Origin of the sequence: Crossiella sp. S99.2, assembly GCF_023094165.1 — a bacterium.
GTDB lineage: Bacteria > Actinomycetota > Actinomycetes > Mycobacteriales > Pseudonocardiaceae > Crossiella.
Genome location: NZ_JALMDK010000009.1, coordinates 257,085 through 313,845 on the forward strand (window position 1 = coordinate 257,085; position 56,761 = coordinate 313,845).

A 56,761-nucleotide genomic window follows, 5' to 3' on the forward strand; every position below is an offset into this window, starting at 1 on the left:
AGCTGATTTGGGTTGGGTTGGGTTGGGTTGAGGGCTGGGAGAGGAACCTGGAGCTGGGAGCTGGGTTGGAGGCTGGGCTGGGAATCGAGTGGTGGGTTGGTGGCAGGGACTCGGAGCCAGCCGGCCGCTGTGAGGCTGGGCCAGAGGCCAGAGGCCAGAGGCCAGAGGCCAGGTGGTCGGGCGGTCAGGTGGCGGGGACGTTGTGGGGAAGTTGCGCCGGGGCCTGGGGCGGGGCGGGCTTCGTGGTGAGTGGGACCCGGGGTGGCGCGTTGGCGGGGCTGGCGGTGGGTGGCTGGGTTTGGCGGGTGGGGCGCGGGCTTGTGGGGTGGGGGTTGGGTTGTGGGGTGGGGGTTGGGCTGTGGGGTGGAGGTTGGGCTGTGGGGTGGGGGTTGAGTGGGTGGGGCGCGTGGATTGGTTGGGGTTGTGGGGTTTGTGGGGTGGGTGCGTGTGGCTGGTGGGAGGGCGGGAGTGAAGGCGGGGGCGGGGTTGGGGTTGGTTTGGGGTGGGGGCAGGGGGAGTAGGCGGGGTTTGGGGTGGGCTAGTAGGTGGAGGGGGTTCAGGTAGGTGTGGTGGCGGCGTAGGCCCCAGTGCAGGCAGGCGGGGGTCGGGCAGCCGGGGTGGCCTGGGGCGAGGGTGCCGAGGGGTGCGGCGGTGGGGACTTGTTGGCCTTGGTGGACCTGGGGGATTACGGGCTCGTAGGTGGTGTTGAGGCCGTTGGGGTGGTGCAGGGTGATCACGCCTCTGCCTGCCACCGGGCCGGCGAAGGTGACCGTTCCGGCTGAGGCGGCAAGGACGGGGGTGCTGGGTGGGGCGGACAGGTCTATGCCTCGGTGGCCTGGGCCGTAGCGGTGCTGCGGCGGGGTGAACCGCCGCAGCACCGCCGGCCGACCGGGGAGCGGCCAGACCCACCTGGTGCTGCGGGGGTACAGCGGGGGTGGGGCGGCGCTACGGACCGCGGTCGGGGCTGCCCCGGCCTCCGCCGCACATCCGGCCAGGGCCGTGGTCACCAGGGCGAGTGCGGTCGCCAGGACCAGGGCCTTCACCACGACGACCGCCTTGACGGCCAGGTGGGCGGTCGTCCGGGAGGTTGTGGTGTTGGCGGGGGTGTGGGGGTGGTGGGGCATGGGTCCACCGTGGCGGGGGTGGGGTGGGTTGGGCCAGGGGGTGGGGTGGGGGGTGTGGATAAGTGGGGTTATGTGGATAAGTCGCGATCTTGGGGAGGGTGGATTCGGAGTTCGGTGGGGTGGGGGCGTATGCTTTTGGCGCGGTCCGTCTCTGTGCGGACTGACTTCGCGTGTCAGCGCAGGTCTCACGATGTGAGACGCGTGGCCCGGTGGTCCTGGATCTTCCGCAGGTTGGGAGGCCCGGGTTCGGGCTGCGGCCCTGACACCAGGGCGAGTGGCCGACCGGTCGCTCGCGGCAACCATTCCGCGTGCCGGTTTATCCGGTGCGCCTGAGCACATGAGGTGTCATCCGGCCATGGCCGTCGTCACCATGAGGCAGCTGCTTGACAGCGGCGTGCACTTCGGGCACCAGACCCGCCGTTGGAACCCGAAGATGAAGCGCTACATCTTCACCGAGCGCAACGGCATCTACATCATCGACCTTCAGCAGACGCTGACCTACATCGACCGGGCCTACGAGTTCGTCAAGGAGACGGTCGCCCACGGCGGCACCATCCTGTTCGTCGGCACCAAGAAGCAGGCGCAGGAGGCCATCGCCTCCCAGGCCCTGCGGGTCGGCATGCCCTTCGTCAACCAGCGCTGGCTGGGCGGCATGCTCACGAACTTCTCCACCGTGCACAAGCGTCTTCAGCGCCTCAAGGAGCTGGAGTCGATGGAGCAGACCGGTGGCTTCCAGGGTCTCACCAAGAAAGAGATCCTGATGCTCACCCGTGAGAAGGACAAGCTGGAGAAGACCCTCGGCGGTATCCGCGACATGGCCAAGGTGCCGAGCGCGGTGTGGATCGTGGACACCAAGAAGGAGCACATCGCCGTCGGCGAGGCCCGCAAGCTGGGCATCCCGGTCGTGGCGATCCTGGACACGAACTGCGACCCCGACGAGGTCGACTTCCCGATCCCGGGCAACGACGACGCGATCCGGTCGGCCGCGCTGCTGACCAAGGTCGTCGCCGAGGCCGCCGCCGCCGGCCTGATGGCCCGCTCCGGCCAGGGCAAGGCCGCCGAGGGCGAGGACAAGCCCGGCGCCGTCGAGGAGCCGCTGGCCGAGTGGGAGCAGGAGCTGCTGGTCAACGCGACCGCGGGCGCTCCCGCCCCCACCGAGGGCGAAGCAGGCGCCCAGTCCTGATCAACGACCTCCGCCCGGCCGTCGCGCCGGGCGGAGGCTCGTCAGGCTCCTCCACCCCGCACCCCGTTGCGTACCGAATAAGGACGGACGACGCACGATGTCGAACTACACCGCGGCTGATGTGAAGCGGCTCCGTGAGCTGACCGCCGCCGGCATGATGGACTGCAAGAAGGCGCTCGAAGAGGCCAATGGCGACTTCGACAAGGCCGTCGAGATCCTGCGCATCAAGGGCGCCAAGGATGTCGGCAAGCGCGCCGAGCGCACCACCGCCAACGGCCTGGTCGCCGTGTCCGGTGGGGTCATGGTCGAGCTGAACTGCGAGACCGACTTCGTCGCCAAGAACGACGACTTCCAGGCGCTGGCCGACAAGGTCCTGGCCGTGGCGGTCGAGGGCAAGATCGGCGATCTGGCCGAGCTGAAGTCCGCGAAGCTGGACGAGGGCACCGTCGAGGACGCCGTGCTCGGCCTCTCCGCCCGCATCGGCGAGAAGCTGGAGCTGCGCCGGGTCGTCTCCTTCGACGGCTCCGTCGCGGTCTACCTGCACCGCCGCTCCTCCGACCTGCCGCCGGCCGTCGGCGTGCTGGTGGAGTACACCGGCACCAACGAGGACGCCGCCCGTGGCGCCGCGATGCAGATCGCCGCGATGAAGCCGCGCTACGTCACCCGGGACGAGGTGCCCGCCGACATCGTCGCCAACGAGCGCCGGATCGCCGAGGAGACCGCGCGGGAGGAGGGCAAGCCCGAGGCTGCCCTGCCCAAGATCGTCGAAGGCCGCGTCAACGGCTTCTTCAAGGACTCCGTGCTGCTGGAGCAGGCCTCCGTGCAGGACAACAAGAAGAACGTCAAGGCCGTGCTCGACGGCCAGGGCGTCACCGTGACCCGGTTCGCCCGGTTCGAGGTGGGCCAGGCCTGAGCGGCCTGACCCGATGAACATCATCTGGTCCGAACGAGGACCATGAGGCTGTGCCCCGCCTTCACCTGTGAGGGCGGGGCACAGTTTCGCAAGCAAGGGCCGCCCATGGCCTGACGAGGAGGACGGTTGACCGTGACCGGGGACGGCGCAGCACACACCGGCTATCGCAGGGTGTTGCTCAAGCTCGGCGGGGAGATGTTCGGCGGCGGCGAGGTCGGCGTCGACCCGGATGTGGTGCAGGCGGTCGCCCGGCAGATCGCCGACGTGGTCGCCACCGGCGCCCAGATCGGCGTGGTCATCGGCGGCGGCAACTTCTTCCGCGGCGCCGAGTTGCAGCAGCGCGGCATGGACCGTTCCCGGGCCGACTACATGGGCATGCTCGGCACGGTGATGAACTGCCTGGCACTGCAGGACTTCCTGGAGCGCCAGCACGGCATCGACACCCGGGTGCAGACCGCGATCACCATGGGCCAGGTCGCCGAGGCGTACATCCCGCGGCGCGCGATGCGGCACCTGGAGAAGGGCCGCGTGGTCATCTTCGGCGGCGGCGCGGGCATGCCGTACTTCTCCACCGACACCACCGCCGCCCAGCGCGCGCTGGAGATCGGCTGCGAGGTCGTGCTCATGGCCAAGGCCGTGGACGGCGTCTACACCGCCGACCCGAAGCTGGACCCCGAGGCGCAGCGGTTCGAGCACATCACGCACAACGAGGTGTTGCGCCGCGGCCTGAAGGTGGCCGACGCGACCGCCTTCAGCCTGTGCATGGACAACAACATGCCGATCATCGTGTTCAACCTGCTGGTCGAGGGCAACATCGCGCGCGCGGTGCGCGGTGAGAAGATCGGCACACTGGTCAGCACCCCTGCCGGCTGAACGCCTCCCCAGCCGTGCTGGGATGGTGACACAGCTACCAGCGGAGCCGGCCAACGAGATTTAGGAGCAGCCGTGATCGACGAGACCCTCCTCGATGCCGAGGAGAAGATGGAAAAAGCGGTGGCTGTGGCCAAGGAGGACCTCGCCGCGGTCCGCACCGGCCGGGCCACGCCGGCGATGTTCTCCCGCATCGTCGTCGACTACTACGGCTCGCCCACCCCGATGAACCAACTGGCCGCGGTGAACATCCCCGAGGCCCGGATGGCGGTCATCAAGCCCTATGACCTCAGCCAGCTCAACGCGCTGGAGAAGGCGATCAGGGACTCCGACCTCGGGGTGAACCCGACCAACGACGGCTCGATCATCCGGGTGCTGATCCCGCAGCTCTCCGAGGAGCGCCGCCGGGAGATGGTCAAGGTCGCCAAGGGCAAGGGTGAGGACAGCAAGGTCTCCATCCGCAACATCCGGCGCAAGTGCAAGGACGAACTCGACCGCATCTCCAAGGACGGCGAGGCGGGCGAGGACGATGTGGCGCGCGCGGAGAAGGAACTGCAGACGCTGACCGACAAGTACGTCCGCCAGGTGGACGAGCTGGTCAAGCACAAAGAGACCGAACTACTCGAGGTCTGAGCGGGTGTCGACCGGCGATCGTGAGGATGCGCCCGGAGCGTCGTCGGACGTTCCGGGCGCTGCTTCGTCAGCTTCTTCCGGCGCCGGACGGCAGTCGAAGGCGGGCCGGGATCTCGGCGCCGCGATCGCCGTCGGCGTGCTGCTGGGTGCGGCGATTCTGGTGTCCCTGCTGACGATCAGGGAACTGTTCGTGGGCGTGGTCGCGCTGGCCGTGCTGGCCGCGACCTGGGAGCTGTCCGGGGCGCTGCGCCGCGGCGCCGGCATCGAGGTGGCCCGCTGGCCGGTGCTCATCGGCGGGCAGGCCATGGTGTGGCTGTCCTGGCCGTTCGAGCGCAACGGGTTGTTGTCGGCCTTCGTGGTGACGGTGCTGGCCATCCTGGTCTGGCGTTTCCGCGGTGGCATCGACGGCTACCTGCGCGATGTCGCGGCCTCGGTGTTCACCGCGGCCTACGTGCCGATGTTCGCCGCCTTCGCCGCGATGCTGGTGGTGCCGGAGGACGGCGCCGGCCGGGTGCTGTGCTTCCTGATCGGCGTGGTCTGCTCGGACACCGGCGGCTACGCGGCAGGGGTCTTCCTGGGCAAACACCCGATGGCGCCCTCGATCAGCCCGAAGAAGTCCTGGGAGGGCTTCGCCGGGTCGATGGTGGCCGGGGTGGTCTCCGGCGCGCTCACGCTGCCGCTGCTGCTGGACGGCGCGTGGTGGCAGGGGATGCTCTTCGGCGCGGCCCTGGTGGTCACCTCGACCGTGGGCGACCTGATGGAGTCGGTGATCAAGCGCGATCTCGGGGTCAAGGACATGGGCACGCTGCTGCCCGGTCACGGCGGTCTGATGGACCGGATGGACTCCCTGCTGCCCTCGGCCGTCGTGTCCTGGCTGCTGCTGCGCGCGTTCGTGCCCTCGCTGTAGCCGGTCAGTCGTCGTACGGGTCGTCCACCGCGCTGGTCGACTCGCTGCGCCGGGAGCTGTCCACCACAGTGAAGGTGCCGCCGCTGGGGTCCTCCAGGATCGCGAGCCTGCCGAAGGGCGAGTCGAACGGCTCGTAGCTGATCTTGCCGCCCAATTCGGCCGCGCGGGCCGCGATCGCGTCCGTGCCGACGGCCGGATCGACGCCGAAGTAGACCATCCAGTGCGCGGGCACCTCGTGCGGGAACTCCGGGCCCATCCGCATCCGCCCCACCAGGGGTTCGCCGTTGCGGAACCAGGTGGCGTAGTCGAAGCTCGCGCCGTCGCCGATCTGCTCCTGCCGGAAGTCGAACAGCCCGCCGAAGAAGACGTCCGCGCGCTGGCCGTCCCTGGTGTTCAGTTCGGCCCAGGACAGCGTGCCCGGCCTGCCGGTGGCGAAGTGCCAGCCCTGTTCGGTCTCCCAGAACCCGATCACGCCGCCGGTCGGGTCCTTGGCCACCAGCAGGTAGCCCTTGCCTGGCACGTGCACCGGGCCGCTGAGCACCGCACCGCCGGCGGCCTCGATGTGCTTGGCGGCCACCTCGGCGTTGGTGACGTGCAGGTACAGCGTCCAGCCGAGGAAGCGGGCCTGGTCTCGCCTGGCCAGGTAGACCGCGCCGACCGGTTCGCCGTCCAGCCGGGCCTGGCGGTAGCCGTTGACCTCGGGCTCGAACTCCCAGCCGAACAGGCCCGAGTAGAAGCGGACGCAGGTTTCCGGATCATCGCTGGCGACGTCCACCCAGCACGGGTGGCCGCCGGAGGGATCCAAGGGCGCGGGACTGTGCATACGGGTGCTCCTGATCGGGTGGGGAAGCCGACGGCCTGAAATTACGCCCGGCGACCGACAATCCCTGTGACGAAAGGCATTCAGTTGTCAAACTGTTCGGCGTGAGTTCGACCGCGGAGAACGCAGGCGTGGTGCCCAGCCCCAACATCTGGCACTGGCCGGATGTGTACGAGACCGAGAACCAGGCCCAGGACAGCGCGGGCGCGATCTGGCGAGCCCTGCGCGCGGAGGTCGACTGGGCGGGCCGGGACGTGCTGGACGTGGGCTGCGGCGACGGCTTCCACCTGCCGGTCTTCGCCGCCTCGGCCCGTTCGGTGCTCGGGGTCGAACCGCACCCGCCCCTGGTCGAACGGGCAGCCAAACGGGTGGCCGGGTTGCCCAACGTGTCCGTGCTCGCCGGGTCGGCGCAACGCCTTCCGCTGCCCGACGGGGCGGTCGACCTGGTGCACGCGCGCACCGCCTACTTCTTCGGACCCGGCTGCGAACCGGGGATCGCCGAGGCCATGCGGGTGCTGCGGCCGGGCGGCGCGCTGGCCGTGGTCGACCTGGACGGCGCCCGGCCGCCTTATGGCAAGTGGCTGCGTGCTGACGTGCCCGGATACCACCCGCGCCGGATCGAGAAGTTCTTCACCCGGCTGGGGTTCTCCTGCCACCGGATCGAGACCCTGTGGCGGTTCACCGATCGGGAAAGCCTGGTCCGGGTGCTCTCGATCGAGTTCTCCGCGAAGGTCGCGGCGCGCGCGATCGCGGATACCGCGGGGCTGACGATTCCGGTGGGTTACCGGCTGCACGTGCTCCGGAAATCCAGCGGCCTGCTGCTGCCCTGAGCCCCTACTGTGCCGGGCATGCCCGCTGCCACCTCGCCGCTCCGGTCGCTGTCCCTGCACGCCCCGCACCGCGGCGCGCCCGAGTTGATGCTTGTTCGCCTGGCGAACCAACTTTCGCCTGGCGAACAGCCCTATGACGCGGTGCCTAGGCTGGAGCAGCGGATCGCCGGGCTGCTGGGCAAGCAGGCCGCGGTGCTGTTCCCGACCGGCACCATGGCCCAGCAGGTCGCGATGCGGCTGCACGCGGAGGAGCGCGGGCGGCGGGCGGTGGCCTTCCATCCGTACTGCCACCTGGACGAGTCCGAGCAGCAGGGCTACACGGTGGTGCACGGGCTGCACGGAGTACGGGTCGGTGAGCGGGAGCGGCTGCTCACCCTGGCGGAGTTGACGGAGGTGGGCGAGCCACTGGCGGCGTTGCTGCTGGAGCTGCCGCAGCGCAGCATCGGCGGGCAGCTGCCGGAGTGGGACGACCTGGTGGCGCAGACCGGCTGGGCGCGGGCGCGCGGCGCGGCCGCGCACCTGGACGGCGCGCGGCTGTTCCTGGCCCAGCCGTACTACCAGCGGCCGCTGGCCGAGATCGCCGGGCTGTTCGACTCGGTCTACGTCTCGGCCACCAAGGGACTGGGCGGGATCTCGGACGCGGTGCTGGCCGGCACCGAGGAGTTCTGCCGGGCGGCCCGGGTCTGGCGGCACCGGCTGGGTGGCGCGGCCGAGGTGGCCTGGCCGTCGGCGCTGGCCGCGGAGTGGTCGCTGGACGCCAACCTGCCGCGGGTGCCGGAGTACCTGGCCACCGCGCGGGAGCTGGCGCGCGGGCTGCGTGGGGTCGAGGGCGTCGAGGTGCTGTGCGATCCGCCGCAGACCCCGCTGTTCCACCTGCACCTGGCGGCCAGCCCGGAGTCGGTGCTGGTGGCGGGGGAGCGGCTGAGCGAGGAGCGCGGGGTGTACCTGCCGCGTTATGCCGGGACGATGCCCTCGCCGAGGATGAGTGCGATCGAGATCACCGTGGGCGACCAGTTCGACGACGTGCCGGTCGCGGAGGCGGTGGAGCTGCTCGGCGAGCTGGTGGCGCGGGCCCGGAAGCTGGACCAAGCCTGAGGAGCGTGGTAAGGAGCACCCCCGCCGACGTGGGACACTGGTAGTCGCCATGACTTCGTTGCCCCTCGTGTTCGACGCCCCCAAGCGCGGCCTGCCGCCGCGGCACCTCGCCGACCTCTCGGCCGAGCAGCGCCGCGACGCGGTGGCCGAGCTTGGCGAGAAGCCGTTCCGCGCGAACCAGCTCTCCAACCACTACTTCGGCAGGCTCACCGCCGATCCGGCCACGATGACCGACATCCCGGCGGCCAGCCGGGACCGGCTCACCAGCGAGCTGATGCCGCCGCTGTTCACCGAGCTGCGCCGGGTGAGCTGCGATGAGGGCACCACTCGCAAGACGCTGCTGCGCGCGCACGACGGCACGCTGATCGAGAGCGTGCTGATGCGCTACCCGGACCGGGCCACGCTGTGCATCTCCAGCCAGGCGGGTTGCGGCATGGCCTGCCCGTTCTGCGCCACCGGCCAGGGCGGGCTGCAGCGCAACCTGTCCACCGCGGAGATCGTGGAACAGGTCCGGCTGGGCGCGGTGGCCATGCGCGACGGCGAGCTCCCGGGCGGGCCGGGCCGGCTGTCCAACATCGTGTTCATGGGCATGGGCGAGCCACTGGCCAACTACCGCCGGGTGATCGACGCGGTGCACCGGATCTGCGACCCGGCGCCGAACGGGCTGGGCATTTCGCAGCGGTCGGTGACGGTGTCCACGGTCGGGCTGGTGCCGGCGATCCGGAAGATGACCGAGGAGAAGTTGTCGGTCCGGCTCGCGGTGTCGCTGCACACCCCGGATGACGAGCTGCGGGACACGCTGGTGCCGGTGAACACCCGGTGGAAGGTCGCCGAGGTGCTGGAGTCGGCCCGTGGGTACGCCGACCGCACCGGGCGGCGGGTGTCCATCGAGTACGCGCTGATCAAGGAGATCAACGATCACGGCTGGCGGGCGGATCTGCTGGGCAGCCTGCTGCGCAGGCATCTCGGGCAGCTGGCGCACGTCAACCTGATCCCGTTGAACCCGACGCCGGGTAGCAAGTGGGATGCGAGTCCGAAGCCGGTGGAGCGGGAGTTCGCGCGGCGGGTCGAGGCGCAGGGGGTGACCTGCACGGTGCGGGACACTCGTGGGCAGGAGATCGCCGCGGCCTGTGGGCAGCTTGCCGCTGAGGGCTGATGGGCGTGGTTGCTTTGGTGCTAGCATTGACTGCAATGACAGCATCGGAGGTGGATCATGGCGGTCCTGACGATCCGCGACTTCGACGAGAGTCTGAAGGCGAAGCTCCGGGTGCGCGCGGCTGAGCACGGTCGGTCGATGGAGGCCGAGGTGCGCGCGATCCTCGCGTCGGTGCTGACCAGGTCGGAGTCCGGGCCGGGCATGGGGTCGAGGATTCGGCAGCGTTTCGCTGATGTCGACGAGGTGGCGTTCGAGCCGCCGCGGCGGGTGGAGCGGGCCCGAGCGGCGGAGTTCCCTGAGTGATCGTTCTCGACACCAACGTCATTTCCGAGCTGATGCGGCGAACCCCGAACGACGCGGTGGTGCGCTGGATTGACCGGTACCCGGCCGAGGAGGTCTTCCTCACCGCGGTGACCGCGGCCGAACTGGCGTACGGGGTCGAGCGGATGCCGGACGGTCAGCGCAAGACCGTGCTGGCGGTCAAGGTTTCCGAACTCCTGACCGAGGACTTCCAGGGTCAGATCCTGCCGTTCGACGGTGGGGCGGCGGTGTACTACGGCGAGATCGCGGCCGTGCGGGACCAGCGTGGTCAGCCGATCAGCACGGCGGACGCGCAGATCGCCGCGATCTGCCGACGGTTCGCGGCCTGCCTGGCGACCCGCAACACCAAGGACTTCGCCGACACCGGCATCACCCTGCTCGACCCGTGGGGCGCCGGGTCTTAGACCGGGGTCCGACCGCAGGGCTGAAATCGTTGGAGCACCGGGGATCGACGCGTCATGATCGCCGGGTGAGCGAAGCACGGCAGCTGCGGCGTTTCGATTTCGAGCCCGCCTATGTGGTCGAGGTTGAGCCCGAGTACCCGGCCACTGGTGAGTGGTCGTGTCCGGTGTTCGCCTTTGACCCGGACGGGCGCGTGATCGACGAGGCTGGCTGGCGGTTCGGCATGCCGCGGGTGATCCGGGTGACGCCGACCGACGCCGCGGAGTGGGTCGGTCTGTTTCCGGCGCGCCTGCCCGGCCGCGCGGATGGGGTTTTCGCGGGGCCGGGGGCCGGGCAGATGTGCGTGGTGGTGGACGGGCTTGCGCAGGTGGTGCGGGTGGACGAGCCTGCTGCGGGGGCGGTCGTCGTGGGTGAGCCGGTGAATCAGGTTGTCCCGGTGGCGGGGGCGGCGCTGTTGTTGCTGGTGACGTATACCGACCTGGTGGCGATCGGGCCGGACGGGGTCGCGTGGGAGTCGGCGCGGTTGGCGTTGGACGGGTTGCGGGTGGTGGCGGCGAGTGCCGCGGGCATCCGGTGCACGGCTGATTCGTGGCAGATGGACGGGTCCACGGAGAGCTTCGTGGTGGCGGTGGCTACCGGCGAATTGGGTTGCCGGGGTGGGGATCGGGCTCAAGACTGAGCCGCTGTGGATGTGGCTGGGTTGTGGTCGCTGTTCGACGGGCAGCTTCGGGCGCGGGTGCCTGAGTGGCCGCCGCTCGGGGCGGTGTTCGAGCGGGATGAACTGGTTGTCCGCACTCATTACGGCACCCACGGCACGGTCAGTCATCCCGATCTTTCCGCTGATGGTCTCGATGAGTTGATCTCGCGGCAGGTGCGGGTCTTCGCTGAGCGGAACGAGCCGGTCGAGTGGGTGGTGTACGGGCTCGGGGAGCCTGCGGACCTGGGGGATCGGTTGGTGGCGGCCGGTTTTACGGCCGGGTGGACGCGTCAGCTGTTCCTCGCCGACCTGGCGCGGATCAACATCGAGTACACGCTGCCGGATGGCGTGGAACTCAAGCAGTTCGAGGACGTGCCGGAGTTGGCCGCGGCCACGGGCCCGCACCGGTCGCCATTCGCCGAGTTGTGCATCGACGGCCAGCGAGAAGGCTGGAACCTGCAGACCGTCACCTTGTTTCGGCGGGGCCGAATCGTGGCCGCGGGCTGGGTCGACCTGGTGCAGGGAACGGATTTCGCGGTGATCGGCGGCATGACCGAGCCACAGCCGGCGATCCTGTCGAAGCTGTGCGAGGTGGCGCACGGGCGCAGTCGTTATCCCCGGATCCGGGGTAGGTCGCACATCCTGGCTGAGGCGGACGGCGTGTTGGCGGAGCTGCTGACCAGTGCGGGTTTCCGGTCGATCACCTCGGTCACCACCTACCACCTCCCGTCAACTCGGCCGGCTGCCCACGAGCGACCGGCTGTGGCACTGGATGAACCGGAGCACACGCGGATCTGGGATCGCGTCCATACGGATTTACGGTTCGTACCAGGCGTGGAGTCGATGCCTGCCATCGCTGAGCCTGCTGCCTCGGTCACCTGGCAGCTGGGCGCGCTGGCCGGTGAATCAGCTGGGGCTGAGCTGGAGCGCGTCATCGAGCGAGGTCTGCGCGCCTGCGTCAAACCCGGCGAGCCCCTGTACTGGCTGGACTGGTACCACACCCCCTACCGTTTTGACCCGGATCGCGTGGGTGGCCCAGGACAGCCGGAGTGGTTTGGCGAGGCCTGTCCCAACGGCGACTACTACCTCTATCTCACGCCAGACCTGCGGCTGGGCACCTTCGGACATCCCCATGAGAAATCGCTGTGTGTCTTCGGGGCCGATCTGTTGGCTGAGGTCGAGCAGGATCTCACCGCGTTGCTGGGCAAGGTGTTGCGGCGAGGTGGGGTATGTACGAGCTGAACGCGATCATCGGTGCGGTCGACCTGCTGCGGACGCGGGCAGTGGGGTTCGAGCAGGCCGTCGTGGTTGAGTTGCGGCAGGGGCTGGGGTTGGTGCCGGTGACGGCGGAGTTGTTGCGGGAGTGGGGTTCCGGGGTCGACGGAGTGCTGGCGGAGTGGTCGAGGTCGGGGCCGATTGCCTTGGTGGAGGCGGACTTCTTCGGTGGGGAGGGTTCGCAGTCCGCGGTGGTGTGGCGGGATGGCGAGGTTGACTGGGGGCCGGTGTTCGCCGAGGAGTTCCGGGGGCCGTGGCGAGAGTGGCCGATCAACGCGGCGCTGGACCGGCTGGGTGCGGTGAGTGGCGGCGGGGATTTGTTCGACGCGGTGGGGCTTGGCGCGGAACGGGATGTGGCCGACTGGGTGGCGCGGGGGCGTCAGTCGCCGACGAACCAGAGGTAGCTGCCGGGGGTGTGGGCGCAGTCGCGGAGCAGGTTGTCGAGGTCGCGGACGGCGGCGGACTGCTCGGGGGTGGTGCACTTGGCCAGCAGGGCAGGGATTTCGTGGCGGGCGGCTTCGGCTTCCTGTTCGTTGAACTGGGTGTTGCCGCATGGGTCGATCCAGGGGAGTTTGCCGGGGTCGGTCTCGCGCAGGGTGGCCAGCGCGTCGGCCAGGTCGTAGCCGTGGTCGTAGGAGCCGCGGAGCAGGGTGGCGCGGGAGGACTTCCAGCTGCGGGTGCTGGGGCGCTGGGAGTGCAGTTCGAGTTCGATGCCCATGGTCAGACCTCGGTGGTGGTCAGCGGAGGAAGTAGCCGGTGCCCTTCACGGTGTGCAGCATCGGGGGCGGGCCGAGTTTGCGGCGGAGCTGGGCGATCACCACGTCCAGCACGTTGGAGGCGGGGGCGACCAGTTCGTCCCAGGCAGCGGCGATCAGGTCGGGGCGGCTGACCGTGCCGCCGCCGGCCAGCAACAGGCGGTGCAGCACGGCGAATTCCTTGCCGGTGAGGTCCAGGCGGGCGCCGTCGCGGTGGGTCTCGTGCCGGGCCGGGTCCAGTTCCAGGCAGCCGTGGCGCAGGACCGGGACCGGGGTGCGGCCGGTGCGGCGGCACAGGCTGCGGACCCGGACCACCAGTTCGATCATCGCGAAGGGTTTGACCAGGTAGTCGTCGCCGCTGGCCAGGCCGTCGATCCGGTCGGCGACGCTGTCCCGGCCGGTCAGGAACAGCACCGGCACCGGCCAGCCGACGCTCCGGCGGGCCGCGACATAGGACAGGGCGTCGCCCGCGGGCAGCATCCGGTCGAACACCACGCAGTCGTAGGCGTTGACGCTGAGCGCCTCATCGGCTTCCGGCAGGTCGGTGGCGACGTCGACGGCGAATCCCGCGCCCCGCAGGGATCCCTCGACCGCGACCCGCAGGTTCTCGTCATCCTCGGTGACCAGTACCCGCACAGCGACAGACTGTAGCTGACCCGCTGCGCGTCGCGGGCCGGGATCAGCCGACGCGGTCCATCAACCAGCCGCGATCCGCCGCCTTGGCGCCGGCCTGGAACCGGCTGCGCGCGCCGAGCCGGTTCATGATGTCGGAGACCATCCGGCGGACCGTGCGTACCGAGATCCGCAGCCGGGCCGCGACCGACTCGTCCGTGCACCCGTCGAAGAGCAGGGTGAGCAGCTCGCGTTCGCGCACCGTCAACTCGGCCGCCTCCGGCAGATCCGAGGCGATCAGCGGCACCGCCGCCGGCCACACCCGCTCGAACAGTTCGGTGGTCGTGCGCACCACCCCGGCCAGCCGGAACATCGCGATCCGGCCCGGGTAGCCGTCGGTGCCCTCGGCGGGCAGCACGGCCACCGAACCGTCGATGACGAAGGCGTCCATCGGCACCTCGGGCAGCGTGCGCACCTCCGCCCCGGCCAGTGCCAGCGCGCTGAGCTGGAGCGATGCCCCCGGCGCGGTGCGGATCTGGTCGGTGACCAGCACCCGGTAGCGCACGCCGCGGCGCAGGTTGTCGTGGTCGATCTTGCGGAAGGTGGCCAGCGGGCGCGGGAACGCGGTGTTGCCGCGTCGGGCCACCAGCACCTCCCTGCTCGCACCGGCGAGCTGGGTGTCCACCGCGGTGGAGGTCGGGGCTGGGGCGCGGTCGGCCGGGCGCAGCAGGGAGAGCACGGGAGTCTGGCTGTTCACAGCGGGTTGCCTCCGATCGGCATGGTCGCGGCGAGGGCGCGGGCGTGGTGCCCGTCGAGTCGTTCCAGGCGTACGCCGAGGCGTTCGCCCAGGTAGGTCAGGTCGGCGGCGGCCGCGTCGACCACGGCGCCGTTGGTCGCGGCGATCCGGAGCACCGCGGTGGGCTCCCGGTCCTCGCCGGTGCTGACGGCCACCGTGATCGCCACCCCCGGCGCGGTGGCCAGCAGGCGTTCCAGCAGCGGACCGCGGTCCGAAGTGGACAGTTCGGCGAAGCCGGCGAGCCGGAATCCGGCCTGGGCCACCGCGCCCGCCCGCCAGAACCGCCAGTCCTCCCGGGTCTCGCCGCGGCCGGATCCGGTGTGGGTGAGCGCGGGCAGCACCGCCCGGAGGTCCTCTTCGGACAGTGCGTCGGCCGGCAGTCCGGCGCGGGTGAGCCTGCGCAGCACCCGGCGGACGGTGTTGGCCAGCGCGGTGGTCAGGTCCTCGTCCCGGCAGATGTCCGGATCCCGCAGCGCCCGCACCGCCAGCCAGGTGCGTGGCGGCCGGTCCCGCACCGGGCCGGTGTGCACGACCAGGCGGGCGCCGAACTCGGGCATGTCCGGATCCGGATCGGGCAGCAGCGCCCCGGCGGCCGCGGCACGCAGGAACTCGCTGTCGGCGGCCCGGGGTTGCAGCACCACGACCAGTTCGTCGGGATGGCTGAGCAGGCCGGCCGGGACACCGCCGATGGTGGCGGTGCGGGCGCGGGTGGCCGGGGCGAGCAGGGTCAGCAGGGCGGCCGGATCGTGTTCGGGGGCACCGAGATCGTGATCGCGGCGGCGGAGCGTGTGCCGGATCCGGGTGGCCAGCAGGGTGGTCAGCCAGCGGCCGCGGACCCGGATCGCGGTGAGCGCGAGCAGGGCGGCGCTGACGCCGAGCGCGGTGGCCAGCGGCCAGGGGCGGCCGATGGCGAGCACGGTGCTGATCGCGGCGAGCTGCCAGCAGAGGATGCGCAGGGCGGGGAGCTGGAGGCGGCGGGCCGTGCTGGGCGCCGCGGGTGGCGGCGGGGTTGGCGCGACCGGGCGGGGCTGGGTGTGGCGGACGGAGGTGGCGGCCGCGAGCACGAGTCCGGGGTGCGGGTTGGCTGGCGGCACGGGGCGGGTGACCGCGTGCGGCGAGGGGTGCACGGGGCGAGTGACGGCGTGCGGCGAGACCTGCGCCGGGAACGCGCCGCTGTGCTGGGCCGGGTGGGCCGGGCCGGTGTGCCGCGGGGGCGGCGCCGGGCGGGTGACCGCGTGCGGCGGTGCGGTGTTCGGCTGGATCGGGCCGGTGGTGCGGGTGGTCAGGCCGGTGGGCCAGCCGGGCTCGGGTGACCGGGGATGCTGCGGCATGGGTGCGCTCCTCACGCGACGCGGGCGTTGGACAGCGGGCGGGCGGTGCGGCGGGCCCGGTCGCGGATCAGCGGGTGGGTGCGGAAGCGGCCCGCGCCGGGGGCGTCCAGGAGGTGGTGGTCGGTGAGTTCCTCCAGCAGGTGCCGGGCCTCCGGCTGGGGCAGGCCCAGGTGCTGGGCGGCCTGGCGCAGCTCGAACTCCGGCGGCAGCGTGGCCAGGGTGTGGAAGGCGACCCGCGCGCCGGCGGAGAGTCGCCGGTACGAGCCGGTCACCTCGGGGGCCAGCTCGTCCCGGCCGCGGTCGGTGCCGAGCCAGTCGGCCAGGTCCGCGGTGCTCCACAGTGGACGGACGGCCAGCCGGGTGGCGGCGGCGTGCAGCGCGGCGGGCAGTCCGGCGCAGGCGGTCAGCACCGCGGTCAGCGGGGACAGCGCGGTCAGCGGCTGCTCGCGCGGGCCGGCCGCGGTGTGGAACAGACTGGCGGACTCGTTGTGCGACAACAGGGTCAGCGGGTACCGGGTTTCGCCGGGCAGCCGCCAGCCGCGGGTGCGGGTGGTGATCAAGGTCAGGCTGGCCGACGGGCCGGGCAGCAGCGGGCGGACCTGGTCGGCGTCGGCGGCGTCGTCCAGCACCAGCAGCACCCGGCGGCGGGACAGCTCCGAACGCCACAGCGCCGCGCACTCGTCGGCGTCGGCCGGGATGGCGGTGTGGCCGAGGCCGCGGAGCAGCCGGGCCAGCGCGTCGGCCGGGGTCAGCGGGTCGGTGTGGCCGCGCAGGTCGAGGAAGAACTGGCCGTCGGGGTAGCGGGCGGACAACCGGTGCGCGGCGTGGATGGCCAGCGCGGTTTTGCCCACGCCGGTCATGCCGTCGAGCACCACGGTCCCACCGGGAGCGGCCCGGTCCAGCGCGCTCAGTTCGGCGCCGCGGCCGGTGAAACCGGGGATGTCCCTGGGCAACTCGCGTCGCGGCTGGGCAGCGGTGTCGGCGGTGAGGGCCTGCTGGTGCGCCTGGGCCAGCGCGGGACTGGGATCCACGCCCAGCTCCTCGGCCAGCATCCGGCGGGCCTGGCGGAAGGCGGCCAGCGCCTCGGCCCGGCGGCCCGCCGCGTGCAGGGCGCGCACCAGGTGCGTCCACGCGCCCTCGCGCAACGGGTCGTCGGTGGTCAGCCCGCGCAGGATGCCGATCGCGGCCTGCGTCTCGCCCGCGGCGAGCTGGGCCTCGGCCAGGGTTTCGCGCAGTTCGCGGCGGGTCTCCTCCAGCCGGTCCGCGGCGGCCTGGAAGTCCGTGCCGGGCAGGTCCTCGAACGCCCGGCCACGCCAGTGCGCCAGTGCCGCGGTGAGCAGCGTGATCGCGGTGTGTGGATCGCCCCCGGCCAGTGCCGCGCGGGCCGCGCTCGCCTGCCCGGCCACCTGGTCCGCGTCCAGCTCGCCCGGCTCCACCCGCAGCCGGTACGCGCCGGGCCTGCTGTCGATCCGGGACCCGCTCGGCGCGGGCGGCAGCACCCGGCGCAGGCGGCAGATGTAGGTCTTGAGATTGGCCTCGGCCGAGGCGGGCACGGCCTGTTCATGCCAGGTCGACTCGATCAGACGGCCCACCCGTACCCACGCGTTAGGGTGCAGCAGCAAGGTAGCCAGCACCGTGACGGGCTTCCGCGCACCAAGCTCGAGCACCGCCCCAGCCGGGTCGCGGGCCTCGGTCGGGCCCAGTACGTGGAAGAGCAACATCCCCGCCCCCAATCGCGATCGCACTCACCATCCCTGCGGCCACATGAGGTTTCCATGACACGACCGGGATTGATCCCCGTGCGCGTTCTGGTGGTCGAGGACGACGATGACCTGCGCTTCGCCGTCGCCGCGGAGCTGCGGGCGGCCGGGCTGACGGTGGCCGAGGCCGCCGATATCGCCGCCGCCGACCAGGTCGTGCGCGCCGGTGAGCACGCCTGCGTGGTCTTCGACCGGATGCTGCCCGACGGCGACGCCATCACCTATGTGCACCAGCGGCGGCAGCAGGGCTGGGCTACCCCGGTGCTGTTCCTGACCTCGCTGGACAAGCTCGCCGACCGGGTCGCCGGGTTCGAGCACGGCGGTGACGACTACCTGGCCAAACCGTTCGCGGTGGCCGAGCTGACCGCCAGGGTGCTCGCGCTGTGCCGGCGCGCGGGCAGCGGCAGGCCCTCGGTGCTGCGGCACGAGGACCTGGAGATGGACTGCGCCCGCCGCGAGGTCCGCCGGGCCGGGGTGCTGCTGACCGTCTCCGACAAGGAGTTCGCCGTGCTGGAGCACCTGCTGACCAGGGCGGGCCAGGCGGTCTCCCGGACCGAGCTGATCGAGCACTGCTGGGACTCCAGCGCCGACCCGATGTCCAACGTGGTCGACGCGGTGGTCAAACGCCTGCGTGCCAAGCTCGCCGAACCCCGGCTGATCCACACCCTGCACGGTCGCGGCTTCCGGCTGGGCTCGGCGTGACCACCACCTCCGCCGAGGGGCTGCGCCGCCTCCGCCGCCTGCTCACCCTGCTGTTCACCGTGCTCAACGCGGCCGGGCTGATCCTGTTCGCCTACCTGGTGATCCGCGAGGACCGGCAGCAGGGCGAGCAGGCCATGGACGCCGAGCTGCGCCAGACCGGCGCGGTGGTGGCCCGGCTGGTCAGCTACCCCGGCATGCTCGACACCGAGCCGCTCGGCGACGACCAGCTCGACAACGCCTGCCCGCAGATCACCGTGCTGGAACGGCATCCCGACGGCTCCTGGACGACCAAGCACACCAGCAAGAAGCCCTGCGCCAAGGTGCCGGAGACCACGCTGACCAGTCTGGCCCGGCAGTCCGTCGACACTCACAGCATGATCAACAGCTACCAGCGTGGTGTCGGCGGCGAGCTGCTCAGGGTGTCGGTGGACGCGCTGAAGATCCCCACTGAGCGTTACGTGGGCGCGGTGGTCACCGCGATGGACGCGCGCGAGGTCGAGGACCGGCACGACCGGCGGGTGCTGATCGTGTTCGCGGTGGGCACGCTGCTGCTCGGCGCCTGCGCGCTGGCCGGGCACATCTTCTCCGGCCGGGCCATGCGCCCCGCGGTGGACGCGCTCGCCCAGCAGGAGGCGCTGCTCGGCGATATCGCGCACGACCTGCGCAAACCAGTGGCCGCGCTGCGCGCGCTGGCCGAGACCGCGCTGCGCAACCCGGACCAGCACGCCGAACTGCTGCCGCGCGCGGTCCGGTTGTCCGCGCGGATGGGCGGCATCATCGAGGGCCTGCTCATGCGGGCCCGCTTCGCCGCCGGGGTGCAGGAACTGGCCCGGCAGCCGATCTGGCTGGACCAGCTGGTCGCCGGGGTGGTCGAGGACACCCCGCCGGAGGGCGCGCGGATCACGCTGACCACCACCCCCAGCAAGGTCAGCGCGGATCCGGTGCTGGTGCAGCGCGCGGTGGCCAACCTGATCGGCAACGCCCTGCAGCACGGGCGGCAGCCGGGTGCCACGGCGGTGGTGCACGTCCACGTCACCGACAACCGGATCACCGTGGCCGACCAGGGCCCCGGCATCGACGCCGAACGCGCCGAACTCGCCCTGGACCGCTTCACCAGCGGCGGCGGGTCCAGCGGGCTGGGACTGGCCATCGTGCGCTGGGTGGCCCAGGCGCACGGCGGCACGCTGCGGGTGTACAACGCCGAGCAGGGCGGGGCGATCTTCGAGCTGGAACTCCCGGCGGGTGACTGAGCTGTGTACCGGCCGTGGATGAGCGGTATACCGGGTGTTCCTAGGCTGGGGCGGATGGACGTCGACGGGGGTTGGGAATGAGTGGCACTCAGGCCGGGCAGGTCTACTCGCTGATCGCGCGCAACGTGCAGTCGGTGCTGCGCGGCAAACCCGAGGTGGTCCGGCTGGCCGTGGCCGCGCTGCTGGCCGAGGGGCACCTGCTGATCGAGGACGTGCCGGGGCTGGGCAAGACCACGCTGGCCCGGTGCATCGCGCGCAGCATCGGCGGTAGCTGGAACCGGATCCAGTTCACCCCCGACCTGCTGCCCGGCGACATCACCGGCGTGACCGTGTACCACCAGAAGGAAGAGCAGTTCACCTTCCACCCCGGCGGCATCTTCGCCAACGTGGTGGTCGCCGACGAGATCAACCGCGGCACGCCCAAGACCCAGTCCGCGCTGCTGGAGGTCATGTCCGAGCGGCGGGTCACCGTGGACGCGGTCACCCATCCGGTGCCCAGCCCGTTCCTGGTGGTGGCCACCCAGAACCCGATCGAGATGGAGGGCACCTACCGGCTGCCCGAGGCCCAGCTCGACCGGTTCCTGATGCGGTTGGCGGTGGGTTACCCGGACGTCGACGCCGAGGTGCTGGTGATCATGAGCGACTGCGCGGGCGTCTCCCCGGACGACCTGCCCGCCGTGGTCGACATCCCGACCCTGGTCGCGGCGATCACCGAGGTCCGCAAGGCGCACCTGGACCGCGCGGTGGTCGAGTACGCCGCCCGGCTGGCCGGGGCCACCCGCGAGCACACCGCGGTCCGCTTCGGCGCGAGCCCGCGCGGCAGCATCGCGCTGGTGCGCGCGGCCCAGGCGATGGCCGCCACCGAGGGGCGCAACTTCGTCACCCCGGATGACATCAAGGACGTCGCGGTGCCGGTGCTCGCGCACCGCCTGGTGCTCACCGCCGACGCCGAGCTGAACCAGCGCGGCCCGGCCGAGATCGTGGCCGACGTGCTGGCCGCGACCCCGGCCCCGGCGCTGAACCAGAGCACGCGCTAGTCGCGGCAGGTCGCTCCGTTGATGGCCCTGATCTGGCTCTTGTGGACCGCGCCGCTGCTGGAACCGCTGACCTGGAAGCAGTACTTGAGATTCGGGTCGATGTCGACCGTGAGGCTGGTGCTGCGCTGCAGTGTGGACATGTCGGCCCGGTCCTGGTTCTCGCGCGCCACGGCGACCGAGAAGTACATCGCTTCACTGCTGTGCCAGTTCAGTTCGACCTTGTTCCCGCGCACCACGGGCTCTTTCAGCACGATCTCCACCGGCTTCTCGGCGGTCGACGGGGTGGCGCTGGCCGGGACCGGGCCGGGCGGCAGGGCCATCTCGGCCGGGTCCTCGCTGATCAGCAGCACCGCGCCGACGGCGAGCACGGCGAGCACGCCGACGCCGCCGAGCACCAGCCCGGTGCGGCTGGCTGGGCGTTCGGGCCGGGCCGGGCCGGAGATCACCAAGGGGGCGCCGCGGGGTTGCGGGGGCGCGGGGGTGGCCTTGTCGGACTGGGTGGTGTTCCGGTGGTGGGGTGCGGAGGCGTCCGGGAAGTTGTCCGCGGGCAGGTCGGGGCGGTCCGCGGCGAGTGGGCCGGGGTCGGCCGCGGCCGGGGCGCCGGGGGCTGACGAGCCGGGCTGGGGCGCCGGGCGCCTGCGGCCGGTCGCGGAGTTGCCGGGATAGCCCGCGACGGGCTGGCCGGGGCGAGCGGCGGGTCCACCGGGCTGGTGCGGACCCGGCGTGCCGTGGGGCGGCGCGGGGCGATAGGCCGGGACCTGCTCGGCGAAATCGTCGAACCCGCGCCCTTGCGTCGTCGGTCGCGCGGTCCGCGTCTCCGGGCCGCCGATCCGGGCCAGCCACTCCGAGACCACCGCGGCCTCGGCCGGGCGCAGCGCCGGATCCTTGCTCAGCAACGCCGACACCACCGCCACCAGCGCCTCGGGCACGTCCGCCCGGTTCAGCGGCGGCACCGGCGTGCCGAGCACACGCAGCATCCGCTCACCCTCCGGCTCGCCGATCGCGCCAGGGTGCGGGGACTCCCCGGACAGAGCCAGGTGCAGCAGCGCGCCCAGGCCGTAGAGGTCCGAGCGTTCGTCCACGGTGCCGTCACGCAGGGTTTCCGGGGCGGCGAAGTCGATGCCGGTGCGCTGGTCGCGGGGGTAGGCGCGGCGCAGGGTGAGGCCGAGGTCGGCGAGCACGGGTTCGCCGGTGGGGCGGAACAGCAGGTTGCCGGGGGTGACGCCGCCGTGCACCAGGCCGGCGCCGTGCGCGGCGGAGAGCGCGGTGGCCACGGCGCGGCCCAGCGCGATCGCGTCCGGCACGGACAGCCTGCCGCAGCTGGTGACCAGCTCGCGCAGGGACTGCGAGCACAGCTCCATCCGCAGCGCGGTGCGGCCGTCGGGGGTGTCCTCGACCGCGTCGGCGACCAGCACCGGCGCGCGGTCGCGCAGACCGGCCAGCCGGGCCAGTTCACGGTCCAGCTCGGCGCGGGTGCGCTTGGGCAGTTTGGCCGGGAAGACCTTCAGCGCGTACGCCTCCCCGGTGTCCGCGCGCACCCCGGCGTACACCGTGGCCACCGGACCGTCCCCGAGCAGAACCAGTTCCTCGGGCCCGTTGCTGGTCATCGCGGGCTCCCCTCCAGCTTTTCGCTCCGGCGCCAATCATCCGTCCGCACCGGTGATGGCCGCTAGCTGCCGACCCGGTTCCCCGTCGCGGCGCTCCACCAGATCGTAGGAAAGACGAACCACAGGTGCGTGCCGGGCGGCAGCTTGTTGCCGCACCGGCCGGTGCGAGGAGGTAGGCCGATGACCACGACCGGGCTGGTGCGAGTGACGGTCGCCGCGCCGCACCGGCGCATCGACATGGCGCTGCCCGAGCAGTCCAGCGTCGCCGAGATCGTGCCGGGGCTGTTGCGGCACGCGGGGGAGCACCTCGCCGACGACGGCGCGGGCGACGGCGGCTGGCTGCTGCGGCGCGGTGACGGCTCGCCGCTGGAACTGGGGCGCACGCTCGGCTCGTACCGGATCCGGGACGGCGAGGTGCTGCACCTGACCTCGCGGCGCACCGAATGGCCGGAGCTGGAGTACGACGACCTGGTCGACGCGATCGCCGACGGGGCGGGCCGGGCCGGGCGGGCCTGGAGCGCGCGGCACACCCGGCGGGCCGCGCTGACCGTCGGCGGCGTGGTGCTGCTGCTGGGTCTGGCGGTGGTGCTGCGGGCCGGACCGCCCTGGCCGATGCCCGGTTTGTGGTCACTCCTGGTGAGTTTGGCGCTACTCGCCGTGGGTGCTACGTTGGCCAGGACCGCGGGAGACGCGGTGGCCGGCGCGGTCTTCGGGGCGCTGGCGCTGCCGTACTCCTTCCTCGGTGGAGCTTTGCTCCTGGCCGGCAGCCACCCGCTGCTGGACCTGGGCGCACCCCAGGTGCAGGCGGGCAGCGCGGCACTGTTGCTCGGGGCAGTGCTCGGTCATCTCGGCACCGCACACGGACTGCCGGTCTTCGCCGCGGCGGCGACCAGTGGACTGCTCGGCGTGCTGGGCGGGGTGCTCGCGAGCCTGGATGTCTTCGATGGCGCCCAGGCGGCCGCGATCGTGGTCGGCGCGGTGCTGGCGTTCTCCCCGATGCTGGCTCCGCTGGCGATCCGGCTGGCCAGGGTGCCGATGCCGGTGCTGCCGCGCACCACCGCGGATCTCATTCGGGATGATCCGCAACCGCCACGACCGGCGGTGTACCAGGCGGTGTCGCGGGCACACGGGTTGCTGACCGGCATGCTGGTCGGCGCCGGGCTGGTGGCCGTGCTCTGCCAGGTGGTGCTGGTGCGCAGTGGCCGCACGTCCGCGTTGTGGCTGCTGGTGGTGCTCACACTCGGGTTCCTGCTCCGGGCGCGGCTGTATCCCGTGCTGTGGCAACGGATTCCGTTGCTGGGCGCGGGGGTGTGCGGGGCGGTGTGCCTTGCGCTCGGTCCGTTGCTGGCCGGGCGGGTGGCCATCGCCGGTGCGGTGCTGCTCGTGGTCGGCGGGCTGATCGTCTTCGGCGGTCTGCGGCACAGCACCGGTCCGGCGAGTCCCTACCTCGGGCGTTATGCCGAGCTGTTCGAGGTGGCGGTGGTGCTCGCCGTGGTCCCGGTGGTGTGCGCGGTGCTGGACCTGTACGCCTACCTGCGCGGGCTGGGCGGCTGAGATGGCATCGAGTCGCGATCAGCTTCAGGCACACCAGTTCCTGGCCCAGCGGGCGATCTCCGCGCTGGTCACCAGGGAGACCGATCCGGAACAGCCACCGTTCCGGCGGCCGAGCGTGTCCGCACTCGGCAGCATCGCGCTGGCGGTGATCATCCTGGCCGGCTTCGGCGTGTACGGGCTGATCGTGCCGGGCGGCAAGGACGCCTGGCGTTCCGGCGACGCGGTGATCGTGGAGAAGGAGACCGGGGCGCGGCTGGTGTACGTGGACGACAGGCTGCGGCCGGTCACCAACCACACCTCCGCGTTGCTGGCGCTGGGCAAGTACGCGCCGACCATGGACGTCTCGCGGAACTCCCTGGTCGGGGTGCCGCGGGCGCCGCGGATCGGGCTGGTGGACGTGCCGGATGGGCTGCCGGGCAAGGAGCGGGTGCTTGGCGGCGGCTGGAGCATGTGCTCCCAGCCCGCGGTGGACAGCACCGGCGCGGCGGTGCACGAGTCGGTGCTGCTGGTCGGCCAGCCACCCCCGGGCGGTCGGCTGCTCGGCGATGCCGCGCTGCTGCTGGAACTCCCGGACAAGGGGGACTGGCAGCTGGTGTGGCGCGGGCACCGGCACCGGATCGCCCAGGCCGACACCGGCGCGGTCCGGCTGGCACTGCAACGCGGTCCGCTGCTGCGGGCGGGCGCCGCACTGGTGGACAACCTGCCCGCAGGCGAGCCGATCGGGCCGATCTTGTTGCCGGACACCGGAAAACCGAGCACCGCGGTGCCCGGCAAACCGGACCTGCGGATCGGCGAGCTGGCGCTGGTGCGCACCTCGGGCGAGGTGACCCAGCACTACCTGGCCGAGGCCGACCGGCTGCGCCCGATCTCGGCCCTGCAGTACGAGATCCAGCGCGCGCACAAACCCACCGCCGAGGCCCTGGGCGGCGAACTGAACGGCATCACGTTGAGCCCCTTGGCCGTCAGCGGCGCCCGGCTCGCCGCCGCGACCCCAGCCAAGGCAGGCCAGGCCCCAGACAAGCGCCCGGAGTTCGCCGGTTCGGCCGCAGGCGCGCCCACCGTGTGCGCGAGCTTCGCACCCGGCCAGCAGGTGCCCGGTGTGACGGTGGATCCCGTGCTGCCACAACGAGATCCGGCCCTGCTGACCACCCGCCGCACCGACACCGGCCTGCCCCTGGCCGACCGGGTCCTGGTCCCGCCGGGCTCAGTGGCCCTGGTCGAGGCGCTACCCAGCCCAACCGCCCCGGTCGGCACCCTGTCCCTGGTCAGCGACCAGGGCCGCAACCACCCGCTGGCCGCCCCGGACGTGCTGGCGATGCTTGGGTACGAGGGGGTTGTGCCGGTGCGGATGCCCGCCGGGCTGGTCTCGCGCATCCCGTTGGGCAGCGGACTGGATCCGCAGGCCGCGAAACGTTCGTAGGCGAGGACAACCGAGGTCGAGTGGCCGATGCGCCACCATGAGCGGGATTCGTGCGCATGGTGGCGCATCGGCATTGGCCCGCCCGCCCAGCCCCGAAAACACCGTTGCCCCGCCCGGAAAACCGGGCGGGGCAACGGCTTTCGCCGATCCGTCAGCGAGACCGGCGACGTCCACGCGGCTGCTCGGGCTGCACCACGGCCGAGGCCGCCGGTGCGCCCTCGACGCGCCACATCTCCTCGTCCAGCAGTTCGATCGTCGTGGTCTCCTCCGCACGGCGTCGCCGGGACCCGGTCGGCACCGCGGCGACTCCCGCGGACTGCCCGCCCAACCGGGCCGGGACGCCGGGAATGCCCCGCTTGACGCCCTTGCCCGGCGCCGTGCCCGCGTTCTTCGCCGCGCCGCTGCCGGGTTTGGGCTGGTTGCCGCCCACGCCGGCGCCGCCCAGTGGCGGGGCCATCGGGGGGATGCCCGCGCCCCGGGACAGGGAGTTGGCGGCGTTGGTGCTGCCGGTGGTGCCCGCTGCGGCGACCGGGGCCTCTGGGGGTGGGGCCAGGTTGACCGCGGCGCCCATGGCGGCGGCGCGGGGGATGGGTGGCGGGCCGAGGATGCCCGAGCCCTTGAGACCGGGCGGTTTGACCCCGCCGCCCCTTGCCCCGGCCAGGCCGCCCGCGCCGCCCAGGCCACCGGTGGGGACCGGGGGGAGCAGGGGGAGGGGCGGGGTGTTGACGGGGGGCGGGAGGGACGGGAGCGGGGGTGGCACGGTGGGTTTGGGCACTGCTGGGGTGGGTGTGCCGCCGGCGAGGCTGGGGCCGCCGGGGGGTGCGGGTGGAGCGCCGGGTGGGCTGCCTGGGGCTCCGCCGGGTGCGCCGCCGGGGGGTGCGCCCGCGGGGCCGCCGGGAGGGGCACCTGCCGGGCCGCCGGGGGGTGCGCCGGGTGGGGCGCCCGTGGGGGCGCCGGGGGCGGCGTCGGTGGCGTTGGCTGGGGAGTTGGGGGCGGCGGTGTTCTGGGGGCCGCGCCAGTCGGTGCCCAGGGCGTTGCGGGTGGCTTCGGCGGTCTGGGTGAACAGGGCGGCGAGCTGGTTCATCGGGACGCCCGCGTTCTGGCTGGCCTGCCTGCGCAGTTCGGCCTCCATGGCAGGAGCCTGTTGGATCGCTTTCTGGAACCACTCCCAGGTCGCCATGACGCCGGCGTGGGCCTGGGGCAGGGCGACGGCGAGGTTGGCCAGCGAGGAGGCGGGTTCGGTGGCGATGCGTTCGGTCCAGTCGGTCAGCGAGGTCACGCCGGCCTGGACCTGGTCGCCGAAGAGGTGGCCGGCGCTGTCCAGCCAGTGCTGGCCCAGTTCCTGACCCCGGCCGTGCAGGTCGGTACTGGCCTGGCTCAGCTGGTTGTGCAGCGCGGTCCACATCTCGCGGGCCTTGGTGACCTGCTGGACGCGGCCGCCGCCGATCTCCGCCTCGATCAGCTGGACCTGCTGCTCGATCTCCATCGTGGTGTAGTCCATGACCTCCCCCTCACCCGGTCCGCTCGCCGGTCGGCATCTGCCGGGCGCTGTCGCGGTCCTGGCCCGAGTACTCCTCGGCCGCGCCGACGGCCAGGCCCTTGTACGCGGTGTAGCCTTGGTCCACCGCCGTGGTGAACGCCTCGACCTTGGTCACCGCCTCGGTGTGCGCGGCGCCGAACGCGGTGCCTTCTTCCATGCCGCCGCCGGCGCCCTGGGCGCTGGCGGCGCCGGCGGCGCGGACCGCGGTGAAGTCCGGTTGGCGTAGCTGGTCGGCGAAATCGCGCATCGCGCTGATCCGGCCGTTGATGTGCCCCGGTGGTGCGGACATCTGGATCTCCCCTCTCGGATGGGCTTGTGGGTCACGCCTCGCCGGGTGGCAGCCAGGCGAGTTGCACCAGGCGGGCCGAGTCGCGGCGGTCGACCAGCCAGCCGCGGCCGGGCGGCAGTTTCTCCGCCTTCAGCCCGCCCAGCAGCGGTCCCTCCTCCTTGTCCCCGGACAACATCAGTCCGGGTGAGCCGACATCGCGGAGCCTGGTGAAGAACTGCTCGAACATGGCCCGCCCGGCCCCGCCGGTGCGCCGGGCCAGCACCACGTGCAGGCCGACGTCACGGCCCTGGGGCAGGTAGTCCAGCAACGGCAGCATCGGGTTGTCGTACTGGCTGGCGACCAGGTCGTAGTCGTCGACCAGCACGAAGATCTCCGGGCCCGCCCACCAGTTCCGGGTGCGCAGCTGTTCGGGCGTGATGTTCTTGCCCGGCAACCGTTCGGTGAGCGCGGTGGCGGCCTCGGTCATCAGCCTGCCGGTGGTGGCCTTGTCGGTGCCGTAGCCCAGCAGGTAGGGCGCGCCGACCTCGCCGAGCAGGCCGCGGCGGTGGTCGATGAGCACGATCCGGGCCTGCTCCGGCGTCATCGTCTCCTGGATGCGGCGGGCCAGCACCCGCAGGAACGTGGTCTTGCCGGACTCCGGGCCGCCCAGCAGCAGGTGGTGCGGATCGGCCTTGTAGTCCCAGTGCACCGGCGCGAGATCGCGTTCGGCGATGCCGGTGACCAGGCGGTGCTGCTCGTCCATGGCGATCAGGTCGGGGTAGGACAGGCTGGCGGGCAGCATCCGGACCTTGGGCGCGCGCGGACCGTGCCAGCCGCGGGCGACGCCGCTGACCAACTCGGCGACCCCGGCGGGCAGATCACGCGGATCGTTGCCGCCGTCGATGCGCGGCAGGGCGAGCAGCAGCTGGTGTTTGCCCATGCTGACGCCGCGGCCGGGCGCGTTCTCCGGCACCGCGCTCGCGCTGGCCCGGTCGACCATGGTGTCCAGCGGATCGCCCAGGCGCAGCTCGATCCGGCTGCCGAACAGGTCGCGAATGTTGGGCCGCAGGTCGAAGGAGCGGCCGCAGGCGGCGAGCACGTGGATGCCGTAGGACAGGCCGCGCGCGGCGATGTCGGCGACCGGGTCCTCCAGGTCCTCGAACTCCTTGCGCAGCGTGGCCCAGCCGTCCACCACCAGGAACACGTCGCCGTGCACCTCCTCGGCGAACCGGCCCTCCGCGCGCAGCCTGCGGAACTCGGCCATGCCGTCGATGTCGTGCTCGGCGAAGAGCCGTTCCCGGTGGGTCAGCGCGGTGACCACCTCGGCCACCGTGCGCCGCACCGCGCCGGCGTTCTGCCTGCCAGCCACCCCGCCCACGTGCGGCAGGCCGGTGAGGGCGCCGAGGCTGCCGCCGCCGAAGTCGAGGCAGTAGAACTGGACCTCGCGCGGGGTGTGGGTGAGCGCGAGGCTGGTGATCAGGGTGCGCAGCGCGGTGCTGCGGCCGCTGTGCGGGGCGCCGACGACCAGGGCGTGCCCGGTCGCGGCGGACAGGTCCAGCACCAGGTGCTCGCGCCGCTGCTCCAGGGGCCGGTCCACGATCCCGGCCACCGCGAGCAGCCGCCCGGCCAGCCGCGGTTCGGTGATCCCGAGGCCGCGGATCGGGTCCTCGACCGGGGTGCCGAGCAGCTGGTCCAGGGACGGCGACTCGGCCAGCGGGGGCAGCCAGACCTGGTGTGCCGGCACGCCTTTGCCCTCGAATCGTTCGACCAGCACGTCCAGCAGGCTCTCCCCGACGCCCTCGTCCGGGTCCTCGGGCGCGGTCACCACCGGCGTGGTGTCGGCGGGCGGGGCGAGGTAGGCGGTGGAGTAGGCCATCAGCCGGGGCGCGCGCGGTCCGGCGCCACTGGAACCGGCCTCGGCGCGGCGGTGCACGCCGGAGACGTAGGCCGAGCGGAACCGCACCATCGGCTCGGTGCCCGACTTCAGGAAGCCGTGTCCTGGCGCGCGGGGCAGCGCGAAGGCGTCGCCGACGCCCAGCACCACCCGGCTTTCCGCCTCGGAGAAGGTGCGCAGCCCGATCCGGTAGGACAGGTAGGTGTCCAGGCCGCGCAACCGGCCCTCCTCCAGTCGCTGGCTGGCCAGCAGCAGGTGCACGCCCAGTGCCCGGCCGATCCGGCCGATCTGCACGAACATGTCGATGAAGTCCGGTTTGGCCGAGAGCAGTTCGCTGAACTCGTCGCACACCACGAACAGCGTGGGCACCTCCGGCAGCGGCGCGCCCGCCGCGCGGGCCTTCTCGTAGTCGCGCAGCGAGGAGAAGTTGCCGGCCGCGCGCAGCAGTTCCTGGCGGCGGATCAGCTCGCCGTTGATGGCGTCGGTCATCCGGTCGACCAGGGGCAGTTCCTCGGCCAGGTTGGTGATCACCGCGCTGGTGTGCGGCAGCCGGTCCAGCTTGGTGAAGGTGGCCCCGCCCTTGAAGTCGATCAGCGCGAAGTTCAGCGAGCTGGGCGGGTGGGTCACCGCCAGCGCGAGCACCAGGGTGCGCAGCAGTTCGCTCTTGCCCGCGCCGGTGGCGCCCACCAGCAGCCCGTGCGGGCCCATGCCGTCCTGCGCGGACTCCTTGAGGTCGATCTCGATCGGGGTGCCGTCGGCGCGCACGCCGAAGCGGATCCGCAGCTTGTCCCGGTTGGGCCGCTGCACCCAGGTCCGGGTGGGGTCGAACAGGTATGGGTCGCCGATGTCGAGCAGTTCGCCCAGTCCGAGCGAGGCGCTCAGCGGCTGTTCACCGCGGCCGCCGTCGGCGCCACGCAGCGGGGCGAGCTGCCGGGCCAGGCCCTCGGCGGCGATCGCGTCCAGCTCGTCGGCCACGCCCAGTTCGGTCTCACCGTCGATGGTCTCGCTGGTCAGCGTGCCGTCCGCGGCCACCTCCAGCACCACCGCGGCCCGGTCCAGCGCCCGCGGCGGCAGCGTGGTCAGGTCGAGCACGGTGACGCCTTCCACGCCGCCGCCGGTCATCAGGTGGTCCGAGCCGATGGTCGAGCCGCCGTCGATGACCACCACCAGGTGCGGTTCACCGCCGGGGTGCCCGGCCTCCGGGTCGAACCGGCGGCGCTGGGCCAGCAGGTCCTCCAGCATGGCCTCGATGCCGGGCACGGTCGGCGCGACCAGCCGCAGCGGGCCCAGCGCGTCGGTCTTCTCCGGGTGCAGTGCGTGCGGCAGCCACTTCACCCACTCCCAGTCCGGGCGCTCGTCCCGGCCCGCACACACCGCGATCCGCAGGTCCTCCGGGGTTTGCAGGGTGGCCAGCGAGGCGACCAGGGCCCTGGCCAGGCCGACCACCCGGTCGCTGTCGCCGCGCAGGTGGATCCGGCCGAACCCGGTGACCGCGATGGCCAGCGGCAGGCCGGGGATGGCGGTGAAGGTGCTGATGAACCGGCGCAAAGCCAAGGCGGACAACGGTTCCAGCTGTTCGAGGGGTTTGGTGTCCGGCGCGATGATCGCGGTGGACAGGCTCTGCGCGCCTGCTCCGATCCGGGCCACCGCGAAGTCCGGGTCGTCCCGGCGGCGTTCCCACAGCCGGTAGCTCGCGGCCACCGACCACAGCGCCCGCGGTTCGGGGTGCAGGTAGGCCAGCGCGTCCCGCTGCCGGTGCGCGGTGCGCCGCACCCGCAGCCGGTGCTGGGCCAGTCCACGCAGGTAGGACCGCCTGGCAAGGCCCATTTCGCGTTTGCTGGGGCCGCCGCCGGTGACGAAGGTCATCACGATCATGCCGACCGCGGCCACCCCGAACAGGCCGAGGACGACGTACCGCAGCGTGCCCGCGGCCGAACCGGAGAACAGCAGCACGGACGCGCCGAGCACGGCGATCATCGGCAGCATCATCAGCGCCTGCTGCCACTGCCTGCCCGCCGGCGCCGGGATCTCCGGCGGCGCGTCGATGACCAGCTCGCCGGAGGGCAGCTCGGGCGCGGGTCTGCGCTGCGGCCGCCGCACCACGATCGTCGCCACGGATTCCTCCTTCATCGGCTGGGGAATCCGATCGTCCTGGAATGCGTGGGCCGGGAAATGGCGGTGGCAGGAAGGTGCCGTGACCGCCGTGCGATGCCGCGCTCCGCTTTAGCGTCAGGTCGACCGGAATACACGGCATTGGCCGTCCGAATGAGGGGAGCCCGCATGTCCGGGCAAATTCACGGTGCGGTAAGCGGAATCGCGCAGACCGGTACCGCCGCCACGAACATCGCGCAGAGCATCGACGGTCACCGGCAGCGGGCCACCGCCCAGGCCGACGCGCTCAGCGGCGCCTGGGAGGGCCAGGCCAAGGTCAGCTTCGACCAGGCCTTCGACAACTGGGTGACCGGGGTGCAGCGGGTGGTGGCCTCGCTGACCGAGCTGGGCGAGAACGTCACCTTCGCCTCGCGCACCTACGAGCAGCAGGACCAGGACTCCGCCGGTGGTTTCGCCGGACTGACCACCACCTGAGCCGCTCGCGTACTGATCTGATTGCGTTCTGAACAGGGGAGCAGGAAATGGTAGACGTCGTTCGCGGAAACTTCGGACAGCTCGATGGATTCGCGCAGCAGTTGCTGGGCACCATCAACCAGATTCAGTCCGAGATGGACCAGATGGCCCAGGCCGCCGGAATCACCGGTTCGGACTGGACGGACACCGGTGGTGGCGAGTTCGGCGGTGTGCACGATGCCTGGAAGGCGGTCAGCCAGCAGCGTCAGGAGCTGGTGGAGCAGATCCGCGGCGGTGTGCAGAACACCAACACGAACCTGCAGACCGCGTTGCAGCAGTCCATCTCGCGGATCGGCAGCACCTCGATCGGCTGACCTCGGCACCCAGGCCCCGGTCCGCGCCAGCGGCGGACCGGGGTTTGTGGTGTGTCAGCGTTCCACCGGCGGGGGCGGCAGCAGGAACACCTGCTCGGGCAGCTCCTCCCGGACCGGGGCAGCGGGCAGTGGATCGGTGGTGCTCGCGGCCCAGCGCCTGCGGCGGCCGCGCGGCAGCACCACCGCGATCAGCACCGCCAGCACCGCCGCGCCCACGGCTGCCGCGGCGCCGGCCTTGGCCTGCTCGCCCGCGTCCCGCCACCAGGCTTCCGCGCTGAGCCGGGCCACATCCGGCGCGGGATGGGTCAGCGGCGGCACCGGCACCGGGGCCACCGCGGACAGGCCGTCGGTGACCGCGCGATACGGGTCGACCACGCCCGCGCCGTAGCCCGGACTGCCCTTGCCGCCGCGCGCCGGGGTGGCGGTGGCCAGCAGTCGCCGGGTCACCTCGGCCGCGGACAGCTCCGGCCAGCGGGCGCGGACCAGCGCGGCGGTCCCGGCCACGAACGGCGCGGCGAAACTGGTGCCGGTGAAGTAGGTGTGCCCGCCGGCGCGGGTCGGGCCGAGCACGCCTGCCCCTGGCGCGACCAGGTCCACGAAGTCGCCGAGCTGGGAGGCGGGCAGTTTCGCGCCGTCGATGTCGATCGCGCCTACCCCGAGCACCCCGGGGTAGGCGGCCGGGTAGGAGGGCCGGGAGGCGAGCGGGCTGTCCGGCTGCTGGTTCCCGGCCGCGGCCACCACCAGCACGTCCTTGCTGACCGCGTAGGCCACCGCGTCCCGGATGTGCCCGTTGTCCACCGGCCCGGACACCGACAGGTTGAGCACCTTGACGCCCTGGTCCACCGCCCACCAGATGCCGCGGGCCAGCACCACCGGGTCGATCGCGGCCGCGCCGCCGTTGTCGGTCAGGTCCCGGTCGCTGACCCGCACCGGCAGGATCCGCGCGCCCGGCGCGATGCCGCGGAACCCGATCCGGTCCGCCTCGCCTGCCGCGATGATCCCGGCCACCGCGGTGCCGTGCGAGACGCAGTCGAAGTTGCCGGGCAGGCCGCCGAGGTAGTAGAAGTCCCGGCCCCGCAACACCTTTGACGCCAGCTGCGGGTGATCGGCGTCCACTCCCGAGTCCACCACGGCCACTGTCACCCCGGCCCCGTCGCTGAACGGCCAGGCCCGGTCCGGGGCCAGAACCTGTTGGGCCCACGGCAATTGCGCGATCTCCGGCCGAGCAGGGGTGGGGTTGTGGCAGGTGCCGGGCGGCGGCGCGGCCAGGGCGAGCCCGCCGCCCGCGCCGAGGCCGAGCAGCGTGGCCGCCAGGAAAACGGTGGCGTGCAGGCGAATGCGTCCCATCCTGCGATGGTCCGGCCTGGCGGGCCCGCGCGGCCGGGCCTGGCCGCAAGCTGTCAGCGTGCGCCGGATCCTGTTGCGCCGCAGCACACTTGGCCTCTCGAACCCGGTGCAGGAGGAACAGTGACCGATCAGGGGATCCAGCAGCTGGCGGATTCGGTGCGCAGGCTGCGCGAAGGCATGCGGGACATCACCGGCACCGCCGACTCACCGGACGGGCTGATCAGCGCGACCGTCGGCGCCCGCGGTGAGCTGCTGGAACTGGAGCTGAACCCGCGCGTGTACCGGCAGCCCGATTCGGAGCTGCTGGCCGCGGACATCGTGGAGACCATCCAGCGCGCGGTGGCCGCGGCCCAGCGGGAGGTCTTCGAGCTGGTCAAGGAGTTCCTGCCGATGGACGCCGATCCGGCGAGCACCGACCTGGACTTCGACCCGTTCCTGCACGCCGTCTCGGACCAGCGCAAGACCTGGGTCTAGGCCGGGCCCAGCCGGATGACCGCGACCCCGTCGCGCACGGCCACGACCTGGGTGCGCAGCCCGTTGGTGGTGAGCCAGCCGCCGGTCCTGGCCACCACGAAGGTCATCGCCGGGGAACCGGCGGTGGCGCCGACCAGCGAGCACTGCACGCCCTGGTCGCAGTTGAACTCGATCCGGCCACTGGGGAAGGTCAGGTTCAGCGTGACCGAGTCCGCCTCGATCTTGGCCACCCGCACCGTGCCGACCTGCTGCTTGACCAGGTTGATCGTGGCGGGTTTGTCCAGCAGCACCTCGCAGGTCCCGTCCGTGCAGGCGCGCAGATTGCTGCCGTCGGCGGCCGCGGTGGGCAGCGGCGCGGGCGGCGGTGGTGGCGGGGTGCTGCTGGAACTCGGTGCGGTGCTGCTGGCGGGCGTCGTCGAGGAGGTGGCCGGGGCGGGCGCGGTCGTGGCGCACCCGCCCAGCAGCAGCGCGGCAACGCCCGCCAGCAGGGGGAGACAGGTTCGGTTCACCGCCTCATGCTGGCCAGACCGCCGCTGCGATGGGGCGGTCTGGCCGGAAGCTGTCAGGCGGTGCGCGGATCCAGCGCGGCGCGCAGCCGGTCGCGGAGGGATCCGTTGCGGGACAAGCTCTTGCGCACCTGTCGCTCGGCGTCCCAGGCTCGGTCGGTCAGCTCGGCGGTGGCCGGGGCGCCGGACCACAGCGCGGTGTCCACGGTGCCTGCCAGCAGCCGCAGGGTGTCCACGGTGAACCGGTCGGCCAGCGGCGCGGCCGCGATGGCCAGATCGCGCACGGTCATGCCAGGGGTCACCGGGATCCGGAAGGCGCGCAACCGGTCCCGCACCTCGGCCACCGCCCCGGTCACCGCGGCCGCGCCGGTGGCCCGGCGCCGTCGCCAGCGCCGCAGCAGCCGCCACAACGGCACTCCGGCCAGCCACAGCACCGGCAGCGCGAGCACCAGTCCGAGCAGCGACCACCACAGCCACTGCCAGCCACCGGCGGCCGTTTCCTCTTCGCTGTCACCGGTTCCGGTGGCGGGCAGGTCGGGGTCGCGCAGGTCCGCTGGCGCGGGCAGCTTCTGCCGGGCCTGATTGGTCAGGTCGGCCAGGCCGCCGCTGTCGGCGTTGCTGTCCCTGGCCGCGGTTTTGGTCGGGTCCAGTGCCACCCAGCCGAAGCCCTGCACCGCGACCTCGGGCCAGGCCAGCACATCCCGGTTGCGCACCACCCGCCGTCCGTCCGCGGTGGCGGTGGCCGGTGCGGCGAAACCGACCGCGACCCGGGCCGGGATGCCCAGCAACCGGGCCAGCGCGACGTAGGCGGTGGCGAACTGCTCGCTGGTGCCTTCCTTGTCCTCCAACAGGAACTTCCGGATCTGCGGCCAGCCGTGCCCGGTCGGCAGCTCGTTGCTGACGGACACCTTGTAGTGCTCGGTGAGGTAGCGCTGCAATTGCAGGGCGGACTGGAAGGTCGCGCGCAGTCCTTTGGCGGCCTCGGTGGCCAGTTCGGCCACGCCGGGCGGGATTTCGCCGATGTCGTCCCGCCAGCCGGGCACCTCCGGGTCGATCGCCGCGTCCAGGAGCCCCTCGGCCTGGGGTTCCCACCAGGCGAGCCGGTAGTTGGTGATGCCGCCGGGTCCGAACAGCATGCCGTTGTCCGGGCCCACCAAGGGATCCAGGCCGGTCACCGCGGCGGGCCAGGGCTGGCTGGGCAGCCAGCGCCCGCTGCCGGGCAGCGTGGTGATGTCGGCTTCCCGGCGTTGCGGGTCGAGCAGGCCGGGTGGCGGCGCGAGTTCGGCGCCCAGGCGCTGGAAGTACTCGTCGGGCCGCCAGTTCGTCCCGTCGAAGTGGGTCAGCACCACCGTGGTCCAACGGTCCACCTTGGCCGAGCCGGTGTAGGAGAACACCGTCCGGTCCGGGGCGCGCAGCCGGGCCGCGATCTCGTCCAGGGGACTGGCGGTGGGCGCGGGCGGCAGCGGCGTGGTCCGCTCGTCCTTGAGCGAATAAGCCGGGCGCCCCAACGGATCCGCCAGCACCGCGAGTCCCGAGCCGGCCAGCGCGGCGCCGATCACCGCGGCCAGCGCCACCGGCCGCACCCGCCCGCGCACCAGCGTCAGCACGCCGGCGGCGGCGTAGCCCAGCGCGGCGGCCACCGCGAGTCCTTCGGGCGCGGGCGCGTAGAGCTGGCTCAGGCCCAGCACCGCCGCACTCGGCAGCAACGCGGGCAGCGGACCGCGGGCCCGGTGCGCCAGTTCGATCCCGAGCAGTCCGGCGCCCAGCACCAGCAGCGGCACGAACAGCAGCAGTTCCGGTTCGGGCCGGGCAGGCCAGGTCGAGTCCAGGGCCTGCTGCCAGGAGTCGACCAGCCCGGCGCCCAGCGCGGCCAGGGTGTCCCCGGTCGGCAACCCGGCCAGCGTGGTCGGGAACAGCTCGGTCTGCACGATGCCCAGCAGCCCGGCCACACCGAGCAGCAATGGCCGCCACGGCGTCAGCGCCGGGTACCGCGCCACCAGCTCGCTGCCCGCGGCCAGCACCAGGGTGACCACCAGCACCGAGGGCAGCAGCTCCGCGAGCCCGAACACCGGCGCGAACAGCAATCCGGCCACCGCGCCGGCCAGCAGCACCCCGGCCAGGGTTTGTCGTGTGCTCATCCGGTCACCGCGTTCCACCGGCGCACCGCCGCGGCCGCGTCTACCGCCCGGATCACCCGCCCGGCCGGGATCGGCGTCACCGACTCGCCCAGCGCGACCACGGTGGTCGCCGGGTACCGCGCCCGCAGCCTGGCCAGCGCGGTCGACTCGTCCAGCGTCACCCCGGTCACCACGACCAGCGCGCCGTCCCGGCTCCGGGACTGGGCCAGCGACGGCGGGGCCAGCGCGGCCGAGGCGTCCTGGGGCAGTTCGCACAGTTCGTCCAGCAACCGCCGCGCGGCCGCTGGACCGTCCGAAGTGGACAGATCAACCCCGCCGGGGGTGACCAGCCTGCACCGCTGACCGCCGAGCGCGGCCGCGTGCAGCACCGAGGCGGCCACCTCCACCGCCTCCTCGAACCCTTGCGCGGACAGCGATTCCGCCCTGGTGTCCAGCAGCAGGGTGAGCCGCGGCTGGTCCGGATCGGCGTACTGGCGCACCATCAGCCGCCCGGTGCGCGCCGCCGCCTTCCAGTGCAGGTGCCGGACCTCGTCGCCGGGCTGGTACTCGCGGACCTCGCGCAGGTCCAGCGAGCCGTGCAGATCCTCGGCCACCCGGCCCTCGTGGTGGTGCCGGGGCGTGCCGCGCACGGCCAGCCGCAGCGGGTGCCTGCGCGGATGCACCCACACGGTGGCCGCGGTGCCGGTGGACAGCGTGCCGCGGGCCAGGCCCAGCGGATCGGTGCGTTCCAGCACCAGCGGCCCCACCGGCAGCCGCCCGCGTTTCTGGGTGGACAGTTCGTAGTGGTAGCTGGCCTCGGTGCCTGGTGGCAGCGCGTTGACCCGCACCTCGTGCACGCCCTCGCCGAGCCGGTCGCCCGCGGTGAACGCGACCTGCCGCCGGGGGCCGGGGTTGCGCACCAGCAACCGGGCCAGCGCGGGCCGGCCGCGCTCGACCCGGTCCGGGTAGACCTCCCTGGTCACCGCCACTTTCGGCCGTCGCACCACCAGCGCCAGCGCCGCGCCGACCGCGCCCGCGCACAGCCCGCCGAGCGCCCGCAGCAGCGGATGCCCGGCGAGCACCCCGGCGATCAGCAGCAGCACCGCGAACACCAGCACGGCGAGGCCGCGCCGGGTCAGCCTGGTCACTGACTCACCCATTTGATCGTGTTGGACTGCACGCCGTCGCCCCGGACCCACACATTCCTGCCGACCTGGCAGAAGTGGAACGCCTGGAAGGTCACCGAGCCGTCACCGCCGACGGTCTGCGTGGTGCCCTCGTTCCGGTAGTCCTTGTTGTCGGAGTAGGGGATCACGAGCACCCGGCTGCCCGGGGTGAAGCCGCGCAGGGTCACCCGCATCAGCGCGCTGTGCGGCAGGTAGGTGCAGTCGTTCTTGTACAGCTCGGGCCTGCCGCGGCTCAACTCGATCGAGCGCACCGGCTTCGGCACCACCGGGGTCGCCCTGGACTGCGCGCCGGGCCCGCGCCCGGCCGGATTCTCCGCCACCACGGTCACCGTGTACGCGGTCCCGTTCGCCAGCCCGCGGATCACGTTGGAGCGTGCCCCACCGCCGACCCGGACCGAGTCGCCGCCCGCGCTGGAGGTCCAGGACACGTGGTAGGCCGACACCGCCGCCCCGTTGGCCGCGGCCGCGCCCCAGTTCACCGTGAGCTGCCCGTTGCCCGCACTCGCCCGCACTCCCGGCGGCGCACCCGGCGGACTGGCCGGGGCGACCGGGCGACCGGTGTTCGGCCGCGCGGCCACGGTGGTGCCGCGCCGCGGCGGATCCAGTCGCGGCGGCAGGTTGCGGGAGCTGGGCGGGCCCTGCGCGCTGGTCAGGCTGGGCTCGGCCGGCGGCGGCTGCGGCGGCTTGCCGCTGGTGCTGATCCGGTCCTTGGTGATCGGCACCGGGATGACGCCGCCGTCGTGGTCCACCGCGACCACGTGCGTGCCGTCCACGTTGTCCACATACACCCGGGAGTCCTCGCCCCGGCTGACCCTGGTCGCGCCCGGCGGCACCGGCGTGGACCCCACCTGGCCGCCGTCGCGGTTGTAGGTGAGCACCGAGTTGCGGGTCTTGTCCACCACGACCACCCGCTGCCCCGAGGACTCCACGTCGGCGTACTCACCCGAGGGCAGGCTCACCACCCTGGGCTGCTCCGCGGGCCTGCTCTTGTCCAGGCCACCGGCGTCCACCAGCAGCAACCGCCTGCCGCCCGGGTCGAGCACGGCGATCCGCCCGTCCACGTCGGTGCTGGCCGGCCGCGCGGTCGGCGGCAGGTCCGCGCCCACCTTGGTGCCCTCGTCCAGCGGGCCCTCGCCCACGGCGTGCACGGTGTCGGCGGTGGTGTTCAGGAACACCGGCTGGTCGGCGACCACGGTCAGCGATCCGGCGTGGCCCTTGGGCGCGGCGGCCGGACAGGCCAGCCGGGTGGCCTCCCTGGTCAGCTTGCAGATCGCGCCGGTGTCGGTCAGGTGCACCCACACGGTGCCGTCCGCGGTGGCCACCGGATCGCCCACAGCGCCGTCGGTGGACACCTCGCCCGCGGTGCGCCCACCCAGCCGGGAGATCTTGCCCGCCTGCTTGAACACCAGGTACGGCCCGCCGGTGACCTGCAGCGGCACCGGCGCCTCGGCGGTCGTGGGCAGCTGGGTGGTCTTCTCCACCCGCAACGTGGACTTGCTGAACTCGACGACCTGCCCGCGCGGCAGGATGACGTAGCCACTGCTGCTGCCCTGCACCACCTGACTGCCCGCCGGCACCTCCGGCGCGGCCACCTGGGCGTCGATCGCCCCGGTCGCCCCGTTGAGGTGGTAGATCCCGCCGAGCACCGCGTTGTGCACCCAGTGCCCGTTCTGCAGGAAGTCCGCCCCACCCCGCGGGGTGGCCGCGCCGGTCAGCGCCACCACCACCGCACCTGTCACGGTCAGCGCGGTCAGTGCGATGGGCACGCGCCCGCGACCGATGCCCCTCGGCTTCATGGGCAGCACCTTAGGCCGAGGGGCTACACGGACGGTTCACGGTCGATATATCAGACGACCTCGTTCAGCTTTCCGGTCGCGACGTCGAAGACGAACCCGCGCACCGAGCCGGTGTGCGGGAGGTACGGGCTGTTCCTGATCCGGGCGATGGACTGGCGCACATCGGTCTCCAGATCGCTGAACGCCTCCGCCGCCCAGGGCGGCTTGACCCCGGTCTCGGCCTGGATCGAGGCCTTGAACCCGTCGTCGGTGAAGGTCAGCATCCCGCAGTCGGTGTGGTGGATGAGGATGATCTCGGTGGTGCCGAGCAGCCGCTGGCTGATCGCCAGCGAGCGGATCTCGTCCTCGGTGACCACGCCCCCGGCGTTGCGGATGACGTGCGATTCGCCCTCCTGGAGGCCGAGCACCCGGTAGACGTCGAGCCGGGCGTCCATGCAGGCGAGCACGGCCAGGCCGCGGGCGGGCGGCAGGGGCAGCGGGCCGGTGAAGGCGGCGGCGTAGGCGGCGTTGTTCTCGAGCAGTTCGTCGGTGACGGACATGGGTGGTGATCCCGTTCTGTGCGTGGCGAGGGGACGACACGAACGGACCGGCCACGCGCGGATGAGGACAGCGGACCCCACCGGGCGCGCGGCCTACCTACAGAACTGGTCGAACAGACGGCAGCGTCGGCTGGGCCAGAACGGCTCCAGCACGACATCCATGACAGCAGCGAACCGTCTCATGCGGGCATGCGCAAGAGACGGTTCCGGCGTACCGAGGAGTGGGACGCGGCGGTCAGTTCCGCCAGGAGGTGCGGTCCTTGATCTGCCAGCGGATCAGCGCGCCCGCCATGAACACCGCGGTCAGGATGAGGTAGACGTCCTCGTTCCAGCCGGTGTGGTTGCCGATCAGCATGCCCAGCATGGCGATGACCGAGACCCAGCCCATGATCTTGGTGGCGCGCGGGAAGTGCCCGTGCCAGCCCCATTCGACCGAGGGTTCGTCATGCGTGTCGAGGGCAGCGCCGGTCCGCTTGTCCAGCTCCGTGCCAGGGGCGGTAGCCACGATCGTTCCCTCCACGCCAACAAGTAGGTCGTCTACATGCCCATCGTCGCACACGGGGCCCCCGGACTCACGCCGGGCACGTTTTCCGGGGATCGGCCCTGCTCTATTACGCTGACCTCCCGCGTGCCCAGCCCGCCGCCGGGCGCGTCCTCGCCCCGATCCCGCCGCCCCGACCGGGGCACCGCTGTGCCTGGAGGTCCTCGGATTGACCGCTGAGTTCCACCCCGTCGAAGCGCGCACCCCGGACACCTACGCCCCGGTCGCGGTCGGGATCCACGGTGTCACCCGCCGATTCGCCGACCAGGTCGCCGTCGACGGCGTGGACCTGCGGGTGCACGAGGGCGAGTTCTTCTCCGTGCTCGGCCCCTCCGGCTGCGGCAAGACCACGCTGCTGCGGATGATCGCCGGCTTCGCCGACCCGGACGCCGGGCGGATCGAGCTGGACGGGGTGTCCATGGTCGGCGTGCCGCCCTACCGGCGCGATGTGAACACCGTCTTCCAGTCCTACGCGCTGTTCCCGCACCTGAGCGTGTGGGACAACGTGGCCTACGGGCTGCGCCGCAAGAAGCTGCGCGGCGCGGAACTGAGGCAGCGGGTCGGCGAGCACCTGGACCTGGTGCAGCTGTCCGGGTTCGCCCGGCGGCGGCCCGCCCAGCTCTCCGGCGGGCAGCAGCAGCGGGTGGCCATCGCCCGCGCGCTGGCCGCCCAGCCCCGGCTGTTGCTGCTGGACGAGCCGCTGGGCGCGCTGGACGCCCAGTTGCGCAAGCAGATGCAGATCGAGCTGATGCGGATCCAGCGCGAGGTCGGCACCACCTTCCTCTACGTCACCCACGACCAGGAGGAGGCGCTGGTCCTCTCGCACCGGATCGCGGTGCTCAACGCGGGCAAGGTGGAGCAGGTCGGCTACCCCGAGGACGTCTACGAGCGGCCCGCGACCCGGTTCGTGGCCGGGTTCATCGGCACCTCCAACATCCTGGACGCCACCGTGTCCGGGTCCGCCGACGGCTGGCTGGAGCTGGCCACCCCCGGCGTCACCCGGCTGCGCGCCCAGGCTCCCGGCCGGGCCCTCGGGCACGGCGAGCCGGTCGCGGTCACCGTGCGGCCGGAGAAATTGCACCTCTACGACCTCGACGGCGCCGAGCAGCCACCCGCGGGCTGGTGCGCGCTGGCGGGCACCGTGCTGGACGTGGTCTACACCGGCCTGTCCACCCAGTACGTGATCGACGTGCCCGGCGGCGGCCAGCTGGTCGCCTTCGTGCAGAACACCCGCCGGATCTCCGACGCGGGCACGCCAGGGCAGCCGGTGCGGCTGGCCTGGGATCCGGAGTACACCGTTGTCCTCGGCGAGCAGGGGAAGAGGCCATGACCAAGCAGGTGCGGATCGCCCGGTTGTGGGACACCGACAGCCCGCGGGTCACCCGCCGCGGCATGCTGCGCTCGATGGCCTTCTTCGCGGTGGCCGCCCAGGGGCTGACCGCCTGCGGCATCGGCGAGGCCCCCGGCGGCGGGCCGAGTGGCGCGCCGGAGCCGAGCAAGGTCAAGGCGAGCAACGCCAAGGACGAGAAGCAGCTCAACTTCTACAACTGGACCGACTACATCGCGCCGGACACCCTCAGCGGGTTCGAGGCCGACTCGGGCATCAAGGTCACCTACGACAACTTCAGCTCCAACGACGAGATGGAAGCCAAGATCGCTTCCGGTGGCGCAGGCTACGACCTGGTGGTGCCCAGCGACAATTTCCTGCGACGCTTCCGCCGCGCCGGCCTGCTCCAGCCGCTGGACCACGACCTGATCCCGAACCTGCGCAACCTGGACAAGCGCTTCACCGACGCCGACTACGACCCGGGCAACCGCTTCTCCACGCCGTGGGCCTGGGGCACGACGGGGCTGGCCTACTCCAAGAAGACCCTGGGCACCTTCACCGGCTTCGGCGCCTTCGACCACCCGGCGATCAAGGGCCGCAGCTCGATCCTGGACGAGGCCCGCGACGGCATGTCGCTGGGCCTGCTCGCGCTGGGCCACGACCCGAACACCACCGACGCCGGCAAGATCGAGGACGCGGTGAAGTACCTGCTGGCGCTGAAGAAGAAGATCGGCCAGATCACCTCGGACGTGATCCAGCCGCTCGCCTCCGGCCAGGTGGTGCTCGCCCAGGTCTACTCCGGCGACGCTTTCCAGGCCCGCGACGACAACGCCGACGTCGCCTACGCCATCCCCACCGAGGGCGGACTGTCCTATGTGGACCTGTTGTGCGTGCCCAAGAACGCCCCGCACGCGGCCAACGCGCACCGGTTCATCGACTACATCCTGCGCGCCGACGTGGGCGCGAAACTGGCCAACGCGGTCCGCTACGGCAGCCCCAACGCCGCGGCCAAGCCGATGATCGAGAAGGAGTTGCTGGAGGACCCGCTAGTCTACCCCTCGGCCGAGGCGCTGGCCAAACTGCCCTTCACCAAGGACCTGGACCGGGAGGTCGAGGCCCGCTACGCCGACGCGTGGACCAAGGTGAAGACGGGTTGACCGGACGCTTCGCCGCGCAGCTCAAACGGCACGCGCTGCTCTCCCCGGCCGGACTGTGGCTGGCGCTGTTCCTGCTGGCCCCGCTCGCGCTGGTGGTGCAGTACAGCTTCGCCACCCGCGACACCGGCGTCACGCACGTGGTGCTGCCCTGGACCAGCCAGGCATACCGCAGCGCCCTGGATCCGGCCTTCCTGCCCATCTTCGGCCGCACTCTCCTGTATGCCCTGGCCACCACCGCGGTCTGCCTGCTGCTGGGCTTCCCGCTGGCCTGGTTCATCGCCCGGCACGGCGGGCGCTGGCGCACCGCGCTACTGGCCGCGGTGCTGGTCCCGTTCTGGTCCTCCTACCTGGCCCGCATCTACGCCTGGAAGGCCCTGCTCGACGACGACGGCCTGGTCAACCAAACCCTCGGCCTGATCGGCCTGAACGCCGACGGCGGCTTCCTGCGCACCGACGGCGCGGTGATCCTCGGCCTCAGCTACGGCTTCCTGCCGTTCATGGTGCTGCCGCTCTATGTGGCCTGCGAACGCTTCGACCACCGCCTGGCCGAGGCGAGTTACGACCTGGGCCACGGCCGGGCGTCCACCTTCTTCCGGATCGTGCTGCCCGGGGTCGCGCCCGGCGTGCTGGCCGGCTCACTGCTGGTGCTGGTCCCGGCCGCGGGCGATTTCGTCACGCCGAAACTGCTCGGCGGGGTGGACCAGTCCACCTTCGGCAGCGTCATCGACGACCAGTTCCGCAGCGGCAACAACTGGCCACTCGGCTCGGCCATGGCGGTACTGCTGCTGGTGCTGGTCGTCCTGGTGCTCGTGCTGCGCGGCCGTCGAGGAGAGGACGTGCTGTGAGACGCCCCTGGAAACTCGGCCTGTCCGTGGCCCTGGTCTTCGCCTTCCTCTACCTGCCGATCGGCTGGCTGGCCCTGGCGTCGTTCAACGACTCCGCCCAGGTAAGCCGGATCACCGGCTTCAGCACCCGCTGGTACACCGCCCTGGCCGAAGACGACCGAGTCCTCACCGCCCTCGGCCTGACCCTGCGCCTGGCTTTCTCCAGCGCCCTGGTCTGCGTCTTGCTAGGCACCCTGGCCGCCTTCGGCCTCCGCAAAGCCTTCCGCGGCCGAGCCATCTGGACGGTCCTGCTCACCCTGCCCCTGGTGGTGCCCGAGGTGGTGATGGGCATCAGCCTGCTCGCCTTCTGCGTCAAACTCGCCGGCATCCCCCTCGGCTTCGGCGCCCTGCTCGCCGCGCACGTAGCCTTCTCCCTCAGCTTCGTGGTCGTAGTAGTCCGAGCCCGCCTGGCAGGCATGGACCCCCGCCTGGAAGAAGCCGCCGCCGACCTCGGCGCACCCCCCTTCACCGCCTTCCGCACCGTGACCTGGCCCCTGGTCGCCCCCGCGGTAGCCGCAGGCGCAGCCTTCGCCTTCCTGCTCTCCTTCGACGACGTGGTCATCTCCAGCTACCTGGGCGACGCGGGCTCCACCACCCTGCCGGTCTTCATCTACGGCCAAGCCAGCAAACGCGGCATCTCCCCAGAAATAGTCGCCCTCTCCACCGCCATGGTCGCCACCAGCGCCGTCCTGCTGCTAGCCGGCGTAGCCACAGCCTCCTGGCGAGCCCGAAAAGCAGGCACCCACCTAAACCTGACCACAACCCCCTAACCCCCACCGGCGTGTTGGCCGTTGCGGACGGTGTGTTGGCCGAAGTGGTACGCCAGGTTGGCCGTTGTGGGTGGGTGAAGCCCGAAAACCAGCGGCCGGGGTGGCTTTTCACACTCCCCCGAGCGGTTCCCCACCCCCGTCAGCCGGGGGAGGGCACACCCCACCCCGGCCGGCGGCCGTACAACAACGGCCAACGTGGCGTACAACAACGGCCAACATGCCGCCTACAACGGCCAACACACCGTCCATAACGGCCAACACTCGCGTCGGGGGTCAGGAGGGGGTGTCGGCTTCCAGGGCGGTGGCGAGGGTGCGTAGTCCTGCCGCCAGGTCGGCTGAGCGGGGGGCGCGGGCTGGGTCGACCATCGTCTGCAAGGTGAGTCCCGCCGCGATGGCCAGCATCAGGGAGCCCAGGGTGTCCGCGTCCCGCTGGTCCACCTGCTCCAGGGGGATGCCGTTGAACTCGGCGATGAACTCCTGGCGTTGTGCCGCGTAGAGCCCCTTGAGCACCTCCATCACCTGCGGCTGCCGCACGCCGACCAGGAACGCCTCCAGGCTGGCCCGCCACAGCTCGGGCTGCTCGGTGGCGGAGGTGATCACCTGGTTCCAGGTCGCCTCCAGCCGCTGCATCACGGGGGCGTCCGGGCGGACCGGTATGGCCCGCTCCACTTCAGCGCTGGTCTCGGTGAGCGCCTCGATCAGGGCCTGGGTCAGCAACGCCTCCTTGGAGCCGAAGTGGTACCCGATGCTGGCGAGGTTGGTCCCGGAGGCGGCGACGATGTCCCGCGCCGTGGTGCGCGCGTAGCCGCGCTCCAGCAGGCAGCGCTTGGCCCCGGCCAACAGATCTTCACGGTGTCCCACGCCGACATCCTAGAATCTATACAAATGTATTAGACATACGTATATTTCAGTGCCATGACCGATTTGTCTGACCGCGCGGGGGTGCGGCAATGGCTGGGCCTGGCGGTGCTGGTGCTCCCGGCCCTGCTGGTGGCCATGGATCTGTCCGTACTGCTGTTCGCGGTGCCGTTCCTGTCCGCCGAACTTCAGCCGTCCGGGGGACAGCTGCTGTGGATCATGGACGTCTACGGCTTCCTGCTGGCCGGCCTGCTGGTGACCATGGGCACCCTGGGCGACCGCATCGGACGCCGGAAACTGCTGCTGGCCGGGGGAGTGCTCTTCGGCCTGGCCTCGGTGCTGGCCGCGAACGCCACCAGCCCGGAACTGCTGATCGCCGCCAGGGCGCTGCTCGGCGTCGGCGGCGCCACCCTGGCCCCGTCCACCCTCGCGCTGATCCGCGCGATGTTCCCCGACCCGGCCCAGCGGGCCACCGCGGTCTCGGTGTGGACCGCGGCCTTCGCCGGCGGCGCGGTGCTCGGGCCGGTGCTCGGCGGACTGCTGCTGGAGAACTTCCACTGGGGGACCGCGTTCCTGGTCAACGTGCCCGCGATGGCGCTGCTGTTGCTGCTCGGCCCGGTGCTGCTGCCGGAATCCCGTGACCCCGCGCCCGGCCGGTTCGACCTGCTTAGCGCGCGGCTCTCACTGCTGGCCCTGCTGCCGGCGATCTACGGCATCAAACGCATCGCCGCCGACGGCCTCGGCTGGCTGCCGGTCACCGCGATCCTGCTCGGCCTGGGTTTCGGCCTGTGGTTCCTGCGCCGCCAGCGCCGCCCGGACCCGCTGCTGGACCTGGGCCTGTTCCGCGTCCCGGGCTTCGGGACCGCCATCCTGGCCGCCACGCTGACCCTGTTCGCCATCGGCGGCATCACCCTGTTCACCGCCCAGTACCTGCAGACCGTGCTCGGTTACCGGCCGTTCGTGGCCGCACTCTGGGGCCTGCCGGTGTTCGCGGGCATGGCCATCGGCACCGCGCTCGGCCCGGCGCTGGCCCGGCGGTTCCGCTCTGGCCTGGTGATCGCGGCCGGACTGGTGGTCGGCGCGGCCGGCCTGGTGCTGCTGACCACCGTGGCCACCGACCGCACCGGACTGCTCGCCGTGGTGGCCGGGATGACCGTGACCGCCCTCGGCCTCGGCCTGGTCACCGCGCTGGCCAACGACCTGGTGCTGGCCGCGGCCCCGCCAGGACGCGCGGGCGCGGCCTCGGCGCTGTCGGAGACCGGCACCGAACTGGGCGGCGCGCTGGGCATGGCCGTGCTGGGCAGCATCGGCATCGGACTCGTCTACCGCGGCGAGATCACCGGCGCGCTGCCGCCCGGACTGCCCGCCGCCGCGGCCGAGGCGGCCAGGGACACCCCGGCCGGCGCGGTCGCGGTGGCCGAGGGGCTGACCGGGCCGGCCGGGCCCGCGCTCGCCGAGGCCGCCCGAGTCGCCTTCGTCAGCGGCATGCAGGTCACCGCGGCGGTGGCCGCCGGGGTGTTGCTGGCCGCCGCCGCGCTGTGCGCGATGGGGCGGAAAACTGGAGTTGACCAGCCCGATCGGGTGAACACCGGGTAGTGACGGTAAAACTGGGAATCGCGCTGAACAGGCTCTCTGGGCACCCATGCAAAACTGGCAATCCGCGCATGGGTCCAGACCTGTTCAGCGCGCCAGCCGCAGCTTCGCGGTGATCCCCACGACGTCGTCGGCCTTGCTCCGCAGCGCGCTGGCCACATAGCGGGCGCGTTCGGCAGGGGAGTGCAGCCAGCCCGGCGAGGAGGCGCTGTTCAGCACCACCGCGGCGACCGCCGGATCGACCTGGTCGAGTAGCCCCGCAGTGGCTCTGAGCAGGCCCGGTAGCTCCGTAAGGATGCTCACCACCTCCTCCATCGAGGGGTCCCGGCTACCCCCTTCGGCCAACTGCTGGTGGACCTGCCCGAGCAGGTCACGGGCCTGGCGCACCCGCTGCGCGCTGGCGGTCATCCGGCGGCTCCTCATCCGGCGGCACGCGCCGCCTGTGCACTCATGGTCAAGTCAACCAGTCGATCGGATTGACCGCCGCCATCCGGGCGCGGGCCGAAAGGCAACCGCTTCATCACGAAGCGTATTGACCATTTCACCTGGCCGGGATCGCTCGTATGGTTCCTTCCGTTCAACATGCTGTCGGAGCGTCACTGCACACCTGATCTGCTCCGACGCCTGTCACGGGAGGGCACGTGCACAGAAGAATGACCGTCGGGCTGGCCGTAGTGGCTTTGCTCGGCGCGGCGGCGCCTTGGTCCGCCACCGCGGCACCGGCCGCGGACACCAAGACCAAGACCGTGAACGAGGTTGAGGCAGAGCACGAGATGCCCAACCCGCTGGAGGACAAGCGGCGGGCGCTGCGCACCGAGGCGCTCACGCAGGTCCTCTCCGGCGAGGCCAAGACCGAGAAGCGCGGCTCCTCGACCGTGGTCAAGCTTGGCGACGCGCCCAAGCAGCAGCCGCAGGTCAACGGCCAGGAGCGGGCGGCCAAGTCGGTCGAGTCCCCTCGGGTCGACCAGTTCGTGGAGCTGGCCAGGGAGAAGACCGACAAGATCTTCGTCATCCTGACCGAGTTCGGCAACGACCGGCACCCGCAGTACCCCGACCAGGACACCCACGCGGCGACCCCTGGTCCGGCCCGCTTCGACGGCCCGCTGCACAACGAGATCCCGGCCCCCAACCGCGGCCAGGACAACGCGACCATCTGGCAGCCGGACTACTCCAAGGACCACTTCCAGAAGATGTACTTCGGCACCGGCGAGAACGTCGAGTCGCTGAAGACCTTCTACGAGCGGCAGTCCTCCGGCCGGTACTCGGTCGACGGCCTGGTCACCGACTGGGTCAAGGTCAAGTACAACGAGGCGCGCTACGGCCGCTCCAACGGTTTCCCGTGCCCGGGTAGCACCTGCAACAACACCTGGGAACTGGTCAAGGACGGCGTGAACCAGTGGGCCGCCGACCGCAAGGCCGCCGGTGAGACCACCGAGCAGATCAAGGCCAAGCTGGCCGAGTACGACACCTGGGACCGGTACGACTACGACGCCGACGGCGACTTCAACGAGCCCGACGGCTACCTGGACCACTTCCAGATCGTGCACTCCGGCGGCGACCAGGCCGACGCCGACCCGCACCAGGGCGAGGACGCGATCTGGTCCCACCGCTGGTACGCCTACAACACCAGCTCCGGCCAGACCGGCCCCGGCTTCAACAAGCGCGGCGGCGCCCAGATCGGTGACACCGGCATCTGGGTCGGCGACTACACCATCCAGCCGGAGAACGGCGGGCTCGGCGTGTTCGCGCACGAGTACGGCCACGACCTCGGCCTGCCGGACCACTACGACACCGCCGGACCGGGCGGGGCGTCGGAGAACGGCGTCAACTGGTGGTCGCTGATGGGCCAGAGCCGGGTCTCCCCGGCCAACGAGGGCATCGGCACCCGCGCGGCTGACCTGTCCGCCTGGGACAAGCTGCAGCTGGGCTGGCTGGACTACGAGACCGTGGTCGCGGGCCAGGACAAGCAGCTGGACCTCGGTCCGCACGAGTACAACACCGACAAGGCACAGGGTGTCGTGGTCGTGTTGCCGGACAAGCAGAAGACCAGCCAGCTGGGCGCGCCCTTCGCCGGCGCCAACCAGTGGTGGAGTGGCCAGGGCGACGGCCTGGACAACACCCTCACCAGGGAGGTCGACCTCACCGGCAAGGCCGCGGCGACGCTGAGTCTCAAGGCGCGCTACGACATCGAGGTCGACTTCGACTACGTCTACGCGCAGTACTCCACCGACAACGGGGCCAACTGGACCGCGCTGGACGGCACGCTGGACGGCAAGGCGTTCCCCAAGGACGCCGCGGACAAGCCGGCCATCACCGACACCAGCGCCGGCAAGTGGGTCGACACCCAGATCCCGCTGACCCCCATCGCCGGCAAGAAGGCGCTGGTCCGCTTCCGCTACATCACCGATGGCGGCGTGGCCCCGATCGGCTTCTTCGCCGACGACCTCAAGATCGTCGCCGACGGCCAGACGGTGTTCACCGACGGCGCGGAGAGCGGCAACAACGGGTGGACGCTCAAGGGCTTCCGCACCACCACCGGCACGGAGACCAAGTCCTTCGACCACTTCTACGTGGCCACGAACCGGACCTACGCCTCCTTCGACAAGTACATGCAGGTGGGCCCGTACAACTACGGCTGGCCGGCTCGCCCGCGCTGGGCGGAGCGGTTCCCGTACCAGGACGGTCTGCTGGTCTCCTACTGGGACACCTCGCAGGTGGACAACAACACCAGCGCGCACCCCGGTGAGGGCCTGATCCTGCCGATCGACGCCAACCCCGACCCGATCTACAACCTCGAGGGTCAGGCCTGGCGGCCGCGCATCGCAGGCTACGACGCACCGTTCTCGCTGCAGAAGTCCGACTCGTTCACGCTGCACGTGAACGGCAAGTCGAGCTACGTGCGGGGACAGTCCGCCAAGCCGCTGTTCGACGACACCAAGCCCTACTGGTCGGCCGCACAGCCGACCGCGGGCGTGAAGGTGCCGGGCGCCGGCGTCGGCATCCGGGTGCTCCAGCAGGACGGCACCTCGATGAAGATCCGCGTGTACAGCACCAAGTGACCCTGAGCCGGTCCTGACCGGCCACAGGTTCTCCAGATCGGCGGCGCCGGGTGGCCAATGGCCCCCGGCGTCGCCGGTCTCACAGGGCACTTCTGACCATCGGCCCATGACCTCATCCGGTGACCGTGGTATTGCTCTCGGTCATGACAAGGGTGGCGGTGGTGACCGGCGCGGCGTCCGGCATCGGACGGGCGATCGCGACGGCACTGGTCCTGCGCGGCGACACGGTCGTGGTCACGGACCTCAACGGGGACAAGGCGAAAGAGGTGGCCGAGCGGCTCACCGGGCACGGGCCCGGACAGGCCGGCGCGGCCCAGCTGGACGTCACCGACGCGGCCGCGGTCGGCCAGGTGGTGCGGGCGGCGCGCGCGGAGCACGGCAAGCTCGACCTGATGATCAACAACGCCGGGGTGATCATCGCGGGCGCGGTGGAGGACCTCGGTCTGGAGCACTGGAACCTCGCGGTGGATGTGAACCTGCGCGGGGTCATCCACGGCGTGCACGCGGCCTACCCGATCATGCTGGAGCAGGGCTGCGGCCACATCGTGAACATGGCCTCGGTGGCCGGCCTGGCCCCATTCCCGATGATCGCGCCGTACGCGGCCACCAAGCACGCGGTGGTCGGGCTGAGCAAGACGCTGCGCGCCGAGGCCGCGGCCCGCGGGGTCAAGGTCACCGTGGTCTGCCCCGGCATGACCAACACCGGCTTCACCCCCAACCCCGGCCTGCCGCCGGTGCCCAGCGCGCAGCGGATCACCGCCCTGGAGAGCAAGGGACCGGCCTTCCAGCCCGAGCAGCTGGCCAAGGCCGTGCTGCACGGCATCGACCGGAACAAGGCCGTGGTCATCGCGCCGGGCAGCGCGCACCTGGTCAGCGGGCTCTACCGGCACTTCCCCCGGCTGGCCGACCGGGCCGGGCAGTGGCTGGCCAGGGCCGCCGCACAGCGTGGCGTGATCAAGTCCTGACCACCGGTCCCTGAACAGCCGGAAGCCCGGGACAACGACGGTGTCCCGGGCTTCGGTGAGCGTCAGCTCAGGGTCAAGCCGCGGTTTTCTTCCCGACGACCAGCCGGTAGATGGCGAGCACGATCACCGCGCCCAGGATCGAGAGCAGCCAGGTCCGCAGGTTGAAGAAGGACCCGGTGTCGGTGTTGAAGATCAGCCGGCCGACGAAGCCGCCGAGGACGCCGCCGACGATGCCGATCAGCATCGTCACCAGGATTCCGCCGGGGTCCTTGCCGGGCATGATGGCCTTGGCCAGCGCACCTGCGATGAGACCGACCACGATCCACCCGAGGATGCCCACGTGACTCTCCTTTTAGTTGATCGCGCCATCGGTGGCGCGACTCGCGTTGCGCACTGACAGAGTTACCCGGCGCTTCGGCGTTCACACCCTGTTGCTGATCACTCGTCTGAGCGCCGATGCCCGAGGATGGCTGCATGGTCCTGCCGCGTGCGGCGGGCCGCATTCCGGATCAGGGAGAATGACCGTGATGGAGTACCGAATGCCCACTTCCGAGTCACAGCGTTCCGTCATTCTGCTCGGCTCGACCGGGTCGATCGGCACCCAGACGCTGGATGTCATCCGTCGGCACCCGGACCGCTTCCGGGTGGCCGGGCTCGCCGCGGGCGGCAGCGACGCCGCCACGGTGGCCGCGCAGGCGCTGGAGTTCGAGGTGCCCGTGGTCGCGCTGGCGCGGGCGACTGCCGTGGAGGACCTGCAGCTCGCGCTGTACGCCGAGGCGCAGCAGCGCGGGTTCGAGCGCGGTGAGCTGCGGCTGCCGCGGATCCTGGCCGGGCCGGGCTCGATGGTCGAGCTGATCAAGGGCAACCCGGCGGACGTGGTGCTCAACGCGATGCCCGGCTCGCAGGGCCTGGCCCCGACGCTGGCCGCGCTGGAAAGCGGCGCGGTGCTCGCGCTGGCCAACAAGGAATCGCTGGTCGCGGGCGGTCCGCTGGTCACCAAGCTGGCCAAGCCGGGCCAGATCGTGCCGGTGGACTCCGAGCACTCCGCGCTCGCCCAGTGCCTGCGCGGCGGACGCGCCAGCGAGGTCGCCAAGCTGGTGCTGACCGCCTCCGGTGGCCCCTTCCGCGGTCGCACCAGGGAGCAGATGGCCCAGGTCACGCTGGAACAGGCGATGGCGCACCCGAACTGGTCGATGGGCCCAGTGATCACCATCAACTCGGCCACCATGATCAACAAGGGGCTGGAGCTGATCGAGGCCCAGCTGCTCTACGGCGTGCCGTACGACCAGATCGACGTCGTCGTGCACCCGCAGTCCATCGTGCACTCGATGGTCACCTTCAGCGACGGCTCCACCCTGGCCCAGGCCAGCCCGCCGGACATGCGGCTGCCCATCGCGCTGTCCCTGGCCTGGCCGGACCGGCTCACCGACGTGGCCCCAGCCTGTGACTTCAGCCTCGCCCAGTCCTGGACCTTCGAGCCGGTGGACGACTCCGCGTTCCCCGCGGTGGCGCTGGCCAGGGCCGCGGGCACGGCCGGTGGCTGCATGCCCGCGCTGTACAACGCGGCCAACGAGGAGGCGGTCGCCGCCTTCCGTGCCGGTGGCCTCGGTTTCCTGGACATTGTGGACACGGTCGCCCGGGTTGTGGATGAGGGCAACCAGTGGTCCGCCGAACCGTCTACCGTTGACGAGGTGCTGGCAGCGGAGGAGTGGGCCCGGACCCGGGCCAAGGAACTCCTCGGCGTGCCCGCCACGGCCGAGTAAGCAGAACGAGGAGCCACCTAGATGATGTTCGTGCTGGGCGTCCTGATCCTGGTGTTCGGGATCCTGTTCTCCATCGCCTGGCACGAGCTGGGCCACCTCAGCACGGCCAAGCTGTTCGGCGTCAAGGTCACCCAGTACATGGTGGGCTTCGGGCGCACGCTGTGGTCGAAGAAGGTCGGCGAGACCGAGTACGGCATCAAGGCGCTGCCCTTCGGCGGCTACATCCGGATGATCGGGATGTTGCCGCCGGTGGGCGGCGGCAAGCTGGGCCGCAGCCGCAGCACCGGCATGTTCTCCTCGATGGTCGACGACGCGCGCAGCGCCTCGGCCGAGGAGGTCCGCCCGGAAGACGGTGACCGCCAGTTCTACCAGCGGAAACCGTGGAAGCGGATCATCGTCATGTTCGCCGGACCGTTCATGAACCTGATCCTGGCCGCGGTGCTGTTCTCCATCGCGCTGATGGGCTTCGGCAAGCTGCTGCCGACCACCACGGTGGCCAGTGTGAGCAAGTGCGTGCTGCCGGCCAGCCAGCAGAACGCCAAGGAATGCCCGGCCGACGCCCCGGCCGCCCCGGCGGGTGCGGCCGGTTTCCAGCCCGGCGACAAGATCCTCAGCTTCAACGGCAAGCCCGCGGAGAGCTGGGACGCGGTCCGGCTGGAGATCCGGGCGGCGGGCGGCAAGACGATTCCGGTGGTGGTCGAGCGCGGCGGGCAGCAGCTCACGCTGAACCCGAAGCTGATCGCCACCGAGATGCCGGACCTGGACGACGAGAAGAAGAACGTCACCGTCGGCTTCCTGGGACTCTCGCCCACCGCCGAGGTGCAGACCATGGGCGTCACCGGCGTGGTGCACGAGATCGGCGGCCTGCTCGGCAAGGCGGCCGCCGCCATCGTGCAGCTGCCGCAGCGGGTCCCGGCCCTGGTCAGCGCGGTCTTCGGCGGTGAACGGGACCGCAACTCCCCGGTCGGCATCGTCGGTGTGGCCCGCATCGGCGGCGAGATCGCGGCCGCCGACATCCCGGCCAACCTGCGGATCAGCGCCATGATCAACATCCTGGCCGCGCTGAACCTGTCCCTGTTCCTGTTCAACATGCTGCCGATGCTCCCGCTGGACGGCGGCCACATCGCCGGCGCGCTGTACGAGTCCGTCCGCCGCGGCTTCGCCAAACTCCGCCGCCGCCCCGACCCGGGCCCCTTCGACGTCGCCAAGCTGATGCCGCTGGCCTACGCCGTCTCGCTGGTGATCATCGCCTACGGCGCCCTGGTCCTGGTCGCCGACATCATCAACCCCGTCCGCCTCGGCTGACCCGTCGACTTGGCCCAACTCGTACGCCCGGTTGGGCCAAGTGGGCGTACCGCTTGGCCCAACTCGGCGGGGCGCCGAGCCTGACCTGCGCCGGATCGCTCGCTGACCTGCCGCGCACGTGACGCTCGCCCCTGCCCCGCGAAGATCATGGTTCGGCCAAGTACCCTTGCGGTGAAGTCAACCGGCAGTTGTGATCACATCCCATACAGCCTTTCGGGAAAGACAGAATCGATCCAACTCACAGTTTGGGCGGCAGACTTGTGACTCTGCGTAGATGCATGCGCGGTGAATCTCGTTACACTTCCGTCCGTGGGGTGGTCTACCTGACCCCAAGGGAGAACTTCCCTGTCGCGTAAAGTAGTCAATACCGGCCGACCCTATGGGGAGTTGAACAAAGATGACCGTTGACGGTGTCATGCTCGGCATTCCGGCGATGCCTCCGCCTGTGCTGACCGAGCGCCGCAAGACCCGTCAGCTCCAGGTGGGCAAGGTGGGTGTGGGTTCCGACCACCCCGTGTCCATCCAATCCATGACCACCACGCTGACCTCTGACGTCAACTCGACCCTGCAGCAGATCGCCGAACTGACCGCTTCGGGCTGCGACATCGTGCGGGTCGCCTGCCCGTCCCAGGACGACGCGGACGCGCTCCCGGCGATCGCGAAGAAGTCCGGTATTCCGGTGATCGCGGATATCCATTTCCAGCCGAAGTACGTATTCGCCGCCATTGACGCCGGCTGCGCCGCGGTCCGGGTCAATCCGGGCAACATCAAGAAGTTCGACGACAAGGTCGGGGACATCGCCAAGGCGGCAAAGGACGCGGGCATCCCGATCCGGATCGGCGTCAACGCCGGGTCGCTGGACCCGCGCCTGCTGGCCAAGTACGGCAAGGCCACGCCGGAGGCGCTGGTGGAGTCGGCCCTCTGGGAGGCCTCGCTCTTCGCCGAACACGACTACCACGACATCAAGATCTCGGTGAAGCACAACGACCCGGTCGTCATGGTCCGGGCCTACGAGCTGCTGGCCGAGCAGTGCGACTACCCGCTGCACCTGGGCGTCACCGAGGCGGGCCCGACTTTCCAGGGCACCATCAAGTCCGCGGTGGCCTTCGGCGCGCTGCTCTCCCGCGGCATCGGCGACACCATCCGGGTCTCGCTCTCCGCCCCGCCGGTGGAGGAGATCAAGGTCGGCACCCAGATCCTGCAGTCGCTCAACCTGCGCCCGCGCAAGCTGGAGATCGTCTCCTGCCCCTCCTGCGGCCGCGCCCAGGTCGACGTCTACACCCTGGCCGAGCAGGTCACCGCCGGTCTGGAGGGCATGGAGGTGCCGCTGCGGGTGGCGGTCATGGGCTGTGTCGTGAACGGCCCCGGTGAGGCCCGCGAGGCCGACCTGGGGGTCGCCTCCGGCAACGGCAAGGGCCAGATCTTCGTCAAGGGCAAGGTCATCAAGACCGTGCCGGAGTCGCAGATCGTGGAGACCCTGATCGAAGAGGCCATGCGGATCGCCGAGGACATGGAGCCCGTCGAGGGCGCCGCTCCCGTGGTGACCGCCGCGGGCTGACCCAAGGTCAACCGCCAATCGGCGAGTCCGTCATCCCCCGGTGAACTTTCTGTGAACCGGGGGATGACGACCATTGGGTGATGGTGTGCCCTCCGCCGGTTGTGTTTGGCAGACTTGCGGGGTGCTGAAGCTTGCCGGGGCTCGGCTGCTCGAGGAACGCGATCTGCGAGCGGTACGGGCTGCCCTCGACGCCGACCCCGTGGCAGCGTGCATGGTCGCCTCCCGGGTGGAGATCGCCGGTTGTGATCCCTGGCGGCTGGGCGGTGAACTCTGGGGCTTCGGCGGCAGGCTGGACGGTCTCTGCTTCTCCGGCGCCAACCTGGTGCCGCTGGCCGGTGACTTACCCGCGATCAAGGCATTCGCCGACCGCGCGCTGCGCCGTCGCCGCGGCTGCTCCTCACTGGTCGGACCGGCCGAGCAGGTCATGCCGCTGTGGGAAGAGCTGAACCCGGAGTGGGGCCCGGCCCGCGAGGTGCGCGAGGACCAGCCGCTGATGGCCATGGCAGGCGCCCCGGTGATCGCGCCCGACCCGCTGGTGCGCCCGGTCCGGCCGGATGAGCTGGACCGCTACCTGCCCGCCGCGGTGGCCATGTTCATCGAAGAGGTCGGCATCGACCCCAGGGCCGACGACGGTGGCGTGAGCTACCGGGCCAGGGTCGCCGAACTGGTCGCGGGCGGGCGCGCGTTCGCCCGGTTCGAGGACGGCGAGGTCGTGTTCAAGGCCGAGATCGGCGCCATGTCCGCGCGGGTCGGCCAGATCCAGGGTGTCTGGGTGCACCCGGACAAGCGGGGCAGGGGACTGGGCACCACCGGCACCGCCGCGGTGGCCGACCGGCTGGTCCGCGGCCTCGGCCGGATCGCCAGCCTCTACGTCAACGCCTACAACGCCCCGGCCCGCGCGGCCTACCAGCGGATCGGCTTCAACCAGGTCGGGCAGTTCAGCACGATCCTGTTCTGAACAGTTGTAATGACACAACTGTGCTGAAAAAAGAAGGCAATCGTCCCGGCCGGGCTCCGAGTCGGGGCCCATCCGTACTCGACCCGGCCGGGACGACTACCCGAGCTGGTGGTCCCACCAACCCCCAGGCGGCAGGAACACCGGCAATCAAGCTATGCCCTGTGCGGAGCGTGGTCGTCGCACTCCCAACCGACTTTTCCCACCAACTCGGGTGGTAGCCCGGCCCGGTTCTGCAACTTTTGCGGTATGCCGGATGCCATGCGCAAGTACGGCGCGACACGCTCCGGCGCGCACTACCGTTGGTCCGTGCGCATGATCAGATCGGTACTGCGCTGGGCCCTGGCGCTCCAGCCGCAGGTCGCCGAC

54 protein-coding genes (1 of these 54 running past the window's edge) are annotated in these 56,761 nt (G+C 71.5%); 33 read left to right on the forward strand and 21 right to left on the reverse strand.

Annotated elements, in window-relative coordinates; all coding sequences use genetic code 11:
• On the reverse strand, positions 1–1,463 hold a 1,463-nt coding region (locus tag MZC64_RS31890), incomplete at its 3' end, for a M23 family metallopeptidase (protein WP_308301093.1).
• Between the two features lie 16 nt (positions 1,464–1,479).
• Here MZC64_RS31890 and rpsB point away from each other — a divergent pair.
• The 5 genes from rpsB (at position 1,480) to MZC64_RS31915 (ending at position 5,630) form a co-directional block, all read left to right on the forward strand.
• Positions 1,480–2,307 (forward strand): 30S ribosomal protein S2, encoded by an 828-nt coding sequence (gene rpsB, locus MZC64_RS31895; protein WP_247760545.1) that lies wholly within the window; start codon positions 1,480–1,482, stop codon positions 2,305–2,307.
• A 97-nt stretch (positions 2,308–2,404) separates the two neighbouring features.
• Entirely contained in the window at positions 2,405–3,220 is an 816-nt protein-coding gene (gene tsf / locus MZC64_RS31900; protein WP_247760544.1) for a translation elongation factor Ts, read from the forward strand.
• A gap of 132 nt (positions 3,221–3,352) precedes the next feature.
• Complete coding sequence (gene pyrH / locus MZC64_RS31905; RefSeq protein ID WP_185011698.1) at positions 3,353–4,093, forward strand: UMP kinase; 741 nt, start codon at positions 3,353–3,355, stop codon at positions 4,091–4,093.
• A 72-nt stretch (positions 4,094–4,165) separates the two neighbouring features.
• On the forward strand, positions 4,166–4,723 hold the full coding sequence (gene frr, locus MZC64_RS31910) for a ribosome recycling factor (protein WP_247760543.1): 558 nt from the start codon (positions 4,166–4,168) through the stop codon (positions 4,721–4,723).
• A gap of 4 nt (positions 4,724–4,727) precedes the next feature.
• Positions 4,728–5,630 carry a phosphatidate cytidylyltransferase gene (locus tag MZC64_RS31915; protein ID WP_374205809.1) on the forward strand — a complete coding sequence of 301 codons (903 nt, stop codon included), beginning with the start codon at positions 4,728–4,730 and terminating at the stop codon, positions 5,628–5,630.
• A gap of 4 nt (positions 5,631–5,634) precedes the next feature.
• Here the strand turns inward: MZC64_RS31915 and MZC64_RS31920 are convergent, their stop codons facing one another.
• Positions 5,635–6,453 carry a VOC family protein gene (locus MZC64_RS31920; protein ID WP_247760542.1) on the reverse strand — a complete coding sequence of 273 codons (819 nt, stop codon included), beginning with the start codon at positions 6,451–6,453 and terminating at the stop codon, positions 5,635–5,637.
• A 101-nt stretch (positions 6,454–6,554) separates the two neighbouring features.
• On the opposite strand from MZC64_RS31920, the gene MZC64_RS31925 reads away from it, so the two are divergent.
• From MZC64_RS31925 to MZC64_RS31960, 8 genes are all read left to right on the forward strand, one after another.
• Positions 6,555–7,280: a class I SAM-dependent methyltransferase gene (locus tag MZC64_RS31925; RefSeq protein ID WP_247760541.1), complete on the forward strand. Its 726-nt coding sequence runs from the start codon at positions 6,555–6,557 to the stop codon at positions 7,278–7,280.
• Between the two features lie 18 nt (positions 7,281–7,298).
• On the forward strand, positions 7,299–8,375 hold the full coding sequence (locus MZC64_RS31930) for a low specificity L-threonine aldolase (RefSeq protein WP_247760540.1): 1,077 nt from the start codon (positions 7,299–7,301) through the stop codon (positions 8,373–8,375).
• A gap of 49 nt (positions 8,376–8,424) precedes the next feature.
• The gene (rlmN, locus tag MZC64_RS31935) at positions 8,425–9,531 is read left to right on the forward strand and encodes a 23S rRNA (adenine(2503)-C(2))-methyltransferase RlmN (RefSeq protein ID WP_247760539.1); all 1,107 of its coding nucleotides are present in this window, start codon (positions 8,425–8,427) and stop codon (positions 9,529–9,531) included.
• 57 nt (positions 9,532–9,588) lie between these two features.
• Positions 9,589–9,834: a plasmid stabilization protein gene (locus MZC64_RS31940; RefSeq protein WP_247760538.1), complete on the forward strand. Its 246-nt coding sequence runs from the start codon at positions 9,589–9,591 to the stop codon at positions 9,832–9,834.
• Complete coding sequence (locus tag MZC64_RS31945; protein ID WP_247760537.1) at positions 9,831–10,256, forward strand: type II toxin-antitoxin system VapC family toxin; 426 nt, start codon at positions 9,831–9,833, stop codon at positions 10,254–10,256. The genes MZC64_RS31940 and MZC64_RS31945 overlap by 4 nt, the downstream gene beginning before the upstream one ends.
• A gap of 65 nt (positions 10,257–10,321) precedes the next feature.
• Positions 10,322–10,933 (forward strand): hypothetical protein, encoded by a 612-nt coding sequence (locus MZC64_RS31950; protein ID WP_247760536.1) that lies wholly within the window; start codon positions 10,322–10,324, stop codon positions 10,931–10,933.
• A 6-nt stretch (positions 10,934–10,939) separates the two neighbouring features.
• Entirely contained in the window at positions 10,940–12,193 is a 1,254-nt protein-coding gene (locus MZC64_RS48895; RefSeq protein ID WP_247760535.1) for a DUF2716 domain-containing protein, read from the forward strand.
• A complete protein-coding gene (locus MZC64_RS31960; protein WP_247760534.1) occupies positions 12,181–12,630 on the forward strand; it encodes a hypothetical protein in 450 nt (149 codons plus the stop codon). The genes MZC64_RS48895 and MZC64_RS31960 overlap by 13 nt, the downstream gene beginning before the upstream one ends.
• Here the strand turns inward: MZC64_RS31960 and MZC64_RS31965 are convergent.
• From MZC64_RS31965 to MZC64_RS31985, 5 genes are read right to left on the reverse strand one after another with little or no spacing between them, the layout of a single operon-like run.
• Positions 12,606–12,944: a hypothetical protein gene (locus MZC64_RS31965; RefSeq protein WP_247760533.1), complete on the reverse strand. Its 339-nt coding sequence runs from the start codon at positions 12,942–12,944 to the stop codon at positions 12,606–12,608. The two genes, MZC64_RS31960 and MZC64_RS31965, sit on opposite strands and share 25 nt — an antisense overlap.
• A gap of 19 nt (positions 12,945–12,963) precedes the next feature.
• Positions 12,964–13,617, reverse strand: a complete 654-nt coding sequence (locus MZC64_RS31970; RefSeq protein ID WP_247760532.1) for a response regulator transcription factor — start codon at positions 13,615–13,617, stop codon at positions 12,964–12,966.
• A 43-nt stretch (positions 13,618–13,660) separates the two neighbouring features.
• Complete coding sequence (locus MZC64_RS31975; protein WP_247760531.1) at positions 13,661–14,350, reverse strand: helix-turn-helix transcriptional regulator; 690 nt, start codon at positions 14,348–14,350, stop codon at positions 13,661–13,663.
• Positions 14,347–15,720 (reverse strand): type VII secretion protein EccE, encoded by a 1,374-nt coding sequence (locus MZC64_RS31980; RefSeq protein ID WP_247760530.1) that lies wholly within the window; start codon positions 15,718–15,720, stop codon positions 14,347–14,349. Before MZC64_RS31980 ends, MZC64_RS31975 begins: the two co-directional genes overlap by 4 nt.
• 11 nt (positions 15,721–15,731) lie before the next feature.
• Positions 15,732–17,465 carry a BTAD domain-containing putative transcriptional regulator gene (locus MZC64_RS31985; RefSeq protein WP_247797766.1) on the reverse strand — a complete coding sequence of 578 codons (1,734 nt, stop codon included), beginning with the start codon at positions 17,463–17,465 and terminating at the stop codon, positions 15,732–15,734.
• A 63-nt stretch (positions 17,466–17,528) separates the two neighbouring features.
• Here MZC64_RS31985 and MZC64_RS31990 point away from each other — a divergent pair, with 63 nt between their 5' ends.
• The 3 genes from MZC64_RS31990 (at position 17,529) to MZC64_RS32000 (ending at position 20,469) form a co-directional block, all read left to right on the forward strand.
• On the forward strand, positions 17,529–18,182 hold the full coding sequence (locus tag MZC64_RS31990) for a response regulator transcription factor (RefSeq protein ID WP_247760898.1): 654 nt from the start codon (positions 17,529–17,531) through the stop codon (positions 18,180–18,182).
• Positions 18,179–19,432, forward strand: coding sequence for a HAMP domain-containing sensor histidine kinase (locus MZC64_RS31995; protein WP_247760528.1), 1,254 nt, complete (start codon positions 18,179–18,181; stop codon positions 19,430–19,432). The genes MZC64_RS31990 and MZC64_RS31995 overlap by 4 nt, the downstream gene beginning before the upstream one ends.
• Positions 19,433–19,509: 77 nt before the next feature.
• The gene (locus MZC64_RS32000; RefSeq protein WP_247760527.1) at positions 19,510–20,469 is read left to right on the forward strand and encodes a MoxR family ATPase; all 960 of its coding nucleotides are present in this window, start codon (positions 19,510–19,512) and stop codon (positions 20,467–20,469) included.
• Here MZC64_RS32000 and MZC64_RS32005 read toward each other — a convergent pair.
• Positions 20,466–22,076, reverse strand: a complete 1,611-nt coding sequence (locus tag MZC64_RS32005; RefSeq protein ID WP_247760526.1) for a protein kinase — start codon at positions 22,074–22,076, stop codon at positions 20,466–20,468. The two genes, MZC64_RS32000 and MZC64_RS32005, sit on opposite strands and share 4 nt — an antisense overlap.
• A 180-nt stretch (positions 22,077–22,256) precedes the next feature.
• On the opposite strand from MZC64_RS32005, the gene eccD reads away from it, so the two are divergent.
• Positions 22,257–23,630: a type VII secretion integral membrane protein EccD gene (eccD, locus tag MZC64_RS32010; protein ID WP_247760525.1), complete on the forward strand. Its 1,374-nt coding sequence runs from the start codon at positions 22,257–22,259 to the stop codon at positions 23,628–23,630.
• A gap of 1 nt (position 23,631) precedes the next feature.
• Entirely contained in the window at positions 23,632–25,050 is a 1,419-nt protein-coding gene (gene eccB / locus MZC64_RS32015) for a type VII secretion protein EccB (RefSeq protein ID WP_247760524.1), read from the forward strand.
• Between the two features lie 151 nt (positions 25,051–25,201).
• Here eccB and MZC64_RS32020 read toward each other — a convergent pair whose 3' ends face one another.
• Genes MZC64_RS32020 through eccCa form a run of 3 tightly spaced genes read right to left on the reverse strand, consistent with a single transcriptional unit; the run spans position 25,202 to position 30,867 of the window.
• Positions 25,202–26,551 (reverse strand): hypothetical protein, encoded by a 1,350-nt coding sequence (locus MZC64_RS32020; protein ID WP_247760523.1) that lies wholly within the window; start codon positions 26,549–26,551, stop codon positions 25,202–25,204.
• 10 nt (positions 26,552–26,561) lie between these two features.
• Positions 26,562–26,879 carry a hypothetical protein gene (locus tag MZC64_RS32025; protein WP_247760522.1) on the reverse strand — a complete coding sequence of 106 codons (318 nt, stop codon included), beginning with the start codon at positions 26,877–26,879 and terminating at the stop codon, positions 26,562–26,564.
• 31 nt (positions 26,880–26,910) lie between these two features.
• A complete protein-coding gene (gene eccCa / locus MZC64_RS32030) occupies positions 26,911–30,867 on the reverse strand; it encodes a type VII secretion protein EccCa (RefSeq protein ID WP_247760521.1) in 3,957 nt (1,318 codons plus the stop codon).
• A gap of 165 nt (positions 30,868–31,032) precedes the next feature.
• On the opposite strand from eccCa, the gene MZC64_RS32035 reads away from it, so the two are divergent.
• Complete coding sequence (locus MZC64_RS32035; protein ID WP_247760520.1) at positions 31,033–31,338, forward strand: WXG100 family type VII secretion target; 306 nt, start codon at positions 31,033–31,035, stop codon at positions 31,336–31,338.
• Positions 31,339–31,385: 47 nt separating this feature from the next.
• The gene (locus tag MZC64_RS32040) at positions 31,386–31,691 is read left to right on the forward strand and encodes a WXG100 family type VII secretion target (protein WP_247760519.1); all 306 of its coding nucleotides are present in this window, start codon (positions 31,386–31,388) and stop codon (positions 31,689–31,691) included.
• A 54-nt stretch (positions 31,692–31,745) separates the two neighbouring features.
• Here the strand turns inward: MZC64_RS32040 and mycP are convergent, their stop codons facing one another.
• The gene (mycP, locus tag MZC64_RS32045; protein ID WP_247760518.1) at positions 31,746–33,038 is read right to left on the reverse strand and encodes a type VII secretion-associated serine protease mycosin; all 1,293 of its coding nucleotides are present in this window, start codon (positions 33,036–33,038) and stop codon (positions 31,746–31,748) included.
• A gap of 120 nt (positions 33,039–33,158) precedes the next feature.
• Between mycP and MZC64_RS32050 the strand changes: the two genes are divergently transcribed.
• Positions 33,159–33,512 carry a YbaB/EbfC family nucleoid-associated protein gene (locus MZC64_RS32050; RefSeq protein ID WP_247760517.1) on the forward strand — a complete coding sequence of 118 codons (354 nt, stop codon included), beginning with the start codon at positions 33,159–33,161 and terminating at the stop codon, positions 33,510–33,512.
• On the opposite strand, the gene MZC64_RS32055 is transcribed toward MZC64_RS32050, so the two are convergent.
• The 6 genes from MZC64_RS32055 to MZC64_RS32080 form a co-directional block, all read right to left on the reverse strand.
• Positions 33,509–34,021: a hypothetical protein gene (locus tag MZC64_RS32055; RefSeq protein WP_247760516.1), complete on the reverse strand. Its 513-nt coding sequence runs from the start codon at positions 34,019–34,021 to the stop codon at positions 33,509–33,511. The genes MZC64_RS32050 and MZC64_RS32055 overlap by 4 nt on opposite strands.
• Positions 34,022–34,074: 53 nt before the next feature.
• A complete protein-coding gene (locus tag MZC64_RS32060; RefSeq protein ID WP_247760515.1) occupies positions 34,075–36,156 on the reverse strand; it encodes a transglutaminase domain-containing protein in 2,082 nt (693 codons plus the stop codon).
• Entirely contained in the window at positions 36,153–37,283 is a 1,131-nt protein-coding gene (locus MZC64_RS32065; RefSeq protein WP_247760514.1) for a DUF58 domain-containing protein, read from the reverse strand. Before MZC64_RS32065 ends, MZC64_RS32060 begins: the two co-directional genes overlap by 4 nt.
• Entirely contained in the window at positions 37,280–39,118 is a 1,839-nt protein-coding gene (locus tag MZC64_RS32070; protein ID WP_247760513.1) for a fibronectin type III domain-containing protein, read from the reverse strand. The genes MZC64_RS32065 and MZC64_RS32070 overlap by 4 nt, the downstream gene beginning before the upstream one ends.
• Before the next feature lie 50 nt (positions 39,119–39,168).
• The gene (locus MZC64_RS32075; protein WP_247760512.1) at positions 39,169–39,657 is read right to left on the reverse strand and encodes a carbonic anhydrase; all 489 of its coding nucleotides are present in this window, start codon (positions 39,655–39,657) and stop codon (positions 39,169–39,171) included.
• Between the two features lie 235 nt (positions 39,658–39,892).
• Complete coding sequence (locus tag MZC64_RS32080; protein ID WP_247760511.1) at positions 39,893–40,162, reverse strand: DUF2631 domain-containing protein; 270 nt, start codon at positions 40,160–40,162, stop codon at positions 39,893–39,895.
• 205 nt (positions 40,163–40,367) lie between these two features.
• Between MZC64_RS32080 and MZC64_RS32085 the strand changes: the two genes are divergently transcribed.
• From MZC64_RS32085 to MZC64_RS32100, 4 genes are read left to right on the forward strand one after another with little or no spacing between them, the layout of a single operon-like run.
• Positions 40,368–41,528: an ABC transporter ATP-binding protein gene (locus MZC64_RS32085; protein ID WP_247760510.1), complete on the forward strand. Its 1,161-nt coding sequence runs from the start codon at positions 40,368–40,370 to the stop codon at positions 41,526–41,528.
• A complete protein-coding gene (locus tag MZC64_RS32090) occupies positions 41,525–42,682 on the forward strand; it encodes a spermidine/putrescine ABC transporter substrate-binding protein (RefSeq protein ID WP_247760509.1) in 1,158 nt (385 codons plus the stop codon). The genes MZC64_RS32085 and MZC64_RS32090 overlap by 4 nt, the downstream gene beginning before the upstream one ends.
• Positions 42,679–43,527: an ABC transporter permease gene (locus MZC64_RS32095; RefSeq protein WP_247760508.1), complete on the forward strand. Its 849-nt coding sequence runs from the start codon at positions 42,679–42,681 to the stop codon at positions 43,525–43,527. The genes MZC64_RS32090 and MZC64_RS32095 overlap by 4 nt, the downstream gene beginning before the upstream one ends.
• Positions 43,524–44,336 carry an ABC transporter permease gene (locus MZC64_RS32100; protein WP_247760507.1) on the forward strand — a complete coding sequence of 271 codons (813 nt, stop codon included), beginning with the start codon at positions 43,524–43,526 and terminating at the stop codon, positions 44,334–44,336. Before MZC64_RS32095 ends, MZC64_RS32100 begins: the two co-directional genes overlap by 4 nt.
• A gap of 273 nt (positions 44,337–44,609) precedes the next feature.
• Here the strand turns inward: MZC64_RS32100 and MZC64_RS32105 are convergent, their stop codons facing one another.
• Entirely contained in the window at positions 44,610–45,197 is a 588-nt protein-coding gene (locus MZC64_RS32105; RefSeq protein WP_247760506.1) for a TetR/AcrR family transcriptional regulator, read from the reverse strand.
• Between the two features lie 54 nt (positions 45,198–45,251).
• Here MZC64_RS32105 and MZC64_RS32110 point away from each other — a divergent pair, with 54 nt between their 5' ends.
• Positions 45,252–46,790, forward strand: coding sequence for an MFS transporter (locus tag MZC64_RS32110; RefSeq protein ID WP_247760505.1), 1,539 nt, complete (start codon positions 45,252–45,254; stop codon positions 46,788–46,790).
• 84 nt (positions 46,791–46,874) lie between these two features.
• On the opposite strand, the gene MZC64_RS32115 is transcribed toward MZC64_RS32110, so the two are convergent.
• Positions 46,875–47,195 carry a hypothetical protein gene (locus MZC64_RS32115; RefSeq protein ID WP_247760504.1) on the reverse strand — a complete coding sequence of 107 codons (321 nt, stop codon included), beginning with the start codon at positions 47,193–47,195 and terminating at the stop codon, positions 46,875–46,877.
• Between the two features lie 233 nt (positions 47,196–47,428).
• On the opposite strand from MZC64_RS32115, the gene MZC64_RS32120 reads away from it, so the two are divergent.
• Positions 47,429–49,846, forward strand: a complete 2,418-nt coding sequence (locus MZC64_RS32120) for an immune inhibitor A domain-containing protein (RefSeq protein WP_247760503.1) — start codon at positions 47,429–47,431, stop codon at positions 49,844–49,846.
• Positions 49,847–49,965: 119 nt separating this feature from the next.
• Positions 49,966–50,811 (forward strand): SDR family oxidoreductase, encoded by an 846-nt coding sequence (locus tag MZC64_RS32125; RefSeq protein WP_247760502.1) that lies wholly within the window; start codon positions 49,966–49,968, stop codon positions 50,809–50,811.
• Between the two features lie 73 nt (positions 50,812–50,884).
• Here the strand turns inward: MZC64_RS32125 and MZC64_RS32130 are convergent, their stop codons facing one another.
• Positions 50,885–51,151, reverse strand: coding sequence for a GlsB/YeaQ/YmgE family stress response membrane protein (locus MZC64_RS32130; RefSeq protein ID WP_247760501.1), 267 nt, complete (start codon positions 51,149–51,151; stop codon positions 50,885–50,887).
• A 199-nt stretch (positions 51,152–51,350) separates the two neighbouring features.
• Here MZC64_RS32130 and dxr point away from each other — a divergent pair, with 199 nt between their 5' ends.
• From dxr to MZC64_RS32155, 5 genes are all read left to right on the forward strand, one after another.
• Positions 51,351–52,574 carry a 1-deoxy-D-xylulose-5-phosphate reductoisomerase gene (gene dxr / locus MZC64_RS32135; protein WP_247760500.1) on the forward strand — a complete coding sequence of 408 codons (1,224 nt, stop codon included), beginning with the start codon at positions 51,351–51,353 and terminating at the stop codon, positions 52,572–52,574.
• Positions 52,575–52,595: 21 nt separating this feature from the next.
• The gene (locus MZC64_RS32140; RefSeq protein ID WP_247760499.1) at positions 52,596–53,879 is read left to right on the forward strand and encodes an RIP metalloprotease; all 1,284 of its coding nucleotides are present in this window, start codon (positions 52,596–52,598) and stop codon (positions 53,877–53,879) included.
• Positions 53,880–54,276: 397 nt separating this feature from the next.
• Positions 54,277–55,437 (forward strand): flavodoxin-dependent (E)-4-hydroxy-3-methylbut-2-enyl-diphosphate synthase, encoded by a 1,161-nt coding sequence (gene ispG, locus MZC64_RS32145; protein ID WP_247760498.1) that lies wholly within the window; start codon positions 54,277–54,279, stop codon positions 55,435–55,437.
• A gap of 121 nt (positions 55,438–55,558) precedes the next feature.
• Positions 55,559–56,395, forward strand: a complete 837-nt coding sequence (locus MZC64_RS32150; RefSeq protein WP_247760497.1) for a GNAT family N-acetyltransferase — start codon at positions 55,559–55,561, stop codon at positions 56,393–56,395.
• Positions 56,396–56,707: 312 nt separating this feature from the next.
• Positions 56,708–56,761 carry the 5' portion of a sensor histidine kinase gene (locus MZC64_RS32155; RefSeq protein ID WP_247760891.1) on the forward strand. Its footprint extends 1,122 nt past the window's final position, so only the first 54 of its 1,176 coding nucleotides appear in the window; it begins with the start codon at positions 56,708–56,710; its stop codon lies off the right edge, out of view.

What these genes read in the sequence shown, in the direction of transcription:
- MZC64_RS32115 (WP_247760504.1), bottom strand. Translation starts at nt 47,195, where the DNA reads ATGACCGCCAGCGCGCAGCGGGTGCGCCAGGCCCGTGACCTGCTCGGG.
- mycP (WP_247760518.1), bottom strand. Translation starts at nt 33,038, where the DNA reads ATGGGACGCATTCGCCTGCACGCCACCGTTTTCCTGGCGGCCACGCTG.
- rpsB (WP_247760545.1), top strand. Translation starts at nt 1,480, where the DNA reads ATGGCCGTCGTCACCATGAGGCAGCTGCTTGACAGCGGCGTGCACTTC.
- dxr (WP_247760500.1), top strand. Translation starts at nt 51,351, where the DNA reads ATGCCCACTTCCGAGTCACAGCGTTCCGTCATTCTGCTCGGCTCGACC.
- MZC64_RS32040 (WP_247760519.1), top strand. Translation starts at nt 31,386, where the DNA reads ATGGTAGACGTCGTTCGCGGAAACTTCGGACAGCTCGATGGATTCGCG.
- MZC64_RS31940 (WP_247760538.1), top strand. Translation starts at nt 9,589, where the DNA reads ATGGCGGTCCTGACGATCCGCGACTTCGACGAGAGTCTGAAGGCGAAG.
- MZC64_RS32070 (WP_247760513.1), bottom strand. Translation starts at nt 39,118, where the DNA reads ATGAAGCCGAGGGGCATCGGTCGCGGGCGCGTGCCCATCGCACTGACC.
- MZC64_RS31920 (WP_247760542.1), bottom strand. Translation starts at nt 6,453, where the DNA reads ATGCACAGTCCCGCGCCCTTGGATCCCTCCGGCGGCCACCCGTGCTGG.
- ispG (WP_247760498.1), top strand. Translation starts at nt 54,277, where the DNA reads ATGACCGTTGACGGTGTCATGCTCGGCATTCCGGCGATGCCTCCGCCT.
- MZC64_RS32020 (WP_247760523.1), bottom strand. Translation starts at nt 26,551, where the DNA reads ATGGACTACACCACGATGGAGATCGAGCAGCAGGTCCAGCTGATCGAG.
- eccB (WP_247760524.1), top strand. Translation starts at nt 23,632, where the DNA reads ATGGCATCGAGTCGCGATCAGCTTCAGGCACACCAGTTCCTGGCCCAG.
- MZC64_RS31965 (WP_247760533.1), bottom strand. Translation starts at nt 12,944, where the DNA reads ATGGGCATCGAACTCGAACTGCACTCCCAGCGCCCCAGCACCCGCAGC.
- MZC64_RS32110 (WP_247760505.1), top strand. Translation starts at nt 45,252, where the DNA reads ATGACCGATTTGTCTGACCGCGCGGGGGTGCGGCAATGGCTGGGCCTG.
- MZC64_RS31960 (WP_247760534.1), top strand. Translation starts at nt 12,181, where the DNA reads ATGTACGAGCTGAACGCGATCATCGGTGCGGTCGACCTGCTGCGGACG.
- eccD (WP_247760525.1), top strand. Translation starts at nt 22,257, where the DNA reads ATGACCACGACCGGGCTGGTGCGAGTGACGGTCGCCGCGCCGCACCGG.
- MZC64_RS31980 (WP_247760530.1), bottom strand. Translation starts at nt 15,720, where the DNA reads ATGCCGCAGCATCCCCGGTCACCCGAGCCCGGCTGGCCCACCGGCCTG.
- MZC64_RS32075 (WP_247760512.1), bottom strand. Translation starts at nt 39,657, where the DNA reads ATGTCCGTCACCGACGAACTGCTCGAGAACAACGCCGCCTACGCCGCC.
- tsf (WP_247760544.1), top strand. Translation starts at nt 2,405, where the DNA reads ATGTCGAACTACACCGCGGCTGATGTGAAGCGGCTCCGTGAGCTGACC.
- MZC64_RS32035 (WP_247760520.1), top strand. Translation starts at nt 31,033, where the DNA reads ATGTCCGGGCAAATTCACGGTGCGGTAAGCGGAATCGCGCAGACCGGT.
- MZC64_RS31930 (WP_247760540.1), top strand. Translation starts at nt 7,299, where the DNA reads ATGCCCGCTGCCACCTCGCCGCTCCGGTCGCTGTCCCTGCACGCCCCG.
- MZC64_RS32090 (WP_247760509.1), top strand. Translation starts at nt 41,525, where the DNA reads ATGACCAAGCAGGTGCGGATCGCCCGGTTGTGGGACACCGACAGCCCG.
- MZC64_RS32025 (WP_247760522.1), bottom strand. Translation starts at nt 26,879, where the DNA reads ATGTCCGCACCACCGGGGCACATCAACGGCCGGATCAGCGCGATGCGC.
- MZC64_RS32000 (WP_247760527.1), top strand. Translation starts at nt 19,510, where the DNA reads ATGAGTGGCACTCAGGCCGGGCAGGTCTACTCGCTGATCGCGCGCAAC.
- rlmN (WP_247760539.1), top strand. Translation starts at nt 8,425, where the DNA reads ATGACTTCGTTGCCCCTCGTGTTCGACGCCCCCAAGCGCGGCCTGCCG.
- MZC64_RS32140 (WP_247760499.1), top strand. Translation starts at nt 52,596, where the DNA reads ATGATGTTCGTGCTGGGCGTCCTGATCCTGGTGTTCGGGATCCTGTTC.
- MZC64_RS32005 (WP_247760526.1), bottom strand. Translation starts at nt 22,076, where the DNA reads ATGACCAGCAACGGGCCCGAGGAACTGGTTCTGCTCGGGGACGGTCCG.
- MZC64_RS32060 (WP_247760515.1), bottom strand. Translation starts at nt 36,156, where the DNA reads ATGAGCACACGACAAACCCTGGCCGGGGTGCTGCTGGCCGGCGCGGTG.